This window comes from Corynebacterium sp. MSK218 (assembly GCF_030232655.1).
In the GTDB taxonomy this organism is placed as follows: domain Bacteria; phylum Actinomycetota; class Actinomycetes; order Mycobacteriales; family Mycobacteriaceae; genus Corynebacterium.
In genome coordinates this window covers 1-57,671 of sequence record NZ_JASPGN010000008.1, presented here as the reverse complement: position 1 = coordinate 57,671, position 57,671 = coordinate 1, and the positions used below count along the sequence as shown (strand labels likewise).

Genomic DNA, 57,671 nt, shown 5'->3' with positions numbered 1-57,671 from the left:
CAATCCGCACCGCGCGCCTCGCTCCCAGCGCCTCCGCAACGCCCGCACTGTCTCCGCCGGCGTCGCTGGCAGCACCGGCTCTGCCGCTCCCGCTGCCGATCGCGGTGATTACCCACGCTCGTCGACAGGCCCCGCCGAATCCACCGCAGCTTCCCTCTCCGAGCCTGGACCAGACCCGCCCCGCGGCGCTTAGCCTTGCGCCGACTCCATTTCTCGCAGGGTCGGTCGAATCCGCGCTACTGGCGGTAACTCACTAAGAAATTACCGAGGCGCTCAATCGCGTTCTCCAGCTGCGATGCCCACGGCAGCGTCACCACACGGAAATGGTCCGGGGTAGGCCAGTTAAAGCCCGTGCCCTGCACCATGAGGATCTTCTCTGCGCGCAAAATGTCGAGCATGAGCTTCGAGTCATCGTGAATGTCGTAGACCTCCGGATCCAGACGCGGGAAGCAATACAGCGCCCCCATCGGCTTCACCACGGATACGCCCGGAATCTCGTTGAGCTTCTCGTACGCAATGTTGCGCTGCTTGAGCAAACGACCATTCTCAGCGGTGAGCTCATAAATCGACTGCCGCCCGCCCAGCGCCACCTGAATCGCGTGCTGCGCCGGCACATTCGGGCACAGGCGCGTGCCCGCCAGCAAATCCAGGCCCTCGATGAAACCGCGGGCATGGGACTTCGGGCCCGTCAGCACCATCCAGCCAGCGCGGTAGCCGGCCACGCGGTAGGCCTTCGACAAACCATTAAAAGTAATCGTCAGCAAGTCCGGCGCTAGCGAAGCAATCGAGATATGCTTCGCGCCGTCGTAAAGAATCCGGTCATAAATCTCATCCGCCAGAATCAGCAGATTGTATTCGCGTGCTACCTCAACGATTTTCTGCAGCGTTTCACGCGAGTACACCGCACCCGTCGGGTTATTCGGATTAATGACCACAATTGCCTTGGTCTTCTCCGTTACTTTCGCGCGAATATCTTCAATGGACGGATTCCAATCATCCTCTTCATCGCACAAATAGTGCACGGGCGTGCCACCCGCCAGCGACGTCGCCGCGGTCCACAGGGGATAGTCGGGGGCGGGGATGAGAACCTCGTCGCCGTCGTCAAGCAGCGCCTGCGTCACCATCGAAATGAGCTCTGAGACACCATTGCCTAGGTAGACATCATCGACATCAAACGGTGGGAAGTCTTCCAGCTCATAGCGCGTCACAATCGCGCGCCGCGCCGGGATAATACCCTTCGACGTGGAATAACCCTGCGAGGTCGGCAGCGCCGCAATCATGTCGCGCATAATGACATCCGGCGCATCGAAACCAAACACCGCGGGGTTGCCGGTGTTGAGCTTGAGAATGCTGTGCCCGTCGAGCTCCATGCGCTCAGCCTCCGCGGAAACCTCGCCGCGAATATCGTAGGCAACGTCTTGTAGTTTGGTGGATTGATCAAAAATCCGATGGTGAGTCATGCGGGATATGTTACTTCTGGTTCCACTCGTCTAGCTTACGTTTCGCCAGATTCATCGCATTTCCCGTAATTTCACTTGCTTGCCGACGCCTCTCCGCCCACTGCGCCTGCTCCAGCGCCCTCGTCTGCGCGCGTTCCTCCGCCGTCGCCGCCTTGAGCTCGCTCATACGCTGGCGCTCAATCTGCCGCGGCGAGGGGCGGTGCCAGGATTCCGGGCCGACCTTGGCCACGTAGAGCATGATCCACAGCGCGGGGATGAGGAAGAGCAAACCCGTTCCGGTCAGCGCGGCGGTGACGCCGGACATGGCGCCGAAAGATGCAATCGAGCCGAACAACAACCCCAGCGTGCCCACCATGGCCGTGGCCAAGCGCGGCTTCCGCGTGGATTGGTACGCGCGCTCCATCTCGCCGCGGGAGTAAATCTTGAGCTCCGTGCTGGCCTTGGTGGGAATATCCATGAAGACTTCCGCCAATTCGCGGCGGGTCGTGGCTTGCATGACCGCGTCGGTGCGCTCCTCAAACTCATCCATAGTCAGACGGCCTTCACCCAAGGCCTGGGCGAGGTCGTTGACGGCGTCGGTCCGTTCGGCGTCGGAAAGCCGCATACTGAATGGATTAGTCACAGCACCTATCCTAACAGGCTATTTCTCCGACTTAGCCGGCTCCTTTTCACGCACCAGGCTGGCAATGAAGGGGAAGATCGCCACCGTCAGCGCGCCACCGGCGACGAAGATGGACGCCATTTCGTTGTCGACGATTCCCGACGCCACCGCCAGCGACATCACCGCCACGATGATCGGCAGACCCGTCGCGGCATAGAGCGCGACCTGAATGCGCTCGCGGGTGGTCTCGACGTCGGAGCCGGTGTGGTGGATGTTCTCACGCAGGAACACCGGCAGGCCGCGCGTGACCAAAATCAACAACGGGATACCCAGCACCTTGATGGGCTCGCTCACGATAACGTTCCAGTCAATCGCCATGCCGGAAATCACGAAAAACACCGGGATGAGCATGGAATAAAACACCACGTCGAGGCGGTTTTCCAGGCCTTTGTGATATTCATCCGGGATGATGCGGTTCAGAATGATGCCCGCAGCGAACGCTCCCAGCACGATGTCTAGCTCAAACACGGCCGTCACCGCCATAAGAATCGCCAGAATGAGGATGATGAGACGCATGATGGTTTGGTTCGTCGAGCCCGCGCTTGAGATGAACGCGTCTTTGAACCACGGCATGAGTGTTGTGATGGCAAACGGCATAATCGCCACCGCTACGGCAATACCAATGAAGGCCAGCAGGATGAGCATCGTTGCCAGCGTCGATCGCGAGCCCAGAAGTAGCGCCATCGCGGTAATCGGCGCGACCTCACCAATCGCGCCGTGAATCAGCACGGAATCGCCCACGCGCGTGCCGAGTAGCTTGTCCTGCTTCAGCATCGGCGTAATCGTGCCGAGCGCTGTCGACGTCAGAGCAATCGCCATCACGATGGCTCCCGGGATGTCATCCATGAGGAAATACGCGCCGACACCACACGCCACCATGCAGATGGCCCACGTGGAAAACCCGGTCACCGCTTCTTTGGATTTCAGCGCGGCAATGTCGATTTCGAAACCCGCCAGCAGGAACAGCGCGCCGACGCCCAGTTCCTTCAGCATGCCGATACCCGGGTCCTCGTGCGCCAAACCCAGCATCGAGGGTCCGATAATCATGCCGAAAAAGATGAGCAGCGCCACGGCCGGCATCTTTTTGCCCGTCAGGTGGGAGACCAGTGGCGCCAGCAGGGACACCGCCATAATCCACGCGAAGGATACGAGCGAGTCGGTGTAGTTGCTTTCGCCAGCGGCGAGGACGTACGTCACGTCAAAATGCATGTCTAGAGACTACCTGTGCCGTCCCAATCGCGCCTAGTTTAAGACCTAGTCCTGGCTCGGCGGCTTCGGCACCTGTGCCACGCTTTCCGACGCCCCCGGCGCCACCGGCACATCAGCCGCCTCCGGTGGCCCCGGCACTTCGGGGGCTTCCGGCGCGCTTGGTGCCTGCGGAGCCGCGGGTGCCTGGGGTGCTGTTGGCGCGCTCGGAACCTTAGGCGCCGCGGGTGCCGCAGGGGCACTCGGTACATCCGGCGCAGTGGGTGTTGCTGGAGCCTTAGGCGCTGTCGGCGCAACCGGTACATCTGGCGCAGCGGGCGTTGCTGCAGGCGCGCGCGGCGTCTCTGCTACCTTCGGCGCTTCCGGCACCGCAGGTGCGCTTGGCACAGTTGGGGCAGTTGGTGCCGCGGGCGCGGGTGGCGCAGTGGGAGCGGCCGGTGCAGCAGGTGCGCTTGGCGCAGCTGACGCAGCTGGGGCGGTTGGAGCCGGTGGCGTGGCGGGAGTGGCAGGGGCCGAAGGCGCGGATGGGGCGGTTGGAGCCGGCGGGGTGGCGGGAGCTGCAGGAGCCGCCGGTGGGGTTGGAGGGGGCGTTGCCGAAGATGCTTGAGGCTCCGGGGTGGTGGGCTTATCGGCGGCAACGGCGGGCGCGGAGGAGTCAGGCACCGACGAGGTGTTAGGCCGCGAGGAAGTGGTGGAGTCGGACGACGCGACGGGGGAGAGACGACGCGGCGTATCGAGGAAAGCCTTCTCGCGAGGGGAAGGGAGAGTGCCGGTGGGGGCGATGGCGTCGCGAAGCATAAGCGCCACATCGCTGACCTGGGTTTCCGGCGCGACGGACTTCACGCCACCGGTGAGCATGACGTTACAGAACGGGCAACCGGTCGCAATCTCGGAAGCACCGGTGGCCACCGCCTGCTCTGAGCGGAATTCGTTGATGCGCTGGCCCAGTTTTTCTTCCATGAACATGCGCGCACCACCGGCACCGCAACAGAAGGCCTCGTCGCGATTATGGTCCATCTCTGCCAGCGACGCACCAGTCGCCTCCACGAGCTCACGCGGCGGATCGAAAACCTTGTTGTGGCGACCCAAGAAGCACGGGTCGTGATACGTCACGGGGCGGCGATTCTCCGGCGAACGCGGTACGGGGACGAGCAGCTTCTCGCGCACCAAGCGGTTGAGCAGCTGCGTGTGGTGCAGCACATCGAAATGACCGTCGAAATCGGGGTATTCGTTGCGAATCGTATTAAAGCAGTGCGGGCACGTCGTGATGATTTTGCGCTGGCCTTGGGGGACGCCAGCGAAGGCGTCGTTAAGCGCGGCGACATTCTGCTCCGCCATCACCTGGAACAAGAACTCATTGCCGGCACGGCGCGCCGGGTCACCAGTACACGTCTCGCCCGTGGCCAGCACACCGAACTTCACACCAGCCGTGTGCAGCATGTCTACCACCGCGCGCGTCGTGGCGCGCCCCTGGTCGTCGTAGGCACCCGCGCAACCGACCCAGAACAGGTACTCCAGGTCCGAAAAATCCGCGGCGTCCTCGCCAATAATCGGCACCTCGATGCCATCGGCGCGTGCCTCGTCAATCCATGCGCGACGCTCGGAAGCATTGCGGCCCCACGGATTGCCCTTGGTCTCCATGTTCTTAAACAGCCCCGTCAGCTCGGACGGGAAATCAGACTCCGCCAGAACCTTGAAACGGCGCAGGTCCGCGATGTGGTCGATGTGCTCGATATCCACCGGGCACTGGTCCACGCACGCACCACAGTTGGTGCAGGACCACAGGACGTCATCATCAATCGTGCCCGCCATCGCCAGCACGTTGAGTCCCTCGTGCGGGTTGTAATTATCCAGCGCACCCTGGCGCAGGTCCATCATGACTTTCTTCGGACTCAGCGGCTTGCCGGTATTCCACGCGGGGCACAGGTCCTGGCACCGGCCGCATTCGGTGCAGGAGGAGGCGTCGAGAAGCATTTTCCAGCTCCCCGGCTCGAGGTCCTCCAGGTCCGGCGTGGGCACAGCGCCCAGCGCCTTCTCACCGTCGGCGTTGCGCTGGAAGAAGATGTTGAAGAACGCCATGAAGCGGTGCCACATCACGCCCCACTGGAAGTAGCGGGCGATGCAGGCGATGAAGAGAAGGCCCGACAGCAGTTTCACCAGGGCAAAGAATTGCACCATGCTTGGCGACGCCCCCATAACCCCCGCCACATGAATCGTCAAGAAATCAGCCCACGGCGACCCACCGCCAAACGTCGCGATGGAGGACGCCTTGACCAGGAGCATGCCGAGACCTTCGATAAACACGATGGCCTCCACCAAGTGCGCTGGGAAGACCTGCGAGTTGTAGAAGCGGCTGCCGCGCTCGGTGTGGCCGAGCTTGAGGCGTACCGCAGTGAGGAAGCCAATGCCCAGCACTGTTGCCATGCCGAGGATTTCTTCGATGAAGTGATAGACCGGCCAGTCACTCAGCCACGGCCAGCCTTTATCGGGCGCGAAGGTTTGGATATAGGCCTCAAACCACACCAGAATGCCGAAGAGGAAGCCCACCATGACCAGCCAGTGCGCGGCGTTGACGAAGGGGCGGCCTTTGAAGTGGGTATGGCCGAAGACTTCCGTGATGACGCGACCGAGGCGCGCGGCGGGCCGGTCGGTGCGGTTTAGCTGCGTGGGCCCGCCGGAGCGGATGAAGCGGAAGAGCACCCCGACTCGGTAGAAGAAATACAGCCACACCGGGATCGATGCGGCGATGGCAACCCAGCCGAACATGCGCGCTCCTTTATTGCTTGGCTCAATGCTGCCTCCTACCTTAAGGCCTGAGTGTTCAAATCCGGGATTCAGCTATCATTTTGTGGGTTAACTATTCAGGAGGCGGTGTGGGCAGAATCAGTGTGCCGAAGGCCGTGGCGGGTCTGGTGGCGGGCTTCGCGGCGTTTGGCGTGGCGGGTGTTGCGGTGGCGCAGGGCGGACTGACGGCGAACCTGGCGCTGTCGGGCACGTTTTTCAACGTCAATATGCGTCATTTGGAGGGCGAGGGCTTTTCTCTCTTCATCGACAGCGACAAGAAAGGTGAGGAGGAGGTTCCCACCGCGCGCCTCAAACTGGAGCATGCGGTGGCCTCGGATCTTTGCCTCTACGTCACAGCGGATCTGCCCGCCGTCGGTGAGGCCACGCTCGCGCTCAAGGCGAAGGGCGATAACTCCGTCGAGGCCACCGACCTGTTGGTGGGTGCTTCTGACATCGAAGGATCGCTCGTCATGCAGGACGCCAACGTGGGCATCGATGCCCGCCAGCTTTCCGACGCCGCCGACCCCGGCACCTGGGGCCTCTACTCCAAGCAGGTCTCGTTGACCGCCGACGACGTCCGCGCCACCTCCATCGGCGCGAAGACCCTATCCGCGAAGAACGTGGGTGTGTCTGTGGAGCGGGGCCGCGACAATGCCTGCTGATCGTGGCGCTTCAGACACCGCAATGCACGGACTTGATTCAATCGATGCCGATCAATCTGGCTCTGTAGCACCCGAACCGTCAGCGTGGACGCGCTTTAAAGCGTGGCGCGCCGAGCGGCCTTTCATCCCGGGGCTGCTGCTCATCCTTTCGGGCATCATCATTGCCATGCCCGCCTACTTCACGGTCCAGATTTCGGACCTTCTCGTCATGATTTCCACCGTGTCGGGCGTATCCACGCTGCTCATCGGCGCGCTTCTCGTCATGTTTGGCCTCGGCGCGTGGTGTCGACCCGCCACCGCGACGTATCTTGGCGTGCTGGGCATCATCGTGGCGGTCATCGCCCTGCCGGCGTCTAATTTAGGAGGCTTCCTCGTTGGCTCGCTGCTCGGCATTGTTGGCGGCGCGCTGACCTTGGCTTGGGAGCCAAGTGATGCGTAAACACCGCCCCTCGCGCTCACGGAGCACAGTGATCGCGGCCGTTGTGGCCCTCGCGGTGAGCGCGAAGGGCGGGGTGGAGGTCGTGAGCGCGCAGGTTGCCCCCGACCAGCCTTATTTCTCCACGGTGACCGCGAAGGAGGTGGCGTTGCGGGGTAACGTGGGCGCCACCATCAGCACGACACCGACCGGCGACGGCGAGGTGCGCGTCCTGGAACTCACCGGGGACCGCCTAGACGCGCGGGATCTCGCCATCACGCTGCCCGGCAACGCCGGTGATGGACTACTCACCACCGGTGGTGCGCAGACCACGGTGGAGGGGTCCGTACGCATCGTCGCGACGTCTCTGACCGCTACGCCCACCATTGAAGGCGCGCGTACCGTGCCGGTCACCGTGGATCTGACCGGGGATATCAATCACGTCCTCGACCAGCTCGGCATTCCTCAGCCACACCCCGTCCCGGACGCCGCGCTTCCCGACGCCCTCATGGACCGCCTCTCCCTCACCAACGTCACCCTCGAACTGGCGAACCTCACCGGGGATAGTTTCTCCGCGCCGGTGATTGCGGTGAGCGTGGACTAGCGCGCGGTGCGGGAGCACCGCGCGGGGGTTAGGGTTCGCGGAACTGGGACTGGTGGAGGCGCCGGTAGGCGCCGTGGGCGTCGAGAAGCTCGGCGTGTGTGCCTTGTTCGACGATGCGGCCTTCCTCCATGACGATGATGACGTCGGCGTCGCGAATCGTGGATAGGCGGTGCGCGATGATGAAGGAGGTGCGGTCCTTGCGCAGGGCGTTCATGGCCTGCTGGACGAGCATCTCGGTGCGGGTATCGACGGACGAGGTGGCCTCATCGAGGATGAGCAGGGCCGGCTGGGCCAGGAAGGCGCGCGCGATGGTGATGAGCTGGCGCTCGCCGGCGGAAATGGCGCCGCCGTCCTGGTCAATCTTGGTGTTATAGCCCTCGGGGAGGGAATGGACGAAGCGGTCGACGTAGGTGGCCTTCGCCGCAGCGATGACCTCTTCGTCGGTGGCGTCGAGGCGGCCGTAGCGGATGTTGTCCATGATGGTGCCGTCGAAGACCATGGCATCTTGCAACACCATGCCCACTTGGGAGCGCAGCTCGTGGCGGGAAATCTCCGCGGTGTCGATGCCATCGAGGCGGATAGTGCCAGCATCAATGTCGTAGAAGCGCATGATGAGGTTGACTAGCGTGGTTTTGCCAGCACCCGTGGGGCCGACGATGGCGGCGGTCTGGCCGGGCTCCACGCGCAGAGAAAGATCCTGGATGAGTGGTTTGTCGGGGTCATAAGAGAAGTCGACGTCCTCGAACTCGACGAGGCCTTTCGCGCGGCCGCCCAGGCGGGAAGTGGGCTGCTCAGGGGTTTCCTCCTCGGCGTCAAGGAACTCGAAGACGCGCTCGGCTGACGCCACGCCCGATTGCACCTGCTGCATCATGCCGCCGAGCTGGCCCAGCGGCTGGTTGAACTCGCGGGAGTACTGGATAAAGGCCTGCGCGCCACCCAGAGTCAGTGAGCCGGAGGCCACCTTGAGCGCGCCGAGCACTGCGATGACCACGTAGGACAGGTAGGAGATGAACTGCATGATCGGCATCATCATGCCCGCGAGGAACTGTGCCAGCGACGCGGAGCGGAACAGCTCCTCGTTGCGCTTGTCAAAGTCCTCCGTCATGGCGTCGATACGGCCGAAGACGGTGGCGAGGTCGTGGCCGGAGAAAGCCTCTTCGACTTGTCCGTTGAGGTCACCGGTCGCCTTCCACTGCGCCTTGAACTGCTTCTGCGCGCGGGAACCAATGACCGCAACAACCACGGCGGTCAGCGGCAGCGCCAAGAGCGCCACGAGGGCCAGCTGCCACGAAACGGTGAACATCATGACGGTAATGCCCACGACCATGAGCAGGTTGTAAAACAGCTGCGAGATGGCCTGTTGGAGGGCGGACTGGATATTGTCGGCGTCGTTCGTTGTGCGCGAGAGCAGGTCGCCGCGCGATTGCGTGTCGAAGTAATTGAGCGGCAAGCGGTTGAGCTTGGACTCGATATCTCCGCGCAGGTCGAAAACCACCTTCATCACCAGGGAGTTGAGCAAAAAGCCCTGCCACCACTGGAACAGGGAAGACACCACGTACATCGCGATGACAAACAGGATGATGGTGCCGAGCTTAGAGAAATCAATGCCGAAACCGGGGTTTAAGTCCATGGCGGAGGCCATGTCGGCAAACTTGTCCTGCCCGCCCGCGCGGAGCGCCTCGATGGCCTGGTCCTTGGTGATTCCGGCTGGCATGTGGCGCGAAATAACGCCGGAGAAAATGACGTCGGTGGCCATACCCATGACCTTCGGCGCGGCCACAGCCAGCAGCACGCACACGATATTCATGGCGGCAATCGCGAAAAGCTGCACCTTGAACGGCGCAAGCAACCCAAAGAGGCGCTTCGCCGAGGGCCAGAAGTTCTTGGCCCTGCGCGGAGCGTTCTCGCCGGTCTTCTGCTCGAACTCAGCGTCTTCACTCAACGTAGCCTTGTCCTGCTCAGTCATTTATGCCACCTCCGCGGTCTTTTGGGATTCCACAATCTCGCGGTAGGTCGTTGAGCTTTCCAGCAGCTCGTCGTGCGTGCCGCGCGCGACGATGCGCCCAGCATCCATGACGAGAATCTGGTCCGCGTCCACAATCGAGCTCACGCGCTGCGCCACGATAATCGTTGTCGCCTCGGCGGTGTACTCCCGCATGGCGTCGCGCACCGCGGCGTCAGTGACGACATCGAGTGCGGAGAAGGAATCATCAAACAGGTACACCAACGGCCGCGCGACGAGCATGCGGGCAATGGACAAGCGCTGGCGCTGACCGCCGGACACATTGGTGCCGCCCTGCGCGATATGCATGTCGAGGTCCTCGACAAAGTCCGCTTGTGCGGTGCGCAGCGCGGCCCACAGCTCCTCATCGCTGGCGTCCGGGGCGCCGAGGCGCAGGTTGGAGGCCACGCTGCCGCTAAACAGGTACGGTTTCTGCGGCACCAGGCCCACACGCTTGACGACGTCCCCCCGCTTCATCTTGGCGACATCCGTCCCGTCGAGAAGCACGTGGCCCTCGGTGGGCAGGTAGAGGCGCGGGATGAGTGAAAGCGCGGTGGTTTTGCCGGAACCGGTGGCACCGATGAGGGCGGTGGTGGTGCCGGGGGTGGCGGTGAAGGAGACGTCGCGAAGCACAGGCTCCTCGGCGCCGGCGTACTGGAAGGTGACGTTGCGCAGCTCGACGACGCCTTCGGAACGGGCCGGGGTGACGGGGTTGGTGGGTTCCTCGATGGAGGGGGCGTGGTCGAGAACGTCGGTGATGCGGCGGGCGCAGATGATAGCGCGGGGCAGCATCATGGCCATGAAGGTGCCCATCATGACGGCGGCGAGGATTTGGAGCAGGTACTGGAGGAAGGCGGTGAGCGAGCCGACCTCGACGAGGCCCTCGTCCACGCGGTGGCCGCCGAACCACAGGACCGCACCGGTGGCGACGTTGAGGATGACCGTGATGATGGGGAACATGAGGATGAACAGCTGGCCCACCTTGAGCGAGAGGTTCGTGAGGTCGCGGTTGGCTTCGCGGAAACGTTCGGACTCGTGCTCCTCGCGGGTAAAGGCGCGGACGACGCGGATGCCGGCGATTTGCTCACGCAGGGTGCCGTTCATGGTATCGAGCTTGTCTTGCCAGGCGCGGAAGAGAGGCATGAGGCGCACGATGATCGCTGAGAGCGCGGCGAGCAGCACGACGACGGACACGATGACGAGCCAGGACATTCCGGCGTCTTCGCGGATGGCCATGATGATGCCGCCGATGGACATGATGGGGGCGGTGACCATGAAGTTGAGGATCATCATGTAGATCATCTGGATTTGCTGAACGTCGTTGGTGCCGCGCGTGATGAGGGTAGCAGTGCCGAAGTGGCTCATGTCTTCGGCGGAGTAGCGGGTGACGCGGCGGAAGATGTCGGATCGTAGGTCGCGGCCCAGGCCCATCGAGGTGCGGGAGCCGAACCAGATTGCGGCGATGGCGGCGGTGACCTGAACGAAGGCTACGCCTAGCATGATGCCGCCGGTGCGCCAGATGAAGTCGATGTCGACTTTGGCGACGCCTTCGTCGATGATGCGGGCGTTGAGCGACGGCAGGTAGAGCGTCGCCGCGGTGGATAGCGCTTGGAGGAGCAGGACCGCGATGACGTAGCCGGTATAGGGCTTGGAGCGGGATAAAAGGATGCGAACGAGTTCCATGTGCCAGCGTTTCGTACGTGTTGGCGGCTCCCGCGGTTGCCGCGCTGGGCCGCTGAAGGGCATTGACCGCGCAATTTTATCCGTTTACCCGCGCGAGCGTCTAGCCCGCGCGCTAGCCCGCGCGCTCGCGCATGGGCGGAGGCCGCGTGGTGATGAGGGTGAAGTCGGGGGCCGCGTGGTGATGAGGACTTTGCGCGGGCGCCGCGCGTTAGAAGCAGACCGGGGCACGCTGAGCGCGGGCCGCGACGGTAGCCCAATCCTCAATGTCGGCGGTGGGGCGGCATAGGCCCTCCCACGTCGTGATGGCGACACCACGCGCCATGAGCTCCAGCAAAACCAGATGGCGGTCGCCGGACGCGGAGAGCTGGTTGAGGTCCGTGTGGCTAATATCGGCGTCGGGGCCAGAGCCCACGCGGACGTTGCCGATGAGTCGCAGCCTCGGCGTTGTTCCCTTCGGGCACGGAGCAGGAGCAGATTCAGCACCGGAAAGCCCAGCGAAGCGGCGCAGCAATCCGAAGGGCGCGGGGCGCTCGCAGAAGAGGTCCACACACAAACCGGCCGCAATAAGCCGTTCCGCGGTGGAGAGCGCCGCCGGGCTATCGCCGACGATGGCAACACGCTGCATGAGAACCCCTTCAATTCGGAACAAATAGACTATCTAGTCTGTAAATCTAGTCCGCTCGGTTCATTCTGGCTAATTTTTATTCTTCCTAGTACCCAAGCTCACAGCCCCCGCGCCCCACTGTGGGGCTGCGCACACGCCCGCCTCCCTTTAATGTGAGGTGTCATGACCGAACCGACCAACCTGCTGGACCGCGGCGACTACCGCGACTCCAGCATCAGCCCCGAGGGCACGCGAGACACGGCACCTCTCGACCCCTCAGTGGCACAGCGCAACCAAGAACTCGTCGACGCCTGGGCCGACAAGCTTTACGACGCCTCCGCCGAGACCATCACCGAATGGGCCGCCGAGCACGCGCCGGGCCGGCTTGCAGTGACGATGTCTATGGAAAACACCGTCCTCGCAGAGCTCGCTCACCGCGCACACCTCGACGCTGACCTGCTCTTCATCGATACTGGGTGGCACTTTGAGGAGACGTTGGGGGTGGCGGGGGACGTCGCCAAGCGCTATGCGGACCTGCCCTTGGTGAGGGTTCTGCCGATTCTGAGCCCCGAGGAGCAGGACGAGATTTACGGTCCGCGCCTGTATGCGCGCGATGTGGCGGCGTATAACCGCATGCGCAAGGTGGAGCCTCTCAACATGGCGATGGACCCGTACGTCGGGTGGGTCACCGGCCTGCGCCGCGCCGATTCCGAGCACCGCGCCACCGCGCCGGCGCTGAGCCTGGACCGCACGGGCCGGCTGAAGATTTCCCCGATTATCACGTGGGATCTGGACCAGACCGACAAGTACATCAAGGACCACGACCTCATCATTCATCCCCTTACCCTTCAGGGCTACCGTTCCATCGGCTGCGCGCCGCTGACGTTCCCGGTGGGCGAAGGTGAGGACGCGCGCTCCGGGCGCGTATTCGCTGACGGCAAGACAGAATGCGGGTTGCACGAATAATGACTCTTTCACCACACCTTAAAGACTTAGAGAACGAATCCCTCCACATCCTGCGCGAAGTCGCCGGGCAATTCGACAAAGTGGGCCTACTCTTTTCCGGCGGCAAGGATTCCGTCGTTGTCTTCGAGCTCGCCCGCCGTGCCTTTGCCCCCGCCAGCGTGCCGTTCGAACTCATCCACGTCGATACCGGCCACAACTTTCCGGAGGTCATCGAGTTCCGCGACCGCCTCGTTAAGGAATCTAGTGCGCGCCTGCACGTGGCGTTGGTCCAGGACTGGATTGACCGCGGCGAGCTCCAGGAGCGCCCCGACGGTACGCGCAACCCGCTGCAGTCCGTACCGCTGGTGGAGACCATTGCCAACCGCGGCTACGACGCTGTCCTCGGCGGCGCGCGCCGCGACGAGGAACGCGCCCGTGCCAAGGAACGCATCTTCTCCATCCGCGATTCCTTCGGCGGCTGGGACCCGCGCCGCCAACGCCCCGAGCTGTGGGACCTCTACAACGGCGGCAAGATGGCCGGCGAAAACGTCCGCGTGTTCCCCATCTCCAACTGGACCGAGTCCGATATTTGGGAATACATCGGTGCTCGCAACCTGCAGCTGCCGTCCATCTACTACTCCCACCAGCGCGAGGTGTTCAAGCGCAACGGCATGTGGCTGACCCCGGGCGAGTGGGGCGGGCCCCGCGAAGACGAGCCGCTGGAGACCCGCACCGTGCGCTACCGCACCGTAGGTGACATGTCCTGCACCGGCGCGGTGGATTCCACGGCTTCCACGACGGATGAAATCCTTGCCGAAATCTCTGTGTCTACCCTCTCCGAGCGGGGTGCTACCCGCGCCGACGACAAACTCTCCGAATCCGCCATGGAGGACCGCAAGAAGGAAGGTTACTTCTGATGACTCTCGCGCCCAATGTTAGCGCCCTTAAGCAGCGCGATACCCTGCGCCTGTGCACCGCCGGTTCCGTTGATGATGGCAAGTCCACCTTCGTCGGACGCCTGCTCTATGACACCAAGTCCGTGCTGGCGGACCAGGTGGAGTCCATGGAGCGATCCTCCGCCGACCGCGGCTTCGACGGCATGGATCTCTCGCTGCTTGTCGACGGCCTCCGCGCCGAGCGCGAGCAGGGCATCACCATCGACGTGGCCTACCGCTACTTCGCCACCGATAAGCGCACTTTCATCCTCGCTGATACCCCGGGCCACGTGCAGTACACGCGCAACACGGTCACCGGCATGTCGACGTCCCAGGTGGTGGTGCTGCTTGTCGACGCCCGCAATGGCGTCGTCGAGCAAACCCGCCGCCACCTCAACGTCGCAGCACTTTTGGGCGTGCGCCACGTGGTGCTGGGTGTGAACAAGATTGACTTGGTGGACTATGACGAGGCCACCTTCCGCGCCATCGAGTATGAGTTCTCCGAACTCGCCGCGCGCCTGGGGCTTAGCGATTCGGTGGCAATTCCGATTTCCGCGCTCAAGGGCGACAACGTCGTGAAGCGCTCCACGAATATGGACTGGTACTCCGGGCCGACCGTCCTGGATGTTTTGGAGACCGTCCCCGTGGCAACCGGGCGCGCCGATGACCTGGACTTCCGTTTCCCCATTCAGTACGTCATCCGTGAGCACGCGTCTGATTACCGCGGCTATGCCGGCCGCGTGAAGGCCGGTCACGTGGCGGTGGGGGATACCGTGACGACGCCAGGCGGGCGTTCCACCACCGTAACGGGTATCGACACAGCTGATGGCCCGCTCGCTGAAGGCAAGCAGGCCACGGCTGGGGATTCTGTGGTGCTGTTGTTGGCTGACGACATCGATCTTGCTCGCGGTGATCTCCTCGCCGGCTCGCAGCGCCCCGAGGCGGTCCGCGAGTTCGCCGCGACTGCGGTCGTGCTTACCGACAAGGACCTCACCCCAGGCCAGATGCTCAAGCTGCGCTACGGCACTGACCTGGTCAAGGCCCGTATCGCGTCGGTGGACCGCGTCCTCGACCTCGACGGCGTGGCCGACGACGAATCGCCGGAAAAGGCTTCCCTGAACGACATCGCCTACATCACCGTCCAGACCCAAGCGGAGCTGCCGGTGGAGGACTACGCTGCGCGCGGCGCGGTGGGCAACTTCTTGCTCATCGATGCCTCCAGCGGCAACACGTTGGCCGCGGGCTTTGTGGGCCGGCGGCTGCGTTAACGGTTGCGTTGCGGCGGCCGAACCGCCGCGTTTAGCTTCCTGGTGGGACGTCGCCGCTCATGATGACTTTCTGCTCGGCATCGTCCCAGCGGAAGCCGGCCTCCGTGGTCCCGGTGTGTTCCGCATTGGCTTCGCCTTCGCGCGGCCAGTGGTAGGTCACGGCAATCTCAGCGCCGCTGACCTGCTCGACGGTGGGGAAGAAACCGTAAGGCTCAGCGGTGGCGGTTCCGATGTACTCGCCCTTGTGGAAGAGCATGATGTGATACGGCGAAGAGGCCGTTCCGCGCTCGATGGTGATGATTTGCCAGCTCAGATCCGCACAAGGATCGAACTGTGAGAAATCCACCAGCGTCCAGTTGTTGTCCTTCCATGGAGGAATCGTGCCGATTCCTGATTCATAGGCCGCGTGGGCGTCGATAGTCTCGCAGGATTCCGCGTCCTCTTCTTCTGCCGGGGATTCAGCAGGAAGCGTCGGCGAGGCGCCCGCGGCCGGTGGTTCCGACACAGGGGCATCAGTGCTCTCCGTGTCATCCGGAGTGTTGTCCGTCGCGCTGTTGTGGACGGTATCGAACGCCGGCGAATTATCCTGCGCCGCGTCGTCTGCGCAGGAGGCGAGCGGGAGGCAGAGAAGGGCAGCGCCCATAAGTGCACAGCTACGCCTCAACATTGATGGTCCTTCCTCGCATTGTGCGCCTCTTGTCGGGCGCACGACTGGCTCTATCTTATCTAGGCCTTCGGGGGAACATCGCCATTCATGATGACCTTCTGCTGGGCGTCGTCCCAGCGGAAGCCGGCATGCGTCTGGCCCGTCGGCGCCGCATTGGCGTCGCCTGCCTGCGGCCAGTGGTAGGTCACGGAAATCTCGTTACCGTTGACCTGCTCGATGCTCGGGAAGAAACCATAAGGCTCAGCCGTCGCGGTGCCGAGGTAGTGGCCCTTGTGGAAAAGCATGATGTGGTGCGGCGAGGAGGCAGTGCCGCCCTCGACGGAAATCGTCTGCCAGCTCAGCTCCGCGCACGGGTCGAAGTGGGAGCTATCGACAACCTTCCAGTTGTGGCCATTCCACTGCGGAACCTGCGCGATGTTCGCGTTGACAGCCGCTTGGGCGTTTCCTACCCCGCAGACTTCGGCGACGGGGCTGGCCTGGACTTCTTCGGGGCTGCTGCAGGCGATGAGGGGGAGGCAGAGTAGTGCTGCTCCGGCGAAAGCTCGTGGTGTGAACATTGTGTTCTCCTTTCTGAGGTCTCGGTGTGTTTCCAGACCCTACAAGTGGCCGTGGACCCCAGACCAGAGCCGCGGAGAACATTCCTCGGGGCACCGGGTAGTCTCGCAGGCATGGAGAATGTCTTGTTTGTTGCCGCCGTTGACGCTGAAGCTTCCCACGTTCCGGAGGGCGCGCCGCTGCTCATTACGGGGATCGGCACGGTGCCTGCCGCGATTGAGCTCACGAATGCGCTGGCCTCGGCGGAGGTACTGCCGGAGCGTGTCATCAACATTGGTACTGCGGGCGCGCTTGTCGACGACCTCTCCGGCGTCTTCGAGATCTCCCACGTAAGAAAGCACGACTTCCATTTGGACGTGCTCAGCGATGTTTCCCGCTATCTCCTTCCGGAGGTTATCGAGCTCGAGACCTCCGGCAAGCTGCCTACCGCCACGCTGGCCACGGGTGATTCTTTTATTTCCGATACCCCAACCCGCACGCGCCTTGCCCAGGATTCCGAGCTGTGCGACATGGAGGGCTATGCCATCGCGGCGGTGTGCCGGAAGTTTGGTGTGCCGTGCACGTTGCTCAAGCAGGTCTCAGATACCGCCAACGAGGAGTCCTATGGCACGTGGGCGTCTGTGCTGGACCGCGCGGCGGAGGAGCTGGCCGTCGCCTTCGATACGGTGTCCGCAGACTAGGCCCTACATATGGAAAGTGCCCCAGTTGCCAAAACCATTGCTCCCGCCGCGGGTGGCGGGGGAGAAGTTTGGCAACTAGGGCAGTTGTACGGCCGAGAAAGCTCGAGCCATGCGCCGGTTGTGTGGCTAGCGGGCGCCGCTGGCCTCCAGGTGCTCGTAGAGTTTCATGACGGTGTCGTGGCCCTCGGTGGTGGAGATCTTGATGTTCTTGGCTTCGATCTCGCCGGCGCGAAGGCTGGCCATCTCCTGGTGGTAACGGAAAACCACGGCGATGGTGGCGGCGACCGGCACAGCCAGGAAGGCGCCGATGATGCCCGCCAGGGCAGAGCCGACCGTGACGGAGAGCAACACCATGGCAGCATGCAGGCCCATGGCCTTGGACTGGAGCATCGGCTGGAGGACGTTGCCCTCTACCTGCTGGACCACGATGATGAGCAGTAGGGCGAGAAGGGCTTTGGTGAGGCCGTCGGAAACCAGTGCGATGATGACAGCCAAGGCACCAGCGGTTACCGCGCCGATGACGGGGATGAAGCTGGCGAAGAAGGTAACCACGCCAATAACCAGGGCGAGCGGCACCTGCATGGCCCAGAGGCCGAGGCCGATGAGGACGGCGTCGACAGCCGCCACGGCCGCCTGGGCCTGGATGAAGCCGGACAAGGTATTCCACACGCGGGTCAGTAGCTCAGTGGCGTGCCAGCCGGCTGAGTAGCCGGTGTAGGTGCGCAGCCACGGCAGGAACTTATCGCCGTCCTTGAGAATGAAGAAGGACACGAACAGCATGATGGCTAGGGCCATGACGATGGAGCTGGCCATGGAGACACCGGAAATGACGCCGGTCGCGATCTGGGAGGCTTGGCCCTTGATGAACGCCATGGCGTCATCAAGCACTTCTTGCACCTTCGCCGCATCAATTTCGAAGGGGAGATCCTTCGCCATGACGACGAGCTTGTTCAGGCCGTCCTCGGCCTGATTGACCAGCGCCGCGCCTTGCGTGGACACGACCGGTGCCATCGCGGCGAAGACACCGCCGATGATGGCCAGGAAGCCGAGCAGGGTGGTGATGGCGGCTAGGGCGCGGGGGAATTTCTTGCCCCGCAGCCAGGCGGTCACCGGGAAAAGTACCGTGCAGACCAGGATGGCCAGGATGACGGGCAGGAGGCCCACCCAGATGAATTTCAGCAGGTAGCCGGCCAGGCCCACGCCGGCGACCACGATGATGAAGATCAGGCAGATCTTTGCCAGGGAAATGGCGTCGCGGCCGAGGACGCGGGACTTGTCGTCGGTTTCTGAGGGGTGAAGGGTGGCTTCTTCATTGATGGGCTTCGCCACCGCGTCGGAGGGCTCAGTGTGCTGGGCGTCCGAAGCGGTGGCATCACCGGTGTTTTGACTCATGCGCTACATCTTCTCATATGAGCGCAGGAAATTAACTATGCGCGGATGCTGCCCACCGAGCGGATGATGCCGAAGCGGTGCATGGTCACCGACACGGCTTGCTCGAGGAGGAAGGGGAGGAGCTCGCGGCGGCCGTCGGCAAGCACAGGCTGGTCCAGCACCACGGAGTTGGACTTTACTGCCGCCTCAAAGACGCCGTCTTCCACGGAGCCTACCGTGCGCACGCGGCCCGATTCGAGACTGGAGACCTCGCGGAGGAACGCCTCAAGGGCCACGCCGTCGACGCCGAAGCCGAGTTCACGCAGCTCCGCGGCCTTCTCCGGGGTGGCGCTGAAGCGGACCGGGGAGTTGGTGCGGGTAGCGGCGAGGGTGAGGCGGGCGACGTCGCGAAGCTGGGCGTCCTCAGAAATGCGCACCTGCAGCGGGCTCAGCAGCGGGCGGTAGCGGAAGACGTTGGCCTCGCAGACCAGGCCAGCGCGGTCGTGGTCGCGGCCGAACTCCTGCTGCCAGGCCAGCTCGTCGAGCTCAGCAGCGCGCCACAGCCAGGCGGTGTCCTCATCAGAGAGGGACAGGTTGGCGAAGGCACGCAGCTGGGACACCACCGGCTGGGTGATGTCGACGTCGAAGGGGCGCAGCGGACCATCAGACCAGGTACCGAACTGTGCCACGTAGTTCGGGCCACCTGCCTTGGCACCCGGGCCCATGACGGACTGCTTCCAGCCGCCGAAGGACTGGCGCTGGACAATCGCGCCGGTAATGCCGCGGTTGACGTAGGCGTTGCCAACCTCGACGCGCTCGAGCCAGTAATCAATTTCCTCGTTATCCAAGGTGTGGATACCGCCGGTGAGGCCGTAGCCGGTGGAGTTCTGCCACTCGATGGCCTCGTCCAAAGTCTCCGCATGCATGATGCCGAGGACCGGGCCGAAGCACTCGTTGACGTGGAACCAGGAACCCGGGCGTACGTTATCGCGGATACCTGGGGACCACAGCGTGCCCTCCTCGTTGAGCTTCTGAGGCTTAATCAGCCACGTTTCGCCCGGCTCCAGCTGGGTAAGGCCACGGAGAAGCTTCTCGCTCGGGGCTTCGGCCAGGCCATTCATCGTGGTGGTGATCTCGTGGCCGGGGCCGGGGATGAGGGTCTCGACGGCGTCGACAAGCTGTGAGCGCAGGCGCTGGGAATCGCCCGCTGCGCCGACGAAGATGACCAGAGAAGACGCCGAGCACTTCTGGCCGGAGTGGCCGAAGGCGGACAGGTAGAGGTCCTGGATGGCCAGGTCCGGGTCAGCAGACGGGGTAATGATGAGCGCGTTCTTGCCGGAGGTCTCCGCCATGATGTTCATCTCGGGCTTCCAGGAGCGGAAGAGCTGGCCGGTATCGGAAGCACCCGTGAGGATGACGGCGTCGACGTCGGCGTGGGAGATGAGCGCGCGGCCGGCCTCGGCCTCATCGGTGAAGACGAGCTGGACCAGATCCGGGTCTAGGCCCTGGGCTTCCAGCGCGGTGCGGAAGGCATCGACGACGAGCTTCGCGCAGTGCACCACCTGCGGCGCGGGTTTGATGATGACGGCGGAACCTGCGGCCAGGGCTGCAGCGATGCCGCCGGTGGGGATGGCCACCGGGAAGTTCCACGGCGGGGTCACCACGGTCACGCGGTGCGGGGTGAACTCGGCGGAGTAGTTCTCCAGCAGGCGCGCGGACTGGGCGTAGTAGGTGCAGAAGTCGATGGCCTCGGAAATCTCCGGGTCGGTCTGCGTGACGGTCTTGTTGGCCTCATAAGCAGCGACGGAGATGAACTCGCCGCGGCGGTTGGCCAGCTCATCGGCCACGGCCTCCAGCGCGCGGGCGCGGTCCTCAGCGGGGCGGGAACCCCATTCGGCACCGAGTTCGGCGGCGCGGAGCACGTGCTTATCGACGACGTTGGTATCCGTCACCTCATCTACCCCATGCGCGCCGGGGTCGCTGTTGAGAGCCTGGATGGCCCACTCGCGGTTGGCTTCCAGGGCCGGGTCAGTGTCCGGCTCGTTGGCGAAGCGGCCGGTGCGTGGCGCTTGGCGTCCGGCTGCGTGTTCGGCCTCCTCCAGTCGGTTCTGCGTGCGGCGTGGGCCAGCAAAGGTGTCCCAGCGCTGCTCGACGGCCTGGCGGAAGACGGACTCCTGGTCCTTGAGTGCCTGCTCCTCCGGGGCAAAGAGGGCGTAGAGGAAGTTTTGCGGAGCAGCGTTTTCTTCCAAGCGGCGCACGAGGTAGGACACAGCGACGTCGAAGTCCTCCATATGCACCACCGGGGTGTAGAGGATCTGGCGGCCCTCGAAGGCCTTGCGCACTGCGGCCTGCTGGGCCGGGGACATGCCCTGGAGCATCTCGGAGTCCATCATGGACAGCACGCCACGCTTCTTGCCCAGCTCATGGGCAAAAGCAGCGGTGTAGAGGTTGTGGGTGGCCACGCCGATGCGCACAGCACCATCGAACTCTGGGCGCAGGATGTAGTCGAGCAGGCGGTAGTAGTTAGCATCCACCTCATCCTTGGTGGAGTACGGCGCGGAGGGCCAGCCGTGGATTTCTCCCTGGACGTGCTCCATGGAGAGGTTGGCGCCCTTGACGATGCGAATCTTGATGTGCGCACCACCGTCAGCCACGCGCTGCTTGGCAAACTCCGCCAGGTGTGCCAAGGCGTCGAAGGTGTCCGGCAGGTAGGCCTGGAGCACGATGCCGGCCTCAAGGTTGGTGAACTCCGGCTCGCTGAGCAGCTCGGTGAACAGGCGCACCGTGAGGTGGAGGTCGTGGTACTCCTCCATATCCAGGTTGATGAAGACCTTGTCTGGGCGCTTGACCGCAGCTTCATACAGTGGGCGCAGGCGCTCCTTGAGACGGACCAAGGAGCCCTCGATATCCCACGGGTTGAGCTGGGCAACCATGGAGGAGGCCTTGACGGACACATAGGTCACGCGCGGGTTCTGGATGAGCTTCAAGGTGCGGTCAGCGCGGGAGCGTGCTTCCTTATCACCGAGCACGGCCTCACCAAGCAGGTTGAGGTTGAGCTGCTCGCCGGATTCAGCGGCCTTGTCCAGGGTCTTGTTGAGGGCCTCGCCCTCAGCATCAAGAACCAGGTGGCCCACCATCTGGCGCATGCGCAGGCGCGCCAGCGGCATGACGAGGTTGGGCAGGATGGGGCCGAAGAAGCCGCCGAGGCCCACGAGGGAGCCGTTGATAAGTCCCAAGAAGGAGGCGTCATAGCTGGTGGTCACGGATTTCAGCGCTTGGGCGGCCACCTTGTCATCTTCCGGCCGCATGACGCGGTCGACGAAGTCCATGGTGAAGGCCACGCCATCCGGGTTGCGCAGCAGGTCAGCGAGCTGCTCGGTGGCGGGGTCCTGCTCGTCGGCGGTGGAAGCGAGCCAGGAGTGGGCTTGGGCCGCGGAGGCGTCGACAAGCGCGGCGTCAATATCGGTGGACTCGGGTACAGGGGTGTTGGCGTTCGTCATTGGGATTCCTTGTGTGTCGGTGCTGGTCAGGGCTGAATATTAAGCCCGGCGGACCGGCGGGCGGTCGCCATCACGACGTGTGCGGAGAACGGGAGAAATCATCGGATCCGTGTCCCTTTTCAATGAGTGCTGAGGTGTGACAACACTGGCGCGAAAGGTGTGTCACATCGAATGTGCGGACAGTATATGAAATCCCCATCACTTAAACCAGAACGGGGGTTGTGATGCGAGCGGGGGTGCTGGGGCGAAGCGCCGCAGCGGTCATACGCGTCCAGGTCCCACGGGTGCGTGGGCGCTGTGGGGTACGAAAATCAAGAAAGGAATGAGGAAAGCCCGTTTCTTATTGTACCGGCGGCCGATCGCTTAAACGACGAGTCCGCGTCTGAAAAATGCGCACTGCCTGCCGTTTCCTTTCTTATCCGATGGTGGGTCAACCTATGGCGCGCAGCCATCGAATGTGATACTGGTCAAAGTAGTTCAGAAAAGTAATCTTTCCACGATGGGGGCGGGGAGGGGGACCCCCTCGGGCGTGGGCACGATCCACTGTGGCGCACATTGGTCTAAATGTTGGGGGAGCCTTATGGCGTTGGCATGGATGTTGGCAGACAGGCACTTGGGCCATATGGGAGGCGACTGCCCAATATGTGCATAGTCGGATAAGTGGAAGCGTCTGGATGAACGCAGGCGATAAGTGATGGTGCATTTTTGGTCTATGGCTACTGTGGGGGTAGGCGAAATTGGACGAAAGGTCTCAAAATGAGGCTTGTTACCCCCGCATGCGGGGGGAGACGGGGATTCTTTGCGGTCTGCCGCCTCGTTGAGGGTGGACTGGGTAATAATTACTGCGTGTTGAATATCTCTCTTAGGCGAGGATATCTTGCCTCTCTCATTGCTATTTTTTTCGTTATTGCTTGCGTAGCGACTGCACAGGCAGACGTCTTTCATCGCTATTGGATTCGCGGACCTATTTATGAGGCGTACGTCCGCCTCGGAGGTCATGGATTTTTCGGTGATGCTATTCGTAATGAAGCTCAGCTTCCTGATGGTGGCAAGTTTCAAGAGTTTCACAAGGACACGTCGATCTATTGGCATCCTGATGCAGATAGTGGAATTGCGCATCAAATAGGAGGGGCCATTAGGGGGAAATGGGGTCAATTGGGGTGGGAAAAAGGACGCCTCGGTTATCCGGTAACTGATGAGTTGTCTCTGCCGAACCGAGAGGGAAAATTTAACCATTTTCAAAATGGTTCGATTTATTGGTCGCCAGAGACCGGGGCTCATGTTATCGACGGCCGCATTCGCGAAAAGCGCCCCGATTTACAATTCAGGGTTAATAAAAACATGGAAGATACAGGGGATGTGAACCTCGGCCTTTACAAAAACGGAATCTTTACTGAGTTTGATTCACGCTCGAGTAATCGTGCTTTTGGTCATGGAGGAAGCGCGCTCTTTGCTAATCCTGGCGGAACGGTCTTGCTGGTGGAGTTAGATTCTTCAATGCTGTCAAAGCAGGCGCAGGAGGCACTGAAAGATTATGCAGAACGAGTAGCGCAGGAGGCCAAAGCGAAAGGATGAGTGGAGCTGGAAATGGAAAGGACAATACAGTGAAGAAACCAGAGTATATATTTGAATGTGGTAAGGGAATCTACGACTATGTCACTTTTGTTGACTGTGATATTGAGGAGGCATGGGAGCATTGTATTTCGAGGTGTATCGGCGATCCGGAGATCTTGGCTCAACCTCTGCCGTTGCGTGATGGGGGCGTTGAAGCGTGGAAAAGGGATACTCGCGAGGAGCTAGAGAAAGCTCCTGAGCAAAGGGTAAAGGAAATCTTGACTGAAACGTCAGCTCCTGGTTGGTGTGCATTTGTAAGACCAGCCGTGGTGGGGGAGCCTACTCCTCGGTATGACCGGTATTCGCTGTGTTGTCCAAGTCCTGGGATCCATCTAACTCCCTGGGCGAGGTATATAACTGCACAGTATATTCGAGAAGAGGATACGAGAAAATCACGTTCAATCATGATTAACTACACGGATTTTCGGCGGGAGGTCTTTTTTCAAGGTGGTATGATCGAAGACCAGTGCGCGTACGAGGTGCAGAGGGGGGTGGACAGTTTTCAAGACTCCCTCTGGGTTGACAACCCTAGGCGACGGGTGCCCTCATGGATTAATTGGGACCACGATATGAGCTTTGAGGGCAGAGGGTTTGCTCAGTTGAAAATTGAGCAGATTCGGCTCATGCTTGGCCGCCAAGGGATTGATTGCAGTGATGAAGAGTTGTTTTGTGGTCGCTTCCGTCAAGTAGGGGGATGGGATTTTAAGAAGTCTTTGAATGAGGTAGTGGAATGACGTTTAATTTTGGGCAACTCCCAGTCGGTAAAGATGTTTGTTTTGTGCGAACGACTATTGAAAATGTCGAGCAAGCATTTATGGAATATCCCTATGCCGGAACTCACCACATGACTGATGACTTTCAGTTAGGAAAGAAAGAGTGGGAATCGTTGTATGTTGGGGAGTCGACGGTGGATGATTGGTGTAGGTTGCTTCTTCCACAGAATTTTTTGCATTCCGTTATGTTCGTTGATGTCGATCTTCCGGGATGGGTTGCCGTTGTTTTATGTGAGCCTTTCCCGCTTGGAGTGGATTGGGGCTATAAGATAGCCGATTTGGATATTCGTAGAAGTCGATCAGTTGGTATTCCGGATGACGGTGTGGTCGGCATTCAAATCGGAGGTTGGCCTGGTGCGCGGCGGCACCGCTCCCTCCTTGGACTCGATGAGGCCGACAGACTTTTTGTCACGGTTACGGGAATGGTTGATAAAGGATATGATCCACCTCCATTTGGTTATTACGATGATCTTACGGTTGCCAGGTGGACTTTTGAAGCGTGGGGGATGGAAAAGTATGAGGGCTTAGACTCCCCGGTGTGGCGGGATATGGATAGGGAGATGAAGCCTCCGGCTATAACCGAGGAGTTTAAAGGGCGGCGTGAAAGGATGTTCCACTATGAGGTCGCGGGACGGTCGGCACCGACGTCTGTATTTTTTGATAGCGATGGAAATCCAACGAATGGATACGGAGAAGAGGATAGCTACTATACCAAGCTTCTAGATGAGATATTGGCCCGCGTTCCGTTCGATTATCGTGGTCATGAACGTTTCAATGAGTTCTTTTCTACTGCACACGTTGCGCGGTGGCTGCGTGAGGGTTATGGGATTCGCTGGGATGATCCGGAGTTCTATTCCGGTAAGACATTGGTATATGCGGCTGTGGAACCTGAGGTATCGAGCCTTGACGCCATCACAAGTCCTCGAATGCCAATCGAAGAGTTTCGCGCTCTGTGGAAGATCGATACGGATAAAGTAAATGACCTCATCTCACGTGGAAAATTCTAGGGGGACTGCCATGATTGATACTTTTGCAGCTACGCGCCCGGTTATTGCCGCGCTGAGCTATTTGGGCTATAAATTTATGATCGTGCCCGTTGATGATGAAGGCGGTGCCTATTTCCAAATCCCCACACCTTTGTCGACGGTGTACATTCGGCACGTACCGGGCACCGACATCATTATGGGTGACATCGTAGAGACCCAATTTCCGAAGTCAGCTACGCGAGCGGACTATGATCGTGTCGCGCAACAGCTTCGCGAACTGCCTTTTGCTGTCTTTTCCCTCGTGGATGAACAAACCCCCGCTGGAGTTAAGATAGCGCTGCGAGCCATGCTCCGTCTCGAGTCGGGGTGCACCTGGGAACAGGTGGTTTCTTTCGTACGAATGCTCGTCGAAGTGGGGGAGCACAGGTTTGCACAACTCCGCAAGGCTACGTGGGAGATATCTCCTCTGACGGAAGATGTATTCGATCTGGAGACAGCGGAGATTAATTCCGTCGTTAAACTGCCGGAAGAATTCCGCTCTCCGGCGTTCGGAATTTCACATGAACCAACATCTCCGGTGACAATGGCGCGGCTGCGCGAATACTTGGATGGAGCTGGGGCTGCGGTCAGCGTGATTAATGAGACCATGCTGCACGCAGAATTGGATGATGCCTATACCTTTTCCTGGGAAAGGTTCGCAGCACGCAACGGTGAGATAGAAACTCTGCGAATTTCGACAGCGGGCCCGCTCGCGGAGCCGACACGGCGAGGTTGGCTATCTAAACTATCGCGACGTTCTGTGGCGTCGGCGGATGAGATTTCCGCTCGCCTGAAAGACAAGGACATCGCCCCAGTGGAAGAACGATTTGCCCAGTATGCCCCTGCAAGTCAACTTCATTGTGAAGGTGACCAGCTTCGGATTGCGCGTAGTCTCGATATCACCGAAGGTTGGGATGAAACTCAACTGGCGGCGGCGATGTATCGCGCGACGAATGAACTCTTGGAAAGTTGGCAGATTGCGCAGAAGTTGATGAGCCGTCACCTTGATGGCCGCAGTCTTGACTTGGCGTAACAACGTGGACGTGGCGAAGTAGGACGCCGCGACTTTATAGGACTCTGAGAATGGAGAAGCATTATGTCTATTGACTGGAAACAGTTTGGGCTCCCGGATCCGATTGGAGAGCTGGCGCATGGGGGTCACACCATCTATACATTTGATTCGGGGTTGCCTGAGTATTCAGTGCTTGATGAGTTGCATGAGCAAGGATTGCACGGTGCCCTGTGGGCAATGTGGAACGAGAGTATTGATCCCGATGATGTCGAAGAAGAGGACCTTGCTCTGGTTGGTGGATTGAAGGAGTACAAGGAATTCATCGGGCACGAGGATGAGGCGCTCGCAGCGTTTGGCTTGAATCCTGACCTCTCGGTGCGCGCTGAGGCTGAGGTTGATGAGCCGTCTGTCTGGACTGATCCGGGGGATATTTGGGAAGAGGAAATTGCCAATTCTCAATTTGCGGTGGTGGAAGGATCGGTAGGACAGGCGGCAATGACTATGTCCTGTACAGCCTGTGCGAATGTTCTTCCAGTGGGAGCCCTGGGACATGTGTTTGATGCTCTGGATACTCGTTTCGGTATGCAATTGCTGGGACTTGGGGACCAAGAACTCCCAAATGTGATTGTCCGTTTCCCCAACGTTGACGGGCAGCGCGAAGACATTGTGGCGGCCTTGAGCGCTGTTGCCGATTGGTTCGATATCTATGAGGAGCCGAACGGGGCGCTGCAGGCAAACCTGTGCTGGGATTAATGCAGATTGGCGTTGAAGTGCGCGGGGTACTTGCGTCGGGAGGGCGGGGCGAGATGTTCCTAAAAGGTGGTAAGGCTCGCGCACGCATCTGTCGGGCGCTTCTCAGGGTGAAGAAGTGCCTACAGTCGTTGCACCTGACTTTCACAATTTGTCTTAGTCCGTGAAAGTCCGTTCAGCCTAACCTAACCCAGGGACACCGCGCTACTGAAAGTTAGGATGCATTGCCTGCCGTGTCTCGGGCGCGGAAATCGGGGTTTCGGGGAGGAAGCGTGTGCAGATTTTTCATAGGTTGACCAGCCATGTTGTGGGCGTGGATAAAAACTTGAGTGCGTCGGGAACAACTTTTGGGGACTTGGCGTTGTAAGGGTTGAGTGACCGGCGCTCAGGTTTGGATGACTTTGAGTGCTGCTTCTGTTAGAGTCGCTGACTGGACGCGGCAGAAGTTGAGTCGCGCACTATCAACTTAAAACAAACCCCAACACGCAAGGAGAAAAGATTATGGGACGCGCAGTAGGAATTGACCTTGGTACCACCAACTCGGTTGTATCCGTGCTCGAAGGTGGCGAGGCCACCGTTATTGCTAACTCCGAGGGTTCCCGCACCACCCCGTCCGTCGTGGCTTTTGCCAAGAACGGCGAAATCCTCGTCGGCCAGTCCGCGAAGAACCAGGCAGTTACCAACGTTGACCGCACCATTCGCTCCGTCAAGCGCCATATCGGCACCGACTGGACCATCGATATCGATGACAAGAAGTACACCCCGCAGGAGATTTCGGCCCGCACGCTCATGAAGCTCAAGCGCGACGCCGAGGCTTACCTGGGCGAGGACGTGACCGACGCCGTCATTACCGTCCCGGCTTACTTCGAGGATTCCCAGCGCCAGGCCACCAAGGAGGCCGGCCAGATTGCAGGCCTGAACGTCCTGCGTATCGTTAACGAGCCGACCGCCGCCGCACTGGCTTATGGCCTGGAGAAGGGCGAGCAGGAGCAGACCATCCTGGTCTTCGACCTCGGTGGCGGTACCTTCGACGTCTCCCTCCTGGAAATCGGTGACGGCGTGGTTGAGGTCATGGCTACCGCTGGTGACAACCAGCTCGGTGGTGACGACTGGGACCAGCGCATCGTCGATTGGCTCGTAGAGAAGTTCAAGGCTTCCCAGGGCGTTGACCTGACCAAGGATAAGCGCGCCGTGCAGCGTCTGCGTGAGGCTGCGGAGAAGGCCAAGATTGAGCTGTCCTCCTCCCAGTCCGCCAACATCAACCTGCCGTACATCACGGTGGACTCTGAGAAGAACCCGCTCTTCCTGGATGAGACCCTGTCCCGTACCGAGTTCCAGAAGATCACTCAGGACCTGCTGGACCGTACCAAGGCTCCGTTCAACCAGGTCATCAAAGACGCTGGCCTGTCCCTCTCCGAGGTTGACCACGTGGTCCTCGTCGGTGGTTCCACCCGTATGCCGGCCGTGTCTGACCTGGTGAAGGAGATGACCGGTAAGGACCCGAACAAGGGCGTGAACCCGGATGAGGTCGTGGCTGTGGGCGCTGCTCTGCAGGCAGGTGTTCTGCGCGGCGAGGTCAAGGACGTGCTGCTTCTCGACGTCACCCCCCTCTCCCTCGGCATCGAGACCAAGGGCGGCGTGATGACCAAGCTCATCGAGCGCAACACCACCATCCCGACCAAGAAGTCTGAGACCTTCACCACCGCTGATGACAACCAGCCGTCCGTGCAGATTCAGGTCTTCCAGGGTGAGCGTGAGATGGCCTCCGCCAACAAGCTGCTCGGCTCCTTCGAGCTCGGTGGCATTGCCCCGGCACCGCGCGGTGTCCCGCAGATTGAGGTCACCTTCGATATCGACGCCAACGGCATCGTCCACGTGACCGCTAAGGACAAGGCCACCGGCAAGGAAAACACCATCAAGATTCAGGATGGTTCCGGCCTGTCCCAGGAAGAGATTGACCGCATGGTCAAGGACGCCGAGGCTCACGCCGAGGAGGACAAGAAGCGCCGCGAGGAGCAGGAGACCCGCAACCAGGCCGAGTCCACCTCCTATCAGACCCGCAAGTTCATGGATGAGAACTCCGACAAGCTGCCGGAGGATCTCAAGACCCGCGTGACCGAGGCTGCCGACGCTGTCGATGAGGCCCTCAAGGGTGATGACATTGAGGCGATTAAGTCGGCCGTCGAGAAGCTGGGCACCGAGTCCCAGGAGCTGGGCAAGGTCCTGTACGAGGCCCAGGCAGCTGAGGCAGGCGCCGAGGGTGCTGCTGCTGGTGAGGCCGCTGGTGACCCGAACGTTGTCGACGCCGAGGTTGTCGACGAGGACGACGAGAACAAGGAGAAGTAAACCATGACCTCCCCTCAGGACCCGGGCAACCCGGCCAACACCGACCCTGAGGCAACCTCCGCCGACGCCGCGGAGGCTGCCGCCGCCGAGGCCGCTGCTGCCGACGGTGCCGTTGACGAGGCCGCTGAGGCTCAGGCTGACGCCGCCACCGCGGACACCGCCGAGGCAGAGGCTGCTGTCGACGATGCCGCTCGCGACATTGCCGAGGAAGCAGAGGCTGACCCGGCTGCCGACGCTGCAGAGAACTCCCTGGAGGCTCAGCTGGCTGAGCGCACCGAGGACCTGCAGCGCCTCAACGCGGAGTACACCAACTACCGCCGCCGCACCGAGCGTGACCGTCAGGCCGTGATCGAGACCTCCAAGGCCAAGGTCCTGGCAGATTTCCTGCCTATCCTTGATGACCTGGAACTCGCACGCCAGCACGGCGACCTCAACGAGGGCCCGCTCAAGGCCATCGCGGACAAGCTCAACGGCGTGCTCACTAACAACCAGCTGGTTCCCTTCGGTGAGGAAGGCGATGTCTTCGACCCCGAGGTGCACGAGGCCGTCCAGGACCTCTCCACTGGTGATGAGCAGGCAGTGGGTACCGTGCTGCGCCGCGGCTACAAGGTAGGCGAGCGCGTTGTGCGCACCGCCATGGTGATTATTGCTGACCCAGCCGGCTCGGCTGAGAGTCCGGACAACCCGGATAGCGCAGAATAACAACAGATGGTGGCGTCAGGGTGTTGAGTCCTTGGCGCCACTCTTCTTTTAGATACAAGCTTTTGAGATTCTCCTGAAAGGAGGAGATGCCCAGTGAATGCTAAGCCAGAATGGGCAGACAAAGATTACTACGCGGATCTGGGGGTCTCCTCGTCCGCTACCGCCGACGAGATTAAGCACGCCTACCGCAAGCTCGCCCGCGCGAATCACCCCGACGCCAACCCGGATAACCCGGAGGCAGCGGAGAAGTTCAAGCAGGTGGCTGAAGCCTACGACGTGCTGTCAGATGCTTCCGAACGCAAGAACTACGATCAGTTCAAGGCCATGATGCGCAGCGGCGGCGGCTTTGGACGGAGAGGAGGCGCCGGGTTTCCCGGCGGGTTTCGATCCACGCACATGGGTGGACCGGGTGCGCAAGACTTCGACCTCTCCGACATCTTCGGAGGATCCCCTCGAGGATCGGCTCAAGGCGGCGGTTTTGGGGATATCTTCGGTGGCGTTTTCAACCGCGGCGGTAGTGCTGGCCACACAGCTCGGCCGTCGCGGGGGGCCGACGTCGAAACGCACATAACCCTTTCCTTCCGCGAGGCCGCCAAGGGCACGACCATCCCGCTTCAGCTCAGTGGTGAAGCGCCGTGTACGACCTGCCACGGTTCGGGTTCGAAGACCGGTAAGTTGTCGACGTGCTCGACCTGTGACGGTACCGGCTTCACCTCGGAGCAGCGCGGCTCCTTTGGGCTGTCTGCTCCCTGTACCGACTGCGCTGGCACCGGTCAGCGCGCTGAGGACCCGTGTGCGGATTGCTCCGGCTCCGGTACGGTGCACCGCACGCGCTCAATCACGGTGCGCATTCCGGCCGGTGTGATTGATGGACAGAAGGTGCGCTTGGCAGGCCAGGGCGAGGCGGGCCCCAACGGCACGCCGTCTGGTGACCTCTTCGTTGCCGTGACCGTCAAGCCGGACGAGGTCTTCACCCGTGAGGGCGATGACCTGCACGTCACCGTTCCGGTCTCCTTTGCGGAGCTGGCGTTGGGGGACACCATCACGGTGCCTACCCTCGATTCACCGGTGCGCGTCAAGGTTCCTGCCGGCACCCCTGACGGTCGCACGTTGCGTGTGAAGGGCCGCGGTGTGCCCAAGCGTTCCGGCAAGGCCGGCGACCTCATGGTGACCGTGCAAGTAACCGTGCCCTCTACCTTGGACGCTGCCGCCTCCTCGGCGCTGCGCACCTACGCGCAGGCGGAGAAGGACTCCGGCTTCGACCCGCGCAAGGGCTGGGCCGGAAACCCGGTCATGCGTTAGAAAGAGGTAAATGATGAACAAGGAAACACCAGGCAGAAGCGATACCGCAAAGCCGAAGGCCATGTACGTCATTTCCGTGGCGGCGGAGCTGTCCGGTATGCATGCGCAAACCCTGCGCACGTATGACCGGATGGGGCTGGTCTCCCCAGCCCGCACCTCGGGCGGCGGTCGCCGCTACTCTGAAAACGACATTGAACTGCTCCGTAAGATTCAGACCTTGTCGCAGGACGATGGCGTGAACCTGGCAGGCATCAAATCCATTATCGAGCTCACTGCCGAGCGTGACCGCCTTGCTGCTGAGCGTGATGAACTCCAGGCAGAGGTCGAACGGCTGCGCAGCCAGGCCCGTCCCTCGCGTGGCGAGCTCGTCCACGTGCCGCGCTCCACCTCCGTGGTGATGTGGAAACCGCGCCGCGGCCGCCACAACTAGGCGCTTTTACCCCCTCCATGATGGAGGGGGTTCTTCTGTTTTAGCCTGCCCGGCCGGCTGTGTGGAACCAGTCTTCGTGCCGTCCACGCCTTCACGGGCCCTTCTTTAAGAGCTTCTACCCAGCGCGAGAAGATTTCCTGTGGAAAAACGTGAGTTTGACAAAATATATCGCTACACTCGCATTCAACGTTGTGTCGCCCATCACTTTTATGAGGCTTTGTGTGGGCGGCCGCCGTGATGGAAAAGAACCCACAAGAAAGGCACTACGCACATGACTTTGTATGCAAACCCCGGAACCGCTGATGCCATCGTCTCCTTCCGCGAGCGCTACGACAACTACATCGGCGGCGAGTGGGTCGCGCCCGTCGATGGCGAGTACATGGACAACATCACCCCGGTCACCGGCGAGGTCTTCTGCCAGGTGGCCCGCGGTAAGGAAGCGGACATTAACCTGGCAATCGACGCCGCCGAAAAAGCCTTCGAGACCTTCGGCAAGACCACCCCGGCAGAACGTGCACTGTTGCTGCACCGCATTGCGGACCGCATCGAGGAGAACCTGGAGAAGATTGCTGTCGCGGAAACTTGGGAGAACGGCAAGGCCGTGCGTGAGACTCTCGCCGCTGACATTCCACTAGCCGTGGACCACTTCCGCTACTTCGCTGGTGCTATTCGCGCCCAAGAGGGCCGACTTTCCCAAATTGACCAGGACACCGTGGCGTATCACTTCCACGAGCCGCTGGGCGTGGTGGGCCAGATCATTCCGTGGAACTTCCCACTGCTCATGGCCGCATGGAAGATTGCCCCGGCCCTGGCTGCCGGCAACACCATCGTGATGAAGCCGGCCGAGCAGACTCCCGCATCCATCCTGCTGCTCATTGAGATTATCGAGGACCTCCTGCCTAAGGGCGTGCTCAACATCGTTAATGGTGTTGGCGAAGAAGCCGGTGCAGCATTGTCCGGTTCTGACCGAATTGCCAAGATTGCCTTTACCGGCTCCACCCCGGTGGGCAAGATCATCAACAAGACCGCTGCTGACAAGGTCATTCCGGTCACCCTGGAGCTGGGCGGAAAGTCGCCGTCCATCTTCTTCGCCGACATCATGGATAAGGACGATGACTACCTAGAGAAGTGCGTCGAGGGCTTTGTCATGTTCGCCCTCAACCAGGGCGAGGTCTGCACTTGCCCGTCGCGTGCGCTTATCCACGAGGACATCGCGGACAAGTTCCTTGAGCTGGCCGTTGAGCGCGTAAAGAAAATCAAGATTGGGCACCCGCTCGACACTGAGACCATGATGGGTGCCCAGGCCTCGCAGGAGCAGATGGATAAAATCACCGAGTACCTCGAAGTGGGCCCGAAGGAAGGTGCGGAAACCCTCGTCGGCGGCCACGTGAACAAGGTGGAAGGCCTGGAGAACGGCTACTACATCGAGCCCACCGTGTTCAAGGGCACCAACGATATGCGTATCTTCCGCGAGGAGATCTTTGGTCCGGTGCTCTCTGTCGCCACGTTCAAGGACTTCGAGGAAGCTATCCAGATTGCGAACGACACCAACTTCGGCCTCGGTGCCGGCGTGTGGTCGCGCCACCAGAACACCTGCTACCGCGCTGGCCGCGAGATTCAGGCCGGCCGCGTGTGGATTAACCACTATCACGTGTACCCAGCGCACAGTGCCTTCGGCGGCTACAAGGAGTCTGGCATCGGCCGTGAGAATCACCTCATGATGCTGGGGCACTACCAGGAGACCAAGAACATGCTCGTGTCTTACTCAGAGGAGCACGCTGGCCTATTCTAGAGACTAGATATCGCAGAAGTGAGGAAGGTGATCGGCGGTGACTGAAACTGTGGCTCCTGTAGCTGTTACCGCCTCTCGGTGGGAGCATGGTTGGGACTTGGTGATCGATGAGGAAAACGCAACAAGTACCGCTCAACTTAAAAACGCCGAAGCACAGGTACGCGACTATCTCGACACTATTGACCCAAGCGTAGACCATTCGGACGTTCCCGTCGTCGTTACGGTAGGACATTGAGGTCTTCAAGATGAGGGCGCTGAGCAATAGAGCCTAGACCCCGCAGAAATGCGGGGTCTTTCCAATAGGTGCCGTGGTCACCCGGCAAGCCATTCGCGCCGGGGAGGGGAGAGGCGCCAAAGTTGGGGGAGGACGGGCTGGGGCCGTGGATGCCACCGAGGGGGCCGGTGGTCAAGGCGATCGGATCCTCGGCATTGGTTGTACTCCATACCCGGCCGTGGAGCTTGTCTGCGCTGGGAGTGGAAGCGCCAGGGCTGCCGACGAGCACGATGTCATCAGCAACCTTCGCCTCTTGTGCAGCCTTGCCCACCACGACCGAGCCATAGGAATAGCCGATAAGCATGTGCTGCGCCTGGGGAAAACGAGCATGAAGTGCGCGCTGAAAGCGAATGAGCTCGGCGGCACCGCGCTGGGCAGGCTCCTCGTGCGCGGCGCGGGACAGAGACGAGGGAGCAGAATAACCGAGCCACGCCACCGTGGGCCCACCGGTGGCGCGGGCAATGGAACGGGCTCGCTCAAGCGAGGTTGGCCAGCCTGCAGGATCGGACGAACCCACGCCGCCCACGAAGGTGTTGACCTGAGGCACCTGTGCGGGTTGAGTGGCGAGTCCAGAAGGGTCGATAAGAGCCACGAGGCGCCCGGGGCTGGTCTCCAGGATGGTCATGTCGGGGTTCGCGGCGGCCAGCGCGCGGACTTCGTCACTGGCGACGCTGAGCTGCACCTGATGGAGCTCAGCCAGGGAAAGGTCGGCGAAGTCCTCCAGGCGAGTTGGGGGAGCGGACATCTCCGGAGTACATAGGGCGTGGAGTTGGCGGGCGCAGGCCCAATCGAGGGCGTCGGCAAGCGTATCGAGCTGGCCCATGAGACTACTGCGTGGATGGGCAAGGGGAGAGGTGCTGAGGCGAGCTCGAAGGTTCTCAATCTTCTCCTGGAGGGGAGCGTACAGCGACACAATCTGGGCGGCCGCACGCATCTGCTGAGCAGGGCTGAGAAGACTGTCCGTGGCGCGGCGAAGAGAGGAGCGGGCGGCATCGCCTGCGGCACCGGAAATAGCTAGCGCTACCCAATGATGGTGGGACGCATCGATATAACTGTCCAGCTCACGGGATGAAGTGGCGAGCGCAGAGGAGGTGGCATACAGAGCTTGAGCGTTAGTCATCGGACGCCACCCAAGCCGGCTGAAAGCCCAGAATCGATATCGTGGGCCGCCACCACGAAACGCTCCAAGTCCTCTAATTGGGCCATGCGCGCGGTGTCACTGGAATGGCGGGAAGATTCCCACTGAGAAGCTAAATGCGCAAGAGCCGCCGCGGTGCGGGGCGGGGCATCTAAGGCCGCGGGGCCAGGCGGTGGGCGGTGGTCGTAGAGAGAGCGGATATGCGGAAGCGCTGCGGGGACAATATCGAGATGATTCATGCAGCCCAGAGTGCGGCACGAACGTGGCAAGGTAAAGGGGCAGAGGCGCTGAAGAACGCAATCTGTGGATAACTAGCCCGGGCTCGTCTACCGTGGGCCGCATGAAGGTAGCAGCAGTACAGTTGACCAGCACCGGAGACGTTGAGGAGAACCTCGCGGTAGCCCTCGAAAAGATTCGAGAGGCCGCTGAGAATGGCGCCACGCTCATCGTCTTGCCAGAGGCCACCACCCAAAGCTTTGACTCTGGGCGCCTCGATACACACGCGGAGGACCTCGATGGCCGCGTGGCCACGGCAGTGCGCGCGCTGGCAGAAGAACTCGGGGTCTATGTGGTGCTGGGCATGTTTGCGCCCGCCGATACCGTCGAGCGCGACGGTAAGACAATCAACCGCGTGGCCAACGTGGCGCTCATTGCTGGCCCAGGTGTGCTGGGCGGATACGAGAAAATCCACACTTACGACGCCTTTAAATACAAAGAATCCGATACCGTGCGCCCGGGCGAATCCCTCGTGGCTTTCGACGCCGGCGACATCACCGTCGGCGTGGCTACCTGCTATGACATCCGCTTCCCCGAGCAGTTTAAGGAGCTCGCCCGCCAAGGCGCGCAGCTCATCGTCGTGCCCACCAGCTGGGCCGATGGACCGGGCAAGCTGGAGCAATGGCGCCTGCTGTCCGCTGCCCGCGCACTGGATTCCACGAGCTACATCCTCGCCGCGGGCCAGGCGCGCCCAGGCGGGGAAGCGAAGGCAGGGGAGGCCTCGGGGCCAACGGGAATTGGCCACTCAGTACTCGTGGCACCCGATGGCACCCGCGTGGCCGAAGCCGGATATGAACCGGAGATCCTCTACGGCGACGTGGACGCGGACACCGTGGCAAAGGTTAGGGAATCCCTCCCCGTCCTGGACGCCTAAGCGCTTAGGCCCATTGTGATTTCTTCCACGCAGCCCAGGCCTCCCAGTCATCACCCCAGCCGTCGAGCTCGGCGGCCGACGCCGTCCACTCGCTGCCGCGCTGCCAGCCCTCCGTCACGATGGATGTAGGAGACACCTCGCCCTTAAGTAGTGCTGCCTGGGCTACCTCGACTCGGTCCGCCGGGCCAATAAGTACGAAACGGCGGTCCGTGCCGCGGGCAAGGACAGGTTCCATAGGCTCCTCCGCCACGAGTGGCTCAAAGCCCTCCGCTGGTGCTTCTGCACCCAGTAGCCAGGGATCGTGAGCATCGCGCACAATGTGCTGAATATCAAGGGAAGGAACAAGCGCCTTCAAATTGGCCCGAAACTCGGTGTCATAGTGCTTGCCCGGCGTGGGAGCAACGACGACCACGCGCAGGCCGGCGGGGAGGTCGGGGAGGGCGTTGAGAAGCAGTGCCCGCGCACCGGCCCACCCCGTGCCAAACGAGATGAGCGTCGTGGAGGAATCCAAGGTCACCGGCTCGCCTGCAGGCGCGCCCAGCGTCCACCAATCGCCCGGCTGCGCCATGGCCAACATCGACGAGGCCTCGCCCGCCGAAGCTACGTGGAAAGTCAACTGCCCCGACGGATCCGCCGGGGCAGCCGGAGTCAGCAGGCGCCAGGTACCGGGCGTGAGCTGCGAGGTCACTGGAACGTGTTGACCCGCGCGGTACTCCAGCGGCACACCCGATTCCAGCCGCACCACGGCCGTGCGTCGATTCGGCTTCTCCACGGCCACGACTTGGGCGCTGTGGGCAGGGGGGATCCCGGAGGCGTCGTCAAGCTGTGCCGCCTCCTGCATCAGCGCGCAGATACGAGAAATCGTCCGCGCCGCCACCTCATGTTGATGCGGCGTGAGCCCCAGCACCCCCAGCCCATGAATGAGCGAGGCCTCAAACTGCGGATACACCTCCGGTGGGAACCCATGGCGGCGATGATCACGGCCCATGAGGGCCATGCGCTTGGCGACGTCCCCCCGAACCTCCCCATCCTCCAAGTTCTCCAGCACCCACGCCAAGGCCGGCGCCATCGAAGGGTGCGTGTCCTTCATGGAGAGAGCGAAGATCTGGCGAGCCTGTGCCACAGTGCTGAAAAAGTGGCTATGTACTGCGTCGCGATAGTCCTCAGCATGATTGCGCAGATGCTCACCCAGTTCCCTCATGTCCGCCCATCCTAGTCGCCGGGGGTAACCACCAATTACCCACGGGTTATATGCAGGGGGTGGCATAGCGGGCATCTGGTTGTAGTGTAATCTACGGTCCATTTCCCGGAAGAGGGTGACTCGTATCTCTATGACGCCGCGCTCAGCGGCATGGAAGGAAGTTTTCGCATGGAAGAATTCTCTGCGTATACGATCATGGTCGACGTCGGCTGGATCTCGTTGCTCATGGTCATCGGCAACGTTCTGCGCCACCAGGTCAAGTTCGTATTCCAGGATTTGCTCCTACCCGCGCCCATTACCGCCGGCCTGCTCGGCTTGCTCCTCGGTCCCAACGTCTTAGGCTGGATCGGCCTATCGGACAACCTGGGCAACTACACCTCGCTGCTCATCGCCGTGGTGTTCGCCTCCATGGCGTATTCCATGGAGATGGGCGGCAACATGGGCAAAGGTGCCCGCAATATGTGGGGTTATTCCACCATGATGTTCACCGGCCAGTGGGGACTGTTCATCGTGCTGGGTCTTCTGATCTTTAAGCCGGCCTTCGACACCCCGGACTGGTTCGGCATGATGCTTCCGGTGGGCTTTACCGGTGGCTTTGGTACTGCTGCGGCCGTGGGCGGCGCACTCGAGGGCGTGGGCGCGGATGCAGCCTCCTCCTTGGGCTTTACTTCCGCCACCGTGGGTACGCTGGCCGCCATCGTTGGCGGCATCGTGGCCGGTAACTGGGGTATTCGCAAGGGCAAGGTGTCCCATGTCCCGAAGGAACTTCCGGAAGAGCTGCGCCGCGGCTATATCTCCCGCCTTGAAGATCGCCCGTCCCTGGGCCGTGCGACGACCAACCCGTCTGCCATCGAGCCCATCACCCTCCACGTCGGTTTCATTGCGCTGACCGTGATGACCGCCTACGGCATCACCCAGGGCATCGCCTCCCTCTGGGAGAACGTCTCCATCCCGCTGTTTGCCATGTCCATGGTCGTTGGTCTCCTCTTCCGCGCCATTATGAACATGATCGGTGCCAAGGACTACCTGGATAAGGACACCGTGAGCTCCGTATCCGGTGCAGCAACCGACTACCTCATCGCCTTCGGCGTGGCCGCCATCGTGCCGGCTGCCGTGGCCGCCTACTGGCAGGCACTCCTCCTGCTCTTCGTCCTCGGTACTGTCTACTGCATTTTCTTCCTCATGTGGTTCCCCGCCGAGTTCTTTGGCGAGCGGTGGATCGAGCGCGGCATCTTCGGCTGGGGCTGGGCTACCGCCACCGTGGCGACGGGTATTGCCATCCTCAAAATCGTCGACCCGAAGCTCAAGTCCGGCACGCTGTCTGAGTACGGCATGGCCTACATCGGCTTCGGCCCCTTCGAGATTTCCTGGACCATCATCGCCCCGCTGGCCGTCATGTACGGCTTCACCGCAGGCTTTGGCTGGCTCTCCTTGGGCATTGCGGTGGTCATCTACCTGGTGTTCAAGTTCACCGGCATGATGCCGCCACGCGGCACCATCTTCAAGGAGGGCATCGGGCACGTCGGCGCCTCTAAGTAGAAAAGTAGAGCGCACCTATCCCTCGTCGCTCCCCAAGGCTGCATGAACGAGCAGCCTGGGGGCTTTTACTATGCGTCCACGGCCATCAGGATCAACAGCCATCAGAATCCGCGCCAAAAGAAACCGCCGCCACACGTGCTCGCCCTGGCAAAAAGGGGAGCTGAGCAAATAGTCAAAATACTAAAATATTTTGAGGAGAGATTACGGCAGGCGCTGCGGCTGGGTTAATTGAACTCACGCTGTATAGCTGCTGTGAGATAGCAATTAAATACCCTTCTCGCATTGCTGTTTAAAGATTGCTCAGGCTAAAATCTGTGGACTGTTAATCTGCCTCTATCTTTCTCTTTCGCCTGCTGGTTACAATTCTTTCGCCTGCTGGGCACAATCTTTAGGAAAATACATGAAGCATCTTTATGAGGAGTCTCCTCGCGAGGCTGTCCTCGAGTCGGCGATCCACGTGGCCGCTGCCCAGGGCGACGATGCCGTCACTGCGGAATCGGTGGCTAAGTACGCGGATCTGAAGCCCTCCGATGTCACTGCTGTGTTTCCTAACCGTGAGGAGATCATCTCTGCTATCCCCGAGTATGTCTCCCAGCGCAAGGTGAACTTCCTCAAGGACACTCTCGAGGCAGTCCCGAGCTACGCGGGTTTGTTTGACAGGCTCACTACGTTTGTGGAGTCCTACTACGAGTATGCCGAGCGTGAACCGGAGCTTTTCCGCTACCTCTTTGAACAGAAGGCCCGTGTTCTCAATGATGAATGGCAGGCGTTGCTGAAGGGTGGCCCCTCCAACAATTTGGCCTTGGATCTTGTTCACCAGAACATGGCTCTCATCGTGGACCATGCTGGGCTTGAGGTGGGCCCAGATGTGTGCCCGGAGACCCTGGCAAAACTCAGTGTGGCCAGCTGGGCCACCGTTCATGGCATGGCGCACTTGAGTGTTCTGGGCGTCTTGCGCCACCAGCACCCGGTGGTTCGCCGCTTTAATCTCCGCGAGGTGTGCAAGGCACTTATCGGAACGCTTTTCCATTCCGCTGAGACCTGTGAGCTACTCGACGTCAGCGATAGCATGTCTGTCTTCCGCGAGCGTATTTCCGCCTACGACCCAGGCCGCGAAGCGCTACCGGATATCTCCACTATTGAGGACCTCACGGCATTTCCTACGGAGCGGGCTAGGGCTGCCGTTATGGAACGCGCCATTCAGCTTGCGGGCCGGCAAGGCATGCAGGCGGTGACTATCGAGAACGTCGCTGAGTATTTTGGTGTGTCTGACGTTTTTGTGGCGTCACTCGTGGACAATGAGTTTGTGCTGCGTGAGCGCGTCGAACATGAAACCGACCGCGAACTTGAGGGCATGATTCTCTACCTCCTAGATAAGCTGCCGGCGGATGCCAGTGCCAAGGACAAACTCTTGTGCAGTGCCGTGGCGTACTTCCACTACGCCATGACTGCTCCGGATCGCTACGGTGCCTGCATCGCAGCTGCGTCAGGCTCCGTGGTTCCGCTGAGTGAGGACGGCGAGGTAGACCAAACTCAGATGGGCGTGTCCTTCGCGCAGCTCATGCGCTTTAACCGTGAAGCACTGCGGGAAGCCGGCCTCGAGCCCAAGGACCGCCTGGTTTACATCAAGAACTTCACCCTGTGGGCCGGCGCCGACGGTATGTGCCACCTGGCCTCCGTAGGCGAGTTCCGCTCCATTGACCTCGAACAGAAGTGGTCGATCTACTACGCCGTTATCGGCATCGTCTTCGCCACCTTCGAGCACAGCCTCCGCGCCTAACATTCTCTCCACGTAGCGCGCGCCCATCGCGCGCTACCCGCACCGCATCCCGCCCTCCTGCACCCGCACCGAGGGCGCTTCGTGGTTTCTGCATTCGGGACAAGCCTGCAAGCCCTTCCACAAAGTTGAGTGAACCTATATCAACCTGCCCGGATAAAAATCTCCACAAAAGTTTGACTTGAGTGGAACAGACTCAAGTTCTTTGGCGTTATAGTCGGTGAAGCCACCTTCCCGCACCGGGCATAACCACAATCACCTTGGTGCGAGGGAGGGCAATAAACACAAGGAGATAAACACATGAATTCTTTTAACCCCACCACCAAGACGCAGGAAGCCCTGCAGCAGGCGCTGAAAGTTGCCTCCGCTAACGGCAACCCGGACATTCGCCCGGCACACCTTTTAGCAGCCATCCTCGAGCAAAAGGACGGCATCGCCGCCCCGGTCCTCAAGGCCACCGGCGTGGACCCGGACACGGTTCTTAAGGAGGCGCGCGAGCTTATTGATGCCCTGCCCAAGGCAGAGGGCGCCAACATGGCGAACCCGAACTTTAACCGCGACGCACTCAACGTTCTTACCCGCGCCCAGGAGCTGGCCGGTGAGCTCGGTGATGAATACGTTTCTACGGAGGTCCTGCTCGCCGCTATTGCGGGTTCCAAGTCGGATGCCGCTGAGCTTCTCACCTCCCGTGGTGCGACCTACGACGCACTTAAGGGCGCTTTCCCGTCCGTGCGCGGTGCTGCCAAGGTGACCTCGGAGAACCCGGAGGATCAGTTCCAGGCACTAGAAAAGTACGCCACGGACCTTACCGCCCGTGCCCGCGAAGGAAAGATTGATCCGGTTATTGGCCGTGACCAGGAAATCCGCCGCGTGGTGCAGGTTCTTAGCCGCCGTACCAAGAACAACCCGGTGCTTATCGGTGAGCCCGGCGTGGGTAAAACCGCCATCGTCGAAGGCCTGGCTCGCCGCATCGTGGCCGGTGACGTCCCGGAGTCCCTCAAGGGCAAGACTCTCATTAGCCTGGACCTCGGTTCCATGGTCGCCGGTGCAAAGTACCGCGGTGAATTTGAGGAACGCCTCAAGTCCGTGCTCGATGAGATTAAGGCCTCCGAGGGGCAAATCATTACCTTTATTGATGAGCTGCACACCATCGTCGGCGCCGGCGCTACCGGTGACGGCTCGATGGACGCCGGCAACATGATTAAGCCCATGCTGGCCCGCGGTGAGCTGCGCCTGGTCGGTGCCACGACCCTGGACGAGTACCGCAAGTACATCGAAAAGGACGCCGCCCTCGAGCGCCGCTTCCAGCAGGTTTATGCCGCCGAGCCTTCTGTTGAAGACACCATCGGCATCCTGCGTGGCCTCAAGGAGCGCTACGAGGTGCACCACGGCGTGCGCATCATGGACTCCGCCCTGGTGTCCGCCGCGGAGCTGTCGAACCGCTACATCACCAACCGCTTCCTGCCGGACAAGGCCATCGACTTGGTCGATGAGGCCGGCTCCCGCCTGCGCATGGAGATTGACTCCTCCCCGCAGGAAATCGACGAGCTGGAGCGCATCGTGCGCCGCATGGAGATCGAAGAGTTGGCTCTCAAGAAGGAGTCCGACGCCGCTTCCCAGGACCGCCTGGTAACCCTCCAGCAGGAGCTGGCAGACCAGCGCGAGAAGCTCGGCGAGCTCAAGGCCCGCTGGGCTAATGAGAAGAAGGCCATCGATGATGTCCAGAACATCAAGGAAGAACTCGATGACCTGCGCCGCCAGGCGGAAATCGCTGAGCGCGATGGTGACCTAGCACTGGCTTCTGAGATCAACTACGGAAAGATCCCGCCGCTGGAGAAGGAGCTCGCTGCCGCCGAGGAGAAGGCCACACAGCAGCGCAACACCATGCTCAGTGAGGAGGTCACCCCGGACGCCATCGCGGAGGTCGTCTCCGCGTGGACCGGCATTCCTGCCGGCAAGATGCTGCAGGGAGAGACCGAGAAGCTGCTCAATATGGAATCTGTGCTGGGCAAGCGCGTCGTGGGTCAAAAGGAAGCCGTCACCGCGGTCTCGGATGCGGTGCGCCGCTCCCGCGCGGGCGTGGCTGACCCGAACCGCCCGACCGGCTCCTTCCTCTTCCTCGGCCCCACCGGCGTGGGTAAGACGGAGCTGGCCAAGGCAGTGGCGGACTTCCTCTTCGATGATGAATCCGCCATGGTCCGCATCGATATGTCCGAGTACGGCGAGAAGCACTCCGTTTCCCGCCTCGTCGGTGCCCCTCCGGGATACGTTGGCCACGAGGCCGGCGGTCAGCTCACCGAAGCTGTGCGTCGCCGTCCGTACACGCTCGTGCTTTTCGACGAAGTCGAGAAAGCCCACCCCGACGTCTTCGACGTCCTCCTGCAGGTCCTCGACGAAGGCCGCTTGACGGACGGCCAGGGCCGCACGGTGGACTTCCGCAACACGGTCATCATCCTGACCTCCAATCTGGGCGCCGGCGGCACCCGTGAGGAGACCATGGCCGCAGTGAAGAAGGCCTTCAAGCCCGAGTTCATCAACCGTCTCGATGACGTGGTCATGTTCGAGCCCCTGTCCGAGGAGCTCCTGCGTGGCATCGTTGACATCCAGCTGCGCGGCTTGGCTGAGCGCCTCGCCTCCCGCCGCCTGACCCTGCAGGTCTCGGACTCTGCCAAGTCTTGGCTTGCGGACCGCGGCTATGACCCGGCCTACGGTGCTCGCCCACTGCGCCGCACCATTCAGCAGGCCATCGGTGACCAGCTGGCCAAGAAGCTGCTGGCCGGTGACATCGTGGATGGCGATACCGTCCATGTCGACGTCGCCGATGGCGGCGAGCGCCTCGACCTTACCGCCCGCCGCTAAGTCGAGCCGTCTCCGCACGGCGCGCGCCAACTCGCTCATGCCCCTATCATCGGGGGCATGAGCATTTTGGTCTCCCCGCACGAGCTTCGTGACAAGATTTACCACGGCGACAAGACAACTATCCTTGCCTCCCTTTGGGCTCCTGGCGAAGGAGAGTCCTTCAACCAATTTTCCTCCCTCCATGTGCCGACCGCCCAGTACGCGGACGCTGCCTCTGCCTTCGTGGGCCTGCCGGGCTCCAAGGTGGGCCGCAACCCGCTGCCGCTGCCGGAGAAGGTCCAGGAGTGGGTTGACCACTGGGGTCTGCGCCAGGGCTACGAGGTCGTCGTCTACGACGAGGGCCGTGGCCTCTTCGCCGGCCGCGCCTGGTGGACGCTGCGCTGGGCGGGCGTGCAGAACGTCCGCATTCTCGACGGCGGCCTGTCCAACTGGCGCGCCCAGGGCATGCCTACCCTCACCGGGCCGGGCAACTTGGGCATGACCTCAGACATCACCGTCCAGCCAGGTTCCATGCCCACGGTCACGATCGATGAGGTCAAGGAACATACGGGGCTGCTTCTCGACGCCCGCACGCGCAACCGCTTCGCCGGCCGCCGCGAAAACCTCGACCTTAAGGCTGGTCACATCCCGGGCGCAGTCAACCTGCCGGAGCGCCTCTTCCACACCGACGGTGTTACCGTCTGGCGCTCCAAGGAAGAAATCCTCGACATCCTGGGTGAACACGGCGTTACCAAGGAGAACACCGACGGCGCCATTATCTACTCCGGCTCTGGTAACCACTCCTCCCTGGCCATCGCCCTCTTTGAGTACGTGGGCTTTACGGGCCTGCGGCACTTCGTGGGTGGTTGGTCTCAGTGGTCCGCGAACCCGAAGAACCCCATCGAGCGCGGCGACCGCGACCACGTCTAAGCGCCCCGTCCTCGTCCCGAGCGATTAAGCTCAGTCAGTAATGCCTTTCGTACTCTTACTCCTCGCCGCCGCCGCGCTCCTAGCGGGCTTGCTCCTGCTCTGGTGGGACCAGCGCCAGCGCGCCACATTTCCGGCCGCTGACACCACTCCTTCCGCCGACGAACAGCTGCCTGAGCAGCCCACCTCCGAGCCCGTCGCCACCGAATCGGACGTTGCCGACAACGCAGCAACTGATACAGCAACCGAGGCCGCACTGGCAGCCGAGTCTGCGCCGCAGCCCGAACCGGCACCCGAGCCCGAGTACGAACCCGCTCCCGAGCCGGAACCCATGCCTGAGCCACAGCCGGAAGCAATGCCGGAATCAAGGCAGACAACAGAACCAACTCCGGAGCCAATTCAGGAGCCAGAAACTGCCGCCGATTCCATTACCGCGGAACCGGCCCCGGCACCACGCTTTGCGGAGCGCGCCGAACGAGCTAAGCAGCTAGTACCCGGCAGCGCTCGCCGCGAGCGGAAAACTTTCGGCCAACAGCGTGGCTGGGAGTACGACAAGCATGATTCCTACCTCGCGGATGAGTGGAACCGCGGTGCTGCTGCCCGTGGCCAGGAGCCGAAGGACATCATTGCTGGAACGGTTCGCGGCCATGAAACGCTGCTCTTCGATATGGGCGCTATCCCCATCATGGCCATGCGCACCGGCGCAGCTTCTGACATCGTGATTGATTTCCGCCGCGTAGGGGAGACCGTGGACACCCCCTCAGACGACCTCGTACATGTGTGCACGGAGGAAGGCTTCGACGTCTTCGCTTCTGAAGCCGGCGTGGGCCAGCGTCTCATCGATGACCGCGTCTCTCGTGCTTTGCGCGCGCTACCCGCTGTAGTCACTGCTGCGTGGATGGAAGGGGAGTGGGTACTTGCTCAAACCACCAAGCAAGCTCGTAGCACCGAGTGGGAAGAGATGCTCGAACCACTTGCAGTGCTGGCTGATACCGCACGCGTCCTCCCGCCGCGTTCCGAAGCTACCCAGGTGCTGCGCGTAGACGAGCTCGACCCGAGCCGCGACATCCCTGCACCCCCGCAGCCGGAGCCCACTGGCCCCACGGCCGTCCCTGACCGTGACGCCTCCGTCGGTGCTCCCAATATCCAGCGCCCGACTGAACCTGTGGTCATGCCGAGCCGCACGACGAGCGAGGCACATGGCCCCATCGGCCACACGAGCCTAGGAGCGGACGAGGTGGACGCCATTGCTGATGGTCGCGAACACCCCACCCACGAGCAGAATCAAGCTCGCCTTCCGCGCCGCTTCGATGGCGGCTCCTCTATTTTCGACTAGCCAACGGCACGAGATGTCTGCTGCGGGCATTGCGGCCCTTAGCGGTCCGTCACTCGGAAGAGGGTAGACTACAGGGCGGATTTTTAAGGGCTAAAGACAGCCAGATTACTAAGGAGCGCGCGATGAGCCTGGATCAGCAGAAGAAGCAACGCCTAGCAGAACTGGTAAAGGAGCTGGCCGTCGTCCACGGCAAGGTCACGCTGTCCTCCGGCAAGGAGGCTGATTACTACGTTGACCTGCGCCGTGCCACCCTGCAGCACGAGGCATCCCGCCTCATCGGCTCCTTGCTGCGTGAGCTCACTGCGGACTGGGACTTCGCCGCTGCCGGCGGACTGACCATGGGCGCTGACCCTGTCGCGCTGTCCATCATGCATTCTGATGGCCGTGACATTGACGCTTTCGTCGTGCGCAAGGAAGCCAAGAAGCACGGCATGCAGCGCCAGATTGAAGGCTTTAACGTTGAGGGCCAGAAGGTGCTCGTTGTGGAGGACACCACCACGACCGGTAACTCCCCGCTGACCGCCGTCAAGGCCCTGCGAAATGCAGGTGCGGAGGTGGTTGGTGTGGCCACCGTTGTGGACCGTGATACCGACGCTGGTGCAGCCATCGCCGCCGAAGGCTTGGAGTACCGCTACCTCCTGGGCCTTGAGGATCTCGACCTTGCCTAATCTCGGCGACGCCGCTCACCACAACGAAGCCACCGATGCCAAAGGCCCCACCGAGTGGAACGAAGGCCGCCATGGCGTCGGCCCCTGGCAAGGGCCGCTTCCCAAAGGGCCAGAAGCAGAAAAATACGACCCAGAGCTGCTTGCCGAAGGCGACCGCCGCAACGTCGTGGACGCCTACCGCTACTGGTCGCGTGAGGCCATCCGTGCGGACATTGATACCCGCCGGCATGCCCTCCACATCGCCATCGAGAACTTCGAGAACGACGCCAACATCGGTACGGTCGTGCGCACAGCCAACGCTTTTGCTGTCGACACCGTCCACATCGTGGGCCGCCGCCGCTGGAACCGCCGCGGCGCCATGGTGACGGATAGGTATCAGCACCTCATGCACCATGCGGACGTCAATGAACTTATGGCTTGGGCCGCCGCGCAGGAACTCACCGTCGTTGCCATCGACAACACCCCCGGGTGTGTACCTCTCGAAACCGCAGAGCTGCCTGAGCGCTGTCTTCTCCTCTTTGGTCAAGAGGGCCCCGGTGTGAGCCAAGAGGCCCAAGACGCAGCGCTAATGACGTGCTCCATCGCCCAGTTTGGTTCCACGCGCAGCATTAATGCAGGCGTGGCCGCAGGTATTGCCATGCATGCCTGGATTCGGCAGCACGCCGACTTATCAAAAGCATGGTGAGACACCACCCACTATGTTTACATGTGAGGTAACGAATTCACATGCCAGAATGATGAGACAGACGTGAAAGAAAAATGGGCACACCGTGCTGACCTCGCGGAGACAGCCATCAACGAGCGCCACGCGAGCGCCGTGTGGGGCTTGCCGCGTACCAACCTTGCGGTGGTGAGCTGGCCGCCCACCACCAAGGAATCGCTCTTTGTCCATTGGCACTACTGGTGGCAGGCCCACTACCTGGATTGCCAGGTAGATGCCGCGCTGCGCAAGAACACCAAGGTGCGCCGGACACTCATTGCCAACACCATGCGCGGCATTCACGTGCGAAATCTGCGCGCGCTGACTAAAAACCGTTACTACGATGACAAGGCCTGGATGGCCCTCGCCATGGCCCGCGCCGGGGAGCTGAATAAGCTGCGCCCGTACAAGAAACTCAGCGTCTTGCAGGGCAACATTCGTGCCGGCATTGATTCCCAGGTGGGAGTACTGCCGTGGCGCGAAGGCGAGACCTTCCTTAACGTGCCTTCCAACGGCCCCGGCGCCATCATGCTCGCCCGCATGGGCCGTCTCGACGAAGCCCGCCACATCGTGGACTGGATCTATGACCACCTCATCGACGACGACGGCTTCGTCATGGACGGCATCCGCATGCGCATGGACGGCCGCGAAATTGTTCGCGCCATCCACCCCTACTGCCAAGGCGTTGTCCTTGGTGCTTGCCTGGAAATTGTCCTTGCCCTGCGCAAGAAGTCGGGACTGACCTCCTTGGAAACCATCGACACCATCTACGAGGCTGACTTGGCCAAAGACATGATGGATTACACCACCCGCATCCGCAGTCTCGTTCAGGCTGTGGCGACGGGTATGGCAACCCATACAGGCGTTATTGACTGGAAAACCGGTGACGGGGATGGCGGCCTATTCAAGGGCATTCTCGTGCGCTACCTCGCAGACGTGGCCGTGCGCCTCCCTGGGGATTCGCCTGCCAATCGCGCCACGAAGAAGCTGGCGGCACGCCTAGTAATCAGCTCCGCTGAGTCAGTGTGGGAGCACCGCCTCGAGGTGGACGGCCTTCCCATCTTCGGTTCTGACTGGACTGCGGACGCGAAACTGCCCCACAACTATGGATTTGGCCCGTCGAGCCTGGGCCAAAAGGTTGGCATCATCCGCGTGGCCGAGCGCGATCTGTCCGTTCAGTTGTCCGGTTGGATGCTCCTGGAAGCCTGCGCCCGAATTTGGAAGCACAAGGAAGAATCCAAAAAGGTACAAAACTCCTAGTAGACCTGCACAACTGTGAACTGGCGCCACCCCTTTAAGTGAGATCACACCGTATCTCACGGCAGAAACCAACATTAACAGGCATACTTGGGTGTTGGAACGTGTTGTTTCGCCTAACAGCGAGGTAGCACGGCTTACTGCACAGCAACTCCAAAGGATGGATCTTTATGCCAATCGCAACCCCTGAGGTCTATAACCAGATGCTCGATACCGCCAAGAAGGGCGGCTTCGCATTCCCAGCAATCAACTGCACCTCCTCCGAAACCATCAACGCAGCACTCCGCGGCTTCGCCGAGGCTGAGTCCGACGGCATCATCCAGTTCTCCACCGGCGGCGCCGAGTTCGGTTCCGGCCTGTCCGTGAAGAACAAGGTTGCCGGTGCAAAGGCACTGGCTGCCTTCGCTCACGAGGCTGCTAAGAACTACGGCATTAACGTTGCGCTGCACACTGACCACTGCCAGAAGGAAGTTCTGGATGAGTACGTGCGCCCGCTGATCGCCTTCTCCCAGGAGCGCGTTGACCGCGGCGAGCTTCCGCTGTTCCAGTCCCACATGTGGGATGGCTCCGCTATCCCGATCGATGAGAACCTGGAAATCGCTCAGGAGCTGCTGGAGAAGGCAAAGAACGCCAACATCATTCTCGAGGTTGAGATTGGTGTTGTCGGCGGCGAAGAGGACGGCGTTCAGGCTAAGGCTGGTGCTAACCTCTACACCTCCCCGGAGGACTTTGAGAAGACCGTTGATGCCCTCGGTACCGGTGAGAAGGGCCGCTACCTGTTGGCTGCTACCTTCGGTAACGTCCACGGCGTGTACAAGCCGGGCAACGTGAAGCTGCGCCCGGAGGTTCTGGATGAGGGCCAGAAGACCGCATCCAAGAAGCTCGGCCTTGAGGATGGCTCTAAGCCGTTCGACTTCGTCTTCCACGGTGGCTCCGGCTCCGAGAAGGAGAAGATTGAGCAGGCTCTGGGCTACGGCGTTGTCAAGATGAACGTTGACACCGATACCCAGTACGCCTTCACCAACCCGGTCGCGCGCCACATGTTCGCGAACTACGATGGCGTCTTCAAGATTGACGGCGAGGTTGGCAACAAGAAGGTCTACGACCCGCGCTCCTACATGAAGAAGGCTGAGCAGGCTATGGCTGACCGCGTGGTTGAGGCCTGCCAGGACCTGCACTCTGTGGGCAAGACCGTTTCCAAGTAACGGTTCGAGGGCGCTGTTGCTTGGCGACGTCCCCCTGGTACAGAACTCCAAGCCCGCGCACGATTTGAGCACGATAGCTCCCGAATCCACCCGGTTCGGAAGGCTACCGTGCTCATTTTTTGCATCCAGCCTTGGCTGCCCCAGTCAATGTATACAGCTGAACGCGTAAGATACGGGAACCATGGGAACGCAAGAGTCATCGTCGAATACGTCGAGTACCGTCAAGCGCGTTCGCAGGACTACCCGCGAGCAGCTGCGGCTGGTGGATAAGTCGGTTAAGTCGCGCTTTACGCGCGTGCGCAACCGGCTTGTCTTCATGGTGCAGAGCACACTCGGTGCTGGCCTCGCATTCTATGTAGCGCATGATTTTTTCGGCCACGAGCAGCCCTTCTTCGCCCCGATGGCGGTCATCATCATTTTGGGTCTCTCCGGCAGTGATCGCATTAGCCGCGCGGTGGATATGGCCATCGGCGGTGTCATCGGCGTCCTCGTGGGCACGTTGCTCGTGGATGCTCTGGGCACCGGCCCAATTCATATGACCATCATCATTGGTCTGGCGTTGATTATCGGTTCTTTCGTCACCGGATCGCAGTTGGTGTCCAACCAGATTGTCATCGCCGCCATCCTCATTGCCACGATTTTGCCCCCGACGGAGATGGGCGGAGTCTCCCGCGCGATTGACGCCATTATCGGTGCAGTCATCGGGCTGTCCATGATCATGCTCATCCCGAATTCGCCTCTGCGAGCGGGCCGAACCGAGGTGTCCAAGGTTCTTGGAATCACGTCATCGGTGCTTGTCGATGTCTCGAAAGGCCTCGAGGATAACGACCCCGACCGCATCCAAGAAGCACGTGATGCTGTGCGCGGAACTCAGGATGACATCAACAACATGCTGAACGCCACGAAAGGTGGTGCGGAGACCGCACGTCTATCACCGTTCCTGTGGGGCTCGCAGCGCAACGTCCGCTCCTTGGAGCGTATTCTCACCCCCGTCGATAACGTTGTCCGCGGCACCCGTGTGCTGTCCCGCCGTGCACTCGTCCTGGCTGAAGATGATGATGAAGCAACCCCGGAGCAGGTCGAGCTTATCGACGACATCTCGGACATCATGATGGAGCTCTCAGAACTCTACAGTCACCAATCCGCGCGGGAACGCCGCGTGGATGAGGCCCACGCTATCCCCGACATTGTTCACCGTCTGCGCCAGCTAGCGGCACGCTGTTCCGTTGACATGGCGGGGGACAAGCCGGTTCTCTCCGCTTATGCGGTGCTGGCACAAACGCGTTCCATCATCGTGGACTTGCTCATGATTTGTGGCATGTCCCGCGAGTCCGCGGTGGCGCAGCTAGTGCCCACGTCGAAGCACCCGGCCTACCCGCCGGAGGTGCTGGAGGACGAAGACTAAGGATGACTAGGGCCGCAACTTTAGCAGTGCGAATTCGGAAATCATTCGGACTACTTGTTCGGTGAAGGCAAATCAGATGTGACTTTGGCAGCCAACAGAGAACTACTCTGAAAGTACCGGGGTCTCTTCACAAATGCGGAGCCGCGTCCACTTGCTTCGTGCAAGATTTCCTGCTCACCAGCGGTAGTGAGAGTTAAGGGGTGCTTGGGTCCACTAAGGTGATACACCTTGTAGGTTTTCTCCGGTGGATAGCTTTTAACGAATGGATCTGAGAGGGCGTAGCTCATGATCTTCCCGAGACGATTTTCCTCGGGGTCGGATGATTTCTTAAGCTCGTTTGAGGTCTTCTTGTTCCAGTTAGAAGCGATTTCGATGTCTAAAACCCTTGGAAAGATTCCGATGATTTTCTGGCTGAAATAGAACCCTATGTAATCTACTTGTGCAAGTGGCGTGGAGGCTTCCAGAACCACGGCACCTACCCTTTGGTAGAAGGTGAAAAGGGAGTCGTCGGCGTGCCCCAAGATCGCGGTATTGAGCTTTGGAGTGCGATTTGTGGCTAGCTCCGTGACGCGTTCGAGGTTTTCTAACCATAGTCTTGCATCTTGGTCTATCCAACTGGCAAGTCTTAAAATTTTCTTTAGCTCTACCGTTGGGTCCACGTTGAGAAGTGAGTCCTGATGAGCACACCGATTTCGTAGGACATTGAGGTCTGTCAACAAGGTTGCAACTATTTTCCTGCTACCTTGGCCCGGAAATGCGTTTCGAAGGTATTTTCTCCAGATTTCCTCATTGGCATCGGACTTCGTGGAAAGTAGTGAAGCCCAGTACCCCATGTTCAGATGCGCGATGATGTCGTCTTTTGTGACAGGACGCTTGTATTTCTTGGCTAGCTTCGTAGAGAGTGCGGAAATATCGAAAGAATCTTGACTCCAGCCGAAGTCAAAAGGGTGAGCTTCGGCAAGTGAATCACTCATGGCATTCCGCAGCAAGACCTCAGTGTGATGAATGACTTCAGACAATGCAGCTGCGATTTGTGCGTTGAGTTCATATAGCTTCCATGCTTCCTCCGGTGTGCCACATTCTTCGAGGTATGGAGCGAATCTGGCCTCGGATACCCAAGAAACTTTTCTTGTGAGTGGCATGGGTTTGTTCTTTCGGGAGTCGAGAATGGTAGAGTTTTCCGCATACCGCCTAGGCGCATTGCACAATGCGCATGCGGTGAGGATCCGGTTCCGAGCCTAGTACCGAAAGGTAATGCTGGTCGGATCCTCATTTCGTTTTACCCTCAAACTCGTGCCCGAGAATCGGGGCCTAAACGACATTTCGTGCTGGCCTCCCAAATTAGTGGCCCCGGTACTGAGCCAGATTGATCGGATTACTAAGCAGGAGAATTAGGGCCGCACTACCTGCAGGTCCCGAAGGTGCCGGTAGAACGTCACGCGTTTGACCGGACGCGGTGCGCGGACGCCATCGACGCTAACGCTCAGCTCTGGCCCGCCTGCCTGTACGGCTCTTCCCTGCATCACGCTGTCGGGGTCGAGCTGTCCTGTCTTCTCTTGCTTGCGGAACCGAGCGAATAGTCCCCGCCGTGGCTCAGATTCCGGAGCAAAGCTCGATACTGCTTTTGCCGCCACGATGCCCGGCGCATCGGTCATTGGAACAAGGCGAGCGCCAAAGACATGCTTCTCGCGGTCCGCGCGCAAAAGCACAGCATCATCGACGATAATCTCGCCTGTAATCTCCTCGTCTGACCATTCCGCAATGGTGGCCGAGCCCGCAACGGCCAGACCCGCATCATTTCGAATGAGCGGTACCGGTTTAACCGGCGCAGTCAACGCAAATGAGAGAGCGTCTTCTGTGGATGTTGGTAGTCCCCAATTCATCGCTGCCGTGGATGCCTCATCCGTTGGTACGAAGCCCACCTCAGCCCACAGATAGTCCGCACGCATCATCCGGGTGAGCACGGCACTCAGCGCCGCATCGCTGCCTACGACGACCACACGCAACGGCTCCCGCAAGAACCGTGCTTGCGGTGCTGAGCCAGGCTGTCCTAAATGATCCACATCCGGCTGTGCAGCGATCTCATCGAGCGTTGGCGTCGGGTCCTCCGGCAGGACCTCCTTCGCCAGTGCGTCAAGCTCCTTGAGTTCGGCACGCGTCGGAACCTCGCTCACGTGCAGGCGTCGCACCTTTAATCCTTGCTCTTCGGCATGAGCAAGGGGAACGGAAGCGGTGCCTGCGGCTTGGCCACCGCAGTATAAAAGCGCACAGAACATACAAGGATCATAGAAGCCCTATCTACAAAGCTGTAATGGCAGGCAATTCACCAACCGAGAAACGGGGAGCCTTGCCCAAACATGTAGTGCGCATCACAAGTGCTGGGTAGTCTGGCAGTCAAACCCCACAAGGTTTCCTACATCGAAAAGTTCTAAAAGAGTCCTATCTACCCCTTGGAGGTTTCTCACTGTGTCTGCTCGCATGACTACCCTCGCACTCCTCTCCGCTACGGGCCTGGCGCTGAGCGCCTGTAGCTTTGGCGGAGGCTCTGGTGACAAAGCCGAAGAACCTGCTTTCACCACAGCGGCGGCGATGACCTTGGCAGAGTCGAGCTCAGAAGCACCTACGGCCTCGAGTACCCGATCCTCCAGCAGCTCGGCCTCGTCAACCTCGAGCGCCAATTGCGGGGAGGGTACAAAGCTGGAGGATACCGACCTTGGCAAGGTGTTGGAGAACAAGGAAGCCTACGTGAAGGGCTCCAACGAGAAATTCGAGGACCTGACCGTCGGTGAGGACAAGTACGACCCGTGCAAGTTCCTCAGCTACGTGGTGCTGGAGGGCAAATTCGATGGGGAATCCGTTAAAGTCCCTGTCTTCTTTGTCAACGGTAGAGTTTATGACGAGGATGCACTCTACATTACGCCGAGCTCATTCAAGGTCGAGGAGGACGGGGAGGGTTTCACATATGAGTCCAAGACCGTAGGCGACATCGTCGGCGTTGAGGGAAAGGTGTACAAGCGCCCAGGCACCGAAGCGCCTTCGATGGAAAACTCCTTTGACGGAGTGAACTCGGACATCTTCTTCATTGACGTGAAGTCGGAACCCACCGAATCTGCAGACTTGGCTAGGGATGAAGAAGACCTTCGTGGCGAAGAGCTCTTCACTATCTCTGCCGATGGCTGGAACATGGTCTGCGGAATCGCTGAAGAACATAACTCTATCGACTGTGCACATGGCGATGGCGGGGGCTGGGGTGTCAAGGGCGGTAAGACCCCAATGCCAGAGGGCATGGAATTTAACTTAGTGACCTTCCTGCCACTGGAGAACAGCACCGAGTTCAGCCAGTATGACGACGATATCCCAACCAACGGCAAGAAAATTGAGGGCAACGGACTCTACCGAATTGGCATCGGTGATATTGAGGCCCAGATCGCCGTTGCTGATGACAGCATCATCGTCAGCACCCCAGACAAGTCGAGGCTGATGTTCACCAACGACACCATCTACTTCGATAATGAGGAATCGGGCGGTGGCGACGTGAACACCGAAAGCGTCTAGTCGGCCTCACGCTTAATTCTCCGCGGACGGTACCCCGTGCCGCCAGCGCTCTAATTCTTGATGACCTTGTCACAAACCCACCACTTCTCCAGCAAGGCGGGTAAAGTAGGTGCGTATTTGACTTCAATAACTAGGAAGTGACACCAAAAATGGCAGCGATCGTCATCGTCGGCGCCCAGTGGGGCGACGAAGGCAAGGGCAAGGCTACCGACATCCTCGGCGGCAAGGTCGATTACGTAGTTAAGCCCAACGGCGGTAACAATGCCGGCCACACCGTCGTGGTCGGCGGCGAGAAGTACGAGCTGAAGCTCCTTCCCGCCGGCATTCTTTCTGAAAACGCAATCCCGGTTCTGGGCAACGGCGTGGTGATTAACCTTGAGGCTCTCTTTGATGAGATTGATGGCCTCGAAGCCCGCGGCGCTAATGCGTCGCGTCTGAAGATTTCCGCCAACGCCCACCTCGTGGCGCCCTACCACCAGACGCTCGACCGCGTGCAGGAGCGCTTCCTCGGCAAGCGCGCCATCGGCACTACCGGCCGCGGTATCGGCCCCGCTTATGCCGACAAGGTTGCTCGCATCAGTATCCGTGTGCAGGACATCTTCGATGAATCTATCCTGCGCCAGAAGGTTGAGTCTGCTCTAGACATCAAGAACCAGATGCTGGTGAAGATGTACAACCGCAAGGCGATCGACCCGGATCAGATCGTGGACTACTTCTTGAGCTACCGCGACCGCCTGCGCCCGATGGTCATTGAGGCCGAGTTGGAGCTCAACAAGGCTCTGGATGCCGGCAAGCACGTCCTCATGGAAGGCGGCCAGGCCACCATGCTGGATGTGGATCACGGTACCTATCCGTTCGTGACCTCCTCGAACCCGACTGCCGGCGGTGCCTCTGTGGGTTCCGGCATTGGCCCAACTCGTATTAGGACCTCCCTGGGCATCATCAAGGCCTACACCACCCGCGTGGGCGCTGGCCCGTTCCCCACGGAGCTCTTCGATAAGTGGGGTGAGTACCTGCAGACCACCGGTGGCGAAATCGGCGTCAACACCGGTCGCAAGCGCCGTTGCGGTTGGTATGACTCCGTTATCGCCCGCTACGCAACCCGCGTCAATGGTTTCACGGATTACTTCCTCACCAAGCTGGATGTGCTTACCGGCATTGGTGAAATCCCCATCTGCGTGGCCTATGACGTTGATGGCAAGCGCTACGACGAGATGCCCCTGACTCAGTCTGAGTTCCACCACGCCGAGCCCATCTTTGAAACCATGCCTGCCTGGGATGAGGACATTACTTACTGTAAGACCTTTGAGGATCTCCCGCAGAAGGCCCAGGATTATGTCCTACGTCTAGAAGAGCTCTCTAGCTGCCGCATCTCCTACATTGGTGTTGGCCCAGGTCGCGATCAGACCATCGTGCGCCACGACGTCATGGAAGATCAGTAAGCAGGCAGGGGGACGTCGCCAAGCAGCATGGCGTTAAATGTGTGCGATAATTCGAGAATGACTACCGCAGGCGATAACGCAGGCCGCATCGGCACCCCTCTTACAGCAACCGCTACCAAGGTGCTATTGCTGGGGGCGGGCGAGCTAGGCAAGCAGCTGGCCATAGCCTTCCAAAATGTGGGGCTCGAAGTCCATGCCGTGGACCGCTACGCAGGAGCGCCCGCACAGCAGCTCGCGCACTTTAGCTACATTGCGGATATCCGCGACCCCGAAAAGGTCTGGGAGCTCATCCAGCGCATCAAGCCAGACTACGTGGTCCCCGAGGTAGAAACCGTGGCAATTGAAGCCCTCGAGCGCGTGGAGGAAGAATTGGGGGCCACTGTGGTGCCCTCCGCGCGTGCGTGCGCGCTGACCCAATCGCGGGAGACCGTTCGTGCCGTGGCGGAGAGCATTGGCTTGCCCGTGTCCGGCTATCGCTTTGCAGAGTCCCCTGAGGAATTGCAGAAGGCGGTAGAGGAGTTGGGCCTGCCGTGCATTGTGAAGCCGGACATTACGACCTCCGGCAAGGGGCACGTCCTTCTTAAGGAAGAAGAGGACGTTGAGGAGGCCTGGACCATGGTGCGCCACGTGTCCTCCGATAATAAGCGCGTGGTGGTGGAGCGCTTTGTGGACTTTGATTATGAGGTCACGCTCCTGGCGGTGCGCTCCATTGACCCGGCCACGGGCAAGATGGCCACGTGGTTTAGTGAGCCTATTGGTCACCGTCACGAAAAAGGTGACCTGGTGGAGTCCTGGCAGCCCATGGCGATGAGCGAGGATGCGCTTGCGAATGCGCGTTCCGTGGCCGCGCGTATCTCTAATGAGTTGGGTGGACGCGGCGTGTACGGCGTGGAGCTCTTCGTGGCTGGCGATGATGTGTACTTCTCCTCAGTATCGCCACGCCCGTTGGATACGGCGATGCTCACGGACTATACGCAGCGTTTCTCCGAGTTCGATCTGCATGTGCGCGCCATGTTGGGCCTTCCCATTGACGTCACGTTGGTCAGCCCTGGTGCTGCGGTCATTCTCCACGCGGACGCCAAGCTTGACGCCGTCTCCTTTGCCGGCCTCGACGCCGCCCTCGCCTACGAGGAAACTGACGTCCGTCTCTTCGGCAAGCCCAGCGCCTACGCGGGCCGCCGTATGGGCATGGTGACCACGACCGCTGAGGACGTTGAGACCGCCCGCGACAGAGCTAACTTAGCGGCTTCTAAGATTACTGTAGGGCCAAGTCATAGCGAGTACGCTCAGGGCCCCTCAGAGGAGCCGGCGCTTAGCGACGCCCCCATTCCCGACATCGACGTCATCGAAGTCGCCGAGCCCGTCATTGACGTCGATCCCAAGCTCACTAGGTCTGCCGACGACTAATGGAGAGGTAACACTACACCCTTAAGTGGCCCTTCCGGTTTTAGAGTGCGTTGATTTTGTCCTGTAGTTGTCCGGAGTGGATCAGGCACCGCAAGATGTAGTGG

49 protein-coding genes (1 of these 49 running past the window's edge) are annotated in these 57,671 nt (G+C 60.8%); 33 read left to right on the top strand and 16 right to left on the bottom strand.

Annotation, left to right across the window (positions count from 1 at the left end):
- Positions 1 to 193, top strand: the 3' portion of a protein-coding gene (locus tag QP922_RS07950) for an HNH endonuclease signature motif containing protein (RefSeq protein ID WP_284808773.1). It extends 1,229 nt beyond the left edge of the window; 193 of the gene's 1,422 nt are visible here — the last part of the coding sequence; its start codon lies off the left edge, out of view; its stop codon occupies positions 191 to 193.
- A 43-nt stretch (positions 194 to 236) separates the two neighbouring features.
- Here the strand turns inward: QP922_RS07950 and QP922_RS07945 are convergent, their stop codons facing one another.
- The 4 genes from QP922_RS07945 to QP922_RS07930 are packed head-to-tail and all read right to left on the bottom strand — an operon-like array spanning position 237 to position 6,093.
- A complete protein-coding gene (locus QP922_RS07945) occupies positions 237 to 1,460 on the bottom strand; it encodes a pyridoxal phosphate-dependent aminotransferase (protein WP_070673291.1) in 1,224 nt (407 codons plus the stop codon).
- A 10-nt stretch (positions 1,461 to 1,470) separates the two neighbouring features.
- The gene (locus tag QP922_RS07940; protein ID WP_246817108.1) at positions 1,471 to 2,082 is read right to left on the bottom strand and encodes a DUF1707 SHOCT-like domain-containing protein; all 612 of its coding nucleotides are present in this window, start codon (positions 2,080 to 2,082) and stop codon (positions 1,471 to 1,473) included.
- 18 nt (positions 2,083 to 2,100) lie between these two features.
- Positions 2,101 to 3,330 carry a cation:proton antiporter gene (locus QP922_RS07935; protein ID WP_070673287.1) on the bottom strand — a complete coding sequence of 410 codons (1,230 nt, stop codon included), beginning with the start codon at positions 3,328 to 3,330 and terminating at the stop codon, positions 2,101 to 2,103.
- Positions 3,331 to 3,375: 45 nt separating this feature from the next.
- On the bottom strand, positions 3,376 to 6,093 hold the full coding sequence (locus tag QP922_RS07930) for a (Fe-S)-binding protein (RefSeq protein ID WP_284808772.1): 2,718 nt from the start codon (positions 6,091 to 6,093) through the stop codon (positions 3,376 to 3,378).
- A gap of 107 nt (positions 6,094 to 6,200) precedes the next feature.
- Here QP922_RS07930 and QP922_RS07925 point away from each other — a divergent pair, with 107 nt between their 5' ends.
- From QP922_RS07925 to QP922_RS07915, 3 genes are read left to right on the top strand one after another with little or no spacing between them, the layout of a single operon-like run.
- The gene (locus QP922_RS07925) at positions 6,201 to 6,773 is read left to right on the top strand and encodes a DUF6230 family protein (protein ID WP_284808771.1); all 573 of its coding nucleotides are present in this window, start codon (positions 6,201 to 6,203) and stop codon (positions 6,771 to 6,773) included.
- On the top strand, positions 6,763 to 7,212 hold the full coding sequence (locus tag QP922_RS07920) for a DUF6114 domain-containing protein (RefSeq protein ID WP_284808770.1): 450 nt from the start codon (positions 6,763 to 6,765) through the stop codon (positions 7,210 to 7,212). Before QP922_RS07925 ends, QP922_RS07920 begins: the two co-directional genes overlap by 11 nt.
- Complete coding sequence (locus tag QP922_RS07915; protein WP_284808769.1) at positions 7,205 to 7,792, top strand: hypothetical protein; 588 nt, start codon at positions 7,205 to 7,207, stop codon at positions 7,790 to 7,792. Before QP922_RS07920 ends, QP922_RS07915 begins: the two co-directional genes overlap by 8 nt.
- A gap of 28 nt (positions 7,793 to 7,820) precedes the next feature.
- Here QP922_RS07915 and QP922_RS07910 read toward each other — a convergent pair whose 3' ends face one another.
- The 3 genes from QP922_RS07910 to QP922_RS07900 all read right to left on the bottom strand — a co-directional run bounded on the left by QP922_RS07910 (position 7,821) and on the right by QP922_RS07900 (position 12,102).
- Complete coding sequence (locus QP922_RS07910) at positions 7,821 to 9,758, bottom strand: ABC transporter ATP-binding protein (protein ID WP_284808768.1); 1,938 nt, start codon at positions 9,756 to 9,758, stop codon at positions 7,821 to 7,823.
- Positions 9,759 to 11,477, bottom strand: coding sequence for an ABC transporter ATP-binding protein (locus tag QP922_RS07905; protein ID WP_284808766.1), 1,719 nt, complete (start codon positions 11,475 to 11,477; stop codon positions 9,759 to 9,761). It lies immediately after the preceding gene.
- Between the two features lie 208 nt (positions 11,478 to 11,685).
- Complete coding sequence (locus tag QP922_RS07900) at positions 11,686 to 12,102, bottom strand: methylenetetrahydrofolate--tRNA-(uracil-5-)-methyltransferase (protein ID WP_204099442.1); 417 nt, start codon at positions 12,100 to 12,102, stop codon at positions 11,686 to 11,688.
- 162 nt (positions 12,103 to 12,264) lie between these two features.
- On the opposite strand from QP922_RS07900, the gene QP922_RS07895 reads away from it, so the two are divergent.
- From QP922_RS07895 to QP922_RS07885, 3 genes are read left to right on the top strand one after another with little or no spacing between them, the layout of a single operon-like run.
- A complete protein-coding gene (locus tag QP922_RS07895; protein ID WP_284808764.1) occupies positions 12,265 to 13,047 on the top strand; it encodes a phosphoadenylyl-sulfate reductase in 783 nt (260 codons plus the stop codon).
- Complete coding sequence (gene cysD, locus QP922_RS07890; RefSeq protein WP_284808762.1) at positions 13,047 to 13,943, top strand: sulfate adenylyltransferase subunit CysD; 897 nt, start codon at positions 13,047 to 13,049, stop codon at positions 13,941 to 13,943. Before QP922_RS07895 ends, cysD begins: the two co-directional genes overlap by 1 nt.
- Positions 13,943 to 15,229, top strand: a complete 1,287-nt coding sequence (locus tag QP922_RS07885; RefSeq protein WP_284808761.1) for a sulfate adenylyltransferase subunit 1 — start codon at positions 13,943 to 13,945, stop codon at positions 15,227 to 15,229. The genes cysD and QP922_RS07885 overlap by 1 nt, the downstream gene beginning before the upstream one ends.
- Positions 15,230 to 15,260: 31 nt before the next feature.
- Here the strand turns inward: QP922_RS07885 and QP922_RS07880 are convergent, their stop codons facing one another.
- Together QP922_RS07880 and QP922_RS07875 are read right to left on the bottom strand one after the other, a co-directional pair.
- Positions 15,261 to 15,896, bottom strand: a complete 636-nt coding sequence (locus QP922_RS07880) for an LppP/LprE family lipoprotein (RefSeq protein ID WP_284808759.1) — start codon at positions 15,894 to 15,896, stop codon at positions 15,261 to 15,263.
- A gap of 59 nt (positions 15,897 to 15,955) precedes the next feature.
- Positions 15,956 to 16,453 (bottom strand): LppP/LprE family lipoprotein, encoded by a 498-nt coding sequence (locus QP922_RS07875; protein ID WP_284808757.1) that lies wholly within the window; start codon positions 16,451 to 16,453, stop codon positions 15,956 to 15,958.
- 111 nt (positions 16,454 to 16,564) lie between these two features.
- Here QP922_RS07875 and QP922_RS07870 point away from each other — a divergent pair, with 111 nt between their 5' ends.
- Positions 16,565 to 17,131 carry a nucleosidase gene (locus QP922_RS07870; protein WP_284808756.1) on the top strand — a complete coding sequence of 189 codons (567 nt, stop codon included), beginning with the start codon at positions 16,565 to 16,567 and terminating at the stop codon, positions 17,129 to 17,131.
- Positions 17,132 to 17,257: 126 nt separating this feature from the next.
- On the opposite strand, the gene QP922_RS07865 is transcribed toward QP922_RS07870, so the two are convergent.
- Positions 17,258 to 18,523, bottom strand: coding sequence for an AI-2E family transporter (locus tag QP922_RS07865; RefSeq protein WP_284808754.1), 1,266 nt, complete (start codon positions 18,521 to 18,523; stop codon positions 17,258 to 17,260).
- Positions 18,524 to 18,558: 35 nt separating this feature from the next.
- Positions 18,559 to 22,002 carry a bifunctional proline dehydrogenase/L-glutamate gamma-semialdehyde dehydrogenase gene (locus tag QP922_RS07860; protein ID WP_284808753.1) on the bottom strand — a complete coding sequence of 1,148 codons (3,444 nt, stop codon included), beginning with the start codon at positions 22,000 to 22,002 and terminating at the stop codon, positions 18,559 to 18,561.
- 846 nt (positions 22,003 to 22,848) lie between these two features.
- Here QP922_RS07860 and QP922_RS07855 point away from each other — a divergent pair.
- The 11 genes from QP922_RS07855 (at position 22,849) to QP922_RS07805 (ending at position 33,983) form a co-directional block, all read left to right on the top strand.
- Entirely contained in the window at positions 22,849 to 23,577 is a 729-nt protein-coding gene (locus QP922_RS07855) for an LGFP repeat-containing protein (RefSeq protein ID WP_284808752.1), read from the top strand.
- Positions 23,578 to 23,606: 29 nt separating this feature from the next.
- Positions 23,607 to 24,350 carry a hypothetical protein gene (locus QP922_RS07850; RefSeq protein WP_284808751.1) on the top strand — a complete coding sequence of 248 codons (744 nt, stop codon included), beginning with the start codon at positions 23,607 to 23,609 and terminating at the stop codon, positions 24,348 to 24,350.
- Positions 24,347 to 25,396, top strand: coding sequence for a hypothetical protein (locus QP922_RS07845; RefSeq protein WP_284808750.1), 1,050 nt, complete (start codon positions 24,347 to 24,349; stop codon positions 25,394 to 25,396). Before QP922_RS07850 ends, QP922_RS07845 begins: the two co-directional genes overlap by 4 nt.
- A 10-nt stretch (positions 25,397 to 25,406) precedes the next feature.
- Positions 25,407 to 26,447 carry a hypothetical protein gene (locus tag QP922_RS07840; RefSeq protein WP_284808749.1) on the top strand — a complete coding sequence of 347 codons (1,041 nt, stop codon included), beginning with the start codon at positions 25,407 to 25,409 and terminating at the stop codon, positions 26,445 to 26,447.
- A gap of 63 nt (positions 26,448 to 26,510) precedes the next feature.
- Entirely contained in the window at positions 26,511 to 27,179 is a 669-nt protein-coding gene (locus tag QP922_RS07835; RefSeq protein ID WP_284808748.1) for a hypothetical protein, read from the top strand.
- Between the two features lie 498 nt (positions 27,180 to 27,677).
- On the top strand, positions 27,678 to 29,522 hold the full coding sequence (dnaK, locus tag QP922_RS07830) for a molecular chaperone DnaK (RefSeq protein WP_284808747.1): 1,845 nt from the start codon (positions 27,678 to 27,680) through the stop codon (positions 29,520 to 29,522).
- 3 nt (positions 29,523 to 29,525) lie between these two features.
- Positions 29,526 to 30,224, top strand: a complete 699-nt coding sequence (gene grpE, locus QP922_RS07825) for a nucleotide exchange factor GrpE (protein ID WP_284808746.1) — start codon at positions 29,526 to 29,528, stop codon at positions 30,222 to 30,224.
- Positions 30,225 to 30,317: 93 nt separating this feature from the next.
- Positions 30,318 to 31,526 carry a molecular chaperone DnaJ gene (dnaJ, locus tag QP922_RS07820; protein ID WP_284808744.1) on the top strand — a complete coding sequence of 403 codons (1,209 nt, stop codon included), beginning with the start codon at positions 30,318 to 30,320 and terminating at the stop codon, positions 31,524 to 31,526.
- Between the two features lie 13 nt (positions 31,527 to 31,539).
- On the top strand, positions 31,540 to 31,956 hold the full coding sequence (locus QP922_RS07815) for a heat shock protein transcriptional repressor HspR (RefSeq protein WP_070673249.1): 417 nt from the start codon (positions 31,540 to 31,542) through the stop codon (positions 31,954 to 31,956).
- 271 nt (positions 31,957 to 32,227) lie between these two features.
- The gene (gene exaC, locus QP922_RS07810) at positions 32,228 to 33,748 is read left to right on the top strand and encodes an acetaldehyde dehydrogenase ExaC (protein WP_115023778.1); all 1,521 of its coding nucleotides are present in this window, start codon (positions 32,228 to 32,230) and stop codon (positions 33,746 to 33,748) included.
- Between the two features lie 37 nt (positions 33,749 to 33,785).
- Positions 33,786 to 33,983 carry a hypothetical protein gene (locus QP922_RS07805; protein WP_284808743.1) on the top strand — a complete coding sequence of 66 codons (198 nt, stop codon included), beginning with the start codon at positions 33,786 to 33,788 and terminating at the stop codon, positions 33,981 to 33,983.
- Here QP922_RS07805 and QP922_RS07800 read toward each other — a convergent pair.
- Positions 33,967 to 35,142: an alpha/beta hydrolase gene (locus tag QP922_RS07800; RefSeq protein ID WP_284808742.1), complete on the bottom strand. Its 1,176-nt coding sequence runs from the start codon at positions 35,140 to 35,142 to the stop codon at positions 33,967 to 33,969. The genes QP922_RS07805 and QP922_RS07800 overlap by 17 nt on opposite strands.
- On the bottom strand, positions 35,139 to 35,399 hold the full coding sequence (locus QP922_RS07795) for a hypothetical protein (protein WP_284808741.1): 261 nt from the start codon (positions 35,397 to 35,399) through the stop codon (positions 35,139 to 35,141). Before QP922_RS07795 ends, QP922_RS07800 begins: the two co-directional genes overlap by 4 nt.
- Positions 35,400 to 35,500: 101 nt before the next feature.
- Here QP922_RS07795 and QP922_RS07790 point away from each other — a divergent pair, with 101 nt between their 5' ends.
- Positions 35,501 to 36,310, top strand: a complete 810-nt coding sequence (locus QP922_RS07790) for a carbon-nitrogen hydrolase family protein (RefSeq protein ID WP_284808740.1) — start codon at positions 35,501 to 35,503, stop codon at positions 36,308 to 36,310.
- Positions 36,311 to 36,314: 4 nt separating this feature from the next.
- Here QP922_RS07790 and QP922_RS07785 read toward each other — a convergent pair whose 3' ends face one another.
- Complete coding sequence (locus tag QP922_RS07785) at positions 36,315 to 37,511, bottom strand: FAD-binding oxidoreductase (protein ID WP_284808739.1); 1,197 nt, start codon at positions 37,509 to 37,511, stop codon at positions 36,315 to 36,317.
- 168 nt (positions 37,512 to 37,679) lie between these two features.
- On the opposite strand from QP922_RS07785, the gene QP922_RS07780 reads away from it, so the two are divergent.
- The 10 genes from QP922_RS07780 to QP922_RS07735 all read left to right on the top strand — a co-directional run bounded on the left by QP922_RS07780 (position 37,680) and on the right by QP922_RS07735 (position 51,163).
- Positions 37,680 to 39,050, top strand: coding sequence for a sodium/glutamate symporter (locus tag QP922_RS07780; protein WP_284808737.1), 1,371 nt, complete (start codon positions 37,680 to 37,682; stop codon positions 39,048 to 39,050).
- Between the two features lie 400 nt (positions 39,051 to 39,450).
- Positions 39,451 to 40,830 (top strand): TetR/AcrR family transcriptional regulator, encoded by a 1,380-nt coding sequence (locus QP922_RS07775; RefSeq protein WP_284808736.1) that lies wholly within the window; start codon positions 39,451 to 39,453, stop codon positions 40,828 to 40,830.
- Between the two features lie 297 nt (positions 40,831 to 41,127).
- Positions 41,128 to 43,686: an ATP-dependent chaperone ClpB gene (clpB, locus tag QP922_RS07770; protein WP_284808735.1), complete on the top strand. Its 2,559-nt coding sequence runs from the start codon at positions 41,128 to 41,130 to the stop codon at positions 43,684 to 43,686.
- Positions 43,687 to 43,743: 57 nt separating this feature from the next.
- Positions 43,744 to 44,595, top strand: a complete 852-nt coding sequence (locus tag QP922_RS07765; RefSeq protein ID WP_284808733.1) for a sulfurtransferase — start codon at positions 43,744 to 43,746, stop codon at positions 44,593 to 44,595.
- 40 nt (positions 44,596 to 44,635) lie between these two features.
- Positions 44,636 to 45,928 carry a TtfA family protein gene (locus QP922_RS07760; protein WP_284808732.1) on the top strand — a complete coding sequence of 431 codons (1,293 nt, stop codon included), beginning with the start codon at positions 44,636 to 44,638 and terminating at the stop codon, positions 45,926 to 45,928.
- A 122-nt stretch (positions 45,929 to 46,050) separates the two neighbouring features.
- Positions 46,051 to 46,596: an orotate phosphoribosyltransferase gene (pyrE, locus tag QP922_RS07755; RefSeq protein WP_284808730.1), complete on the top strand. Its 546-nt coding sequence runs from the start codon at positions 46,051 to 46,053 to the stop codon at positions 46,594 to 46,596.
- Positions 46,589 to 47,281, top strand: coding sequence for a TrmH family RNA methyltransferase (locus tag QP922_RS07750; protein ID WP_284808728.1), 693 nt, complete (start codon positions 46,589 to 46,591; stop codon positions 47,279 to 47,281). The genes pyrE and QP922_RS07750 overlap by 8 nt, the downstream gene beginning before the upstream one ends.
- A 63-nt stretch (positions 47,282 to 47,344) precedes the next feature.
- Positions 47,345 to 48,556 (top strand): glycoside hydrolase family 76 protein, encoded by a 1,212-nt coding sequence (locus QP922_RS07745; RefSeq protein ID WP_284808727.1) that lies wholly within the window; start codon positions 47,345 to 47,347, stop codon positions 48,554 to 48,556.
- Between the two features lie 167 nt (positions 48,557 to 48,723).
- Positions 48,724 to 49,758: a class II fructose-bisphosphate aldolase gene (gene fbaA, locus QP922_RS07740; protein ID WP_284808726.1), complete on the top strand. Its 1,035-nt coding sequence runs from the start codon at positions 48,724 to 48,726 to the stop codon at positions 49,756 to 49,758.
- A gap of 181 nt (positions 49,759 to 49,939) precedes the next feature.
- Complete coding sequence (locus QP922_RS07735) at positions 49,940 to 51,163, top strand: FUSC family protein (protein WP_284808725.1); 1,224 nt, start codon at positions 49,940 to 49,942, stop codon at positions 51,161 to 51,163.
- A gap of 50 nt (positions 51,164 to 51,213) precedes the next feature.
- Here QP922_RS07735 and QP922_RS07730 read toward each other — a convergent pair whose 3' ends face one another.
- Entirely contained in the window at positions 51,214 to 52,305 is a 1,092-nt protein-coding gene (locus QP922_RS07730) for an Abi family protein (protein WP_284808724.1), read from the bottom strand.
- Between the two features lie 249 nt (positions 52,306 to 52,554).
- Positions 52,555 to 53,352, bottom strand: coding sequence for a hypothetical protein (locus tag QP922_RS07725; protein ID WP_284808723.1), 798 nt, complete (start codon positions 53,350 to 53,352; stop codon positions 52,555 to 52,557).
- Between the two features lie 289 nt (positions 53,353 to 53,641).
- Here QP922_RS07725 and QP922_RS07720 point away from each other — a divergent pair, with 289 nt between their 5' ends.
- From QP922_RS07720 to purT, 3 genes are all read left to right on the top strand, one after another.
- Positions 53,642 to 54,718, top strand: coding sequence for a hypothetical protein (locus QP922_RS07720; RefSeq protein ID WP_284808722.1), 1,077 nt, complete (start codon positions 53,642 to 53,644; stop codon positions 54,716 to 54,718).
- Between the two features lie 149 nt (positions 54,719 to 54,867).
- Positions 54,868 to 56,160, top strand: a complete 1,293-nt coding sequence (locus QP922_RS07715) for an adenylosuccinate synthase (protein ID WP_284808721.1) — start codon at positions 54,868 to 54,870, stop codon at positions 56,158 to 56,160.
- Between the two features lie 57 nt (positions 56,161 to 56,217).
- Positions 56,218 to 57,567, top strand: coding sequence for a formate-dependent phosphoribosylglycinamide formyltransferase (gene purT / locus QP922_RS07710; RefSeq protein WP_284808720.1), 1,350 nt, complete (start codon positions 56,218 to 56,220; stop codon positions 57,565 to 57,567).
- Positions 57,568 to 57,671 lie beyond the last annotated feature (104 nt).

Coding starts and splice junctions, on each gene's coding strand:
- QP922_RS07885 (WP_284808761.1), top strand. CDS start 13,943: ATGACTCTCGCGCCCAATGTTAGCGCCCTTAAGCAGCGCGATACCCTG.
- cysD (WP_284808762.1), top strand. CDS start 13,047: ATGACTCTTTCACCACACCTTAAAGACTTAGAGAACGAATCCCTCCAC.
- fbaA (WP_284808726.1), top strand. CDS start 48,724: ATGCCAATCGCAACCCCTGAGGTCTATAACCAGATGCTCGATACCGCC.
- QP922_RS07945 (WP_070673291.1), bottom strand. CDS start 1,460: ATGACTCACCATCGGATTTTTGATCAATCCACCAAACTACAAGACGTT.
- dnaK (WP_284808747.1), top strand. CDS start 27,678: ATGGGACGCGCAGTAGGAATTGACCTTGGTACCACCAACTCGGTTGTA.
- QP922_RS07795 (WP_284808741.1), bottom strand. CDS start 35,399: ATGAATCATCTCGATATTGTCCCCGCAGCGCTTCCGCATATCCGCTCT.
- QP922_RS07720 (WP_284808722.1), top strand. CDS start 53,642: ATGACTACCCTCGCACTCCTCTCCGCTACGGGCCTGGCGCTGAGCGCC.
- QP922_RS07910 (WP_284808768.1), bottom strand. CDS start 9,758: ATGACTGAGCAGGACAAGGCTACGTTGAGTGAAGACGCTGAGTTCGAG.
- clpB (WP_284808735.1), top strand. CDS start 41,128: ATGAATTCTTTTAACCCCACCACCAAGACGCAGGAAGCCCTGCAGCAG.
- QP922_RS07915 (WP_284808769.1), top strand. CDS start 7,205: ATGCGTAAACACCGCCCCTCGCGCTCACGGAGCACAGTGATCGCGGCC.
- exaC (WP_115023778.1), top strand. CDS start 32,228: ATGACTTTGTATGCAAACCCCGGAACCGCTGATGCCATCGTCTCCTTC.
- QP922_RS07780 (WP_284808737.1), top strand. CDS start 37,680: ATGGAAGAATTCTCTGCGTATACGATCATGGTCGACGTCGGCTGGATC.
- QP922_RS07765 (WP_284808733.1), top strand. CDS start 43,744: ATGAGCATTTTGGTCTCCCCGCACGAGCTTCGTGACAAGATTTACCAC.
- QP922_RS07920 (WP_284808770.1), top strand. CDS start 6,763: ATGCCTGCTGATCGTGGCGCTTCAGACACCGCAATGCACGGACTTGAT.
- QP922_RS07815 (WP_070673249.1), top strand. CDS start 31,540: ATGAACAAGGAAACACCAGGCAGAAGCGATACCGCAAAGCCGAAGGCC.
- QP922_RS07870 (WP_284808756.1), top strand. CDS start 16,565: ATGGAGAATGTCTTGTTTGTTGCCGCCGTTGACGCTGAAGCTTCCCAC.
- QP922_RS07730 (WP_284808724.1), bottom strand. CDS start 52,305: ATGCCACTCACAAGAAAAGTTTCTTGGGTATCCGAGGCCAGATTCGCT.
- QP922_RS07875 (WP_284808757.1), bottom strand. CDS start 16,453: ATGTTCACACCACGAGCTTTCGCCGGAGCAGCACTACTCTGCCTCCCC.
- QP922_RS07860 (WP_284808753.1), bottom strand. CDS start 22,002: ATGACGAACGCCAACACCCCTGTACCCGAGTCCACCGATATTGACGCC.
- purT (WP_284808720.1), top strand. CDS start 56,218: ATGACTACCGCAGGCGATAACGCAGGCCGCATCGGCACCCCTCTTACA.
- QP922_RS07840 (WP_284808749.1), top strand. CDS start 25,407: ATGATTGATACTTTTGCAGCTACGCGCCCGGTTATTGCCGCGCTGAGC.
- QP922_RS07895 (WP_284808764.1), top strand. CDS start 12,265: ATGACCGAACCGACCAACCTGCTGGACCGCGGCGACTACCGCGACTCC.
- QP922_RS07790 (WP_284808740.1), top strand. CDS start 35,501: ATGAAGGTAGCAGCAGTACAGTTGACCAGCACCGGAGACGTTGAGGAG.
- QP922_RS07800 (WP_284808742.1), bottom strand. CDS start 35,142: ATGACTAACGCTCAAGCTCTGTATGCCACCTCCTCTGCGCTCGCCACT.
- QP922_RS07900 (WP_204099442.1), bottom strand. CDS start 12,102: ATGCAGCGTGTTGCCATCGTCGGCGATAGCCCGGCGGCGCTCTCCACC.
- QP922_RS07835 (WP_284808748.1), top strand. CDS start 26,511: ATGTCTATTGACTGGAAACAGTTTGGGCTCCCGGATCCGATTGGAGAG.
- QP922_RS07760 (WP_284808732.1), top strand. CDS start 44,636: ATGCCTTTCGTACTCTTACTCCTCGCCGCCGCCGCGCTCCTAGCGGGC.
- QP922_RS07880 (WP_284808759.1), bottom strand. CDS start 15,896: ATGTTGAGGCGTAGCTGTGCACTTATGGGCGCTGCCCTTCTCTGCCTC.
- QP922_RS07930 (WP_284808772.1), bottom strand. CDS start 6,093: ATGTTCGGCTGGGTTGCCATCGCCGCATCGATCCCGGTGTGGCTGTAT.
- QP922_RS07935 (WP_070673287.1), bottom strand. CDS start 3,330: ATGCATTTTGACGTGACGTACGTCCTCGCCGCTGGCGAAAGCAACTAC.
- pyrE (WP_284808730.1), top strand. CDS start 46,051: ATGAGCCTGGATCAGCAGAAGAAGCAACGCCTAGCAGAACTGGTAAAG.
- QP922_RS07715 (WP_284808721.1), top strand. CDS start 54,868: ATGGCAGCGATCGTCATCGTCGGCGCCCAGTGGGGCGACGAAGGCAAG.
- QP922_RS07735 (WP_284808725.1), top strand. CDS start 49,940: ATGGGAACGCAAGAGTCATCGTCGAATACGTCGAGTACCGTCAAGCGC.
- QP922_RS07865 (WP_284808754.1), bottom strand. CDS start 18,523: ATGAGTCAAAACACCGGTGATGCCACCGCTTCGGACGCCCAGCACACT.
- QP922_RS07845 (WP_284808750.1), top strand. CDS start 24,347: ATGACGTTTAATTTTGGGCAACTCCCAGTCGGTAAAGATGTTTGTTTT.
- QP922_RS07775 (WP_284808736.1), top strand. CDS start 39,451: ATGAAGCATCTTTATGAGGAGTCTCCTCGCGAGGCTGTCCTCGAGTCG.
- QP922_RS07785 (WP_284808739.1), bottom strand. CDS start 37,511: ATGAGGGAACTGGGTGAGCATCTGCGCAATCATGCTGAGGACTATCGC.
- QP922_RS07905 (WP_284808766.1), bottom strand. CDS start 11,477: ATGGAACTCGTTCGCATCCTTTTATCCCGCTCCAAGCCCTATACCGGC.
- grpE (WP_284808746.1), top strand. CDS start 29,526: ATGACCTCCCCTCAGGACCCGGGCAACCCGGCCAACACCGACCCTGAG.